Genomic DNA, 56,492 nt, shown 5'->3' with positions numbered 1-56,492 from the left:
GCGAGGTCTTCACCCCGAACTGCTCGCCCTCGCGGGCCAGGTCGGCGACCTCACCGGCGTGCAGCAGGGCCTTGGTGGGGATGCACCCGCGGTGCAGGCAGGTGCCGCCGACCTTGTCCTTCTCGATCAGGACGACCGACATCCCCAGCTCCGCGGCCCGCAGCGCGGCGGCGTAGCCACCCGAGCCACCACCGAGGATGACCAGGTCGGCGGGGGTGGTGGGTGCGCTCACGACGTGCTCCTCGATGCTCTCGGCCTGCCCCACCGGAACGGGTGGGGGATGGTCCTCGACCATCCTGCCACTCCACGTGACGGCGCAGGCCGAGGGCGGTTGCGCGCCGCGTGCGGCCGGGGTCCCCGGCCGCACGGGCGGTCAGCGGGTCAGCAGGTCCTCGATGGTCGCCAGCAGGGTGCGGACCGGCACCCCGGTGCCGCCCTTGGGCGTGTAGCCCCAGGGCGCACCGGTGTTGAAGCTGGGGCCGGCGATGTCGACGTGCGCCCAGGGCAGCCCGGCCGGGACGAACTCGGCGAGGAAGTGCGCCCCGACGAGCATGCCGCCCATCCGGTCGGCGTTGGCGTTGACGAAGTCGGCGACCGGCGAGTCGATGCCGCGCCGCAGCTCCTCGGGCATCGGCATCGGCCACATCGGCTCGCCGCTGCGCCGGCTGGCCGCGACGACCGCGTCGCGCATGTCGTCGCTGCCCATGACGCCGGCGGTGCGCGCGCCGAGGGCGACCAGCTGGGCGCCGGTGAGGGTCGAGGTCTCGAGCAGGACGTCCGGGGAGTCCTCGGCCGCGCGGGCGATGGCGTCGGCCAGGATCACCCGGCCCTCGGCGTCGGTGTTGGTGATCTCGGCCTTCTTGCCGTTGCGGAAGGTGACCACGTCGGCGGGGCGGTACGCGGTCCCGCTGGGCAGGTTCTCCGCCATCGGCACGGTGGCGGTCACCTCGACCGGCAGGCCGAGCTGGGCGACCAGGCACACGGTGGCGATCACGGCCGCGGCGCCGGCCATGTCGCTCTTCATCTCGTCCATCTTCGCGGCGGGCTTGATCGACAGGCCGCCGCTGTCGAAGGTGATGCCCTTGCCGACGAGGGCGACCCTCTTCTGCGCCTTCTTGCCCGTGTAGGTCATCCGCAGCAGCCGCGGGCCGCGCGCGGAGCCGGCGCCGACGGCCAGGATGCCGCCGTAGCCGCCGGCGACGAGGTCGTCCTCGTCGAGCACCTCGACCTTCAGGCCGGCCGCCTTGCCGGCCGCGGCGCCGCGGGAGGCGAGCTCGGCCGGGTGGAGGTCGTTGGGCGGGGTGTTGACCAGGTCCCGCACCAGCGCGACCGCGTCGGCCACGGCGCGGGCCCGCGCCAGCGGGGCCTTGGCCGCACCGGCGTCGGGGACGACGACCGTGAACTCGCGCGGCGGGGTGGGCCGGTCGGCGGGCAGGTCGGACTTGTAGGCGGTGAACTCGTACGCGCCCAGCAGGGCGCCCTCGCCGACGGCGTGCAGCCGCTCGGCGTCGGGGGTCCCGCCGACGGCGGCCAGCAGGGTCACGACCGAGCCGCGGCCGGTCAGCGCGCGGCTGGCGGCGCCGGCGGCACGCCGGATCGCCTCGGGGGAGTACCCGCCGGTGGCCTCGGGGGCGCCGAGCCCGACGGCGGCGACGACCGGGAACGGCCCCTGCCCGAGGCTGGCCACCCGGGTGACCTCGTCCTGGGCGCCGCGCGCCCCGAGGTCGGCCAGGGCGGGCAGCAGCCTGCCGCCGAGCAGCCGGTCCACGGCCTCCGCGCCCGGCGTGGGCAGCAGGCCGGCGGACCCCTTCCCGATGCCGACGACGACGGCGTCGGCGGGCGTCTTCTCGAGCGGGCGGTCGGTGGCGGTGATCGTGGGCGGCACCGCTCGATCCTAGAAGGACCCCCGTGTGCCCCACGCCTCGCAGGCCCGGCGCGGGTCCGTGCACGGGGGCCGTTCCAGCAGGTCGCCGGATAGCGTGCGGGGGGTGACCGCGCGGACCTCGCCCCTCCACGACCGCCACGTGGCGGCCGGCGCCAAGCTGGCCGACTTCGGCGGCTGGTCGATGCCGATCGAGTACGCCGGCGGCGGGGTGCTCGCCGAGCACGCCGCCGTGCGGCAGGCGGTGGGCCTGTTCGACGTCTCGCACCTGGGCACCGGCACCGTGCGCGGGCCCGGTGCCGCGGCTCTGGTCGACGCCTGCCTGACCAACGACCTCGGGCGGATCGGACCGGGGCAGGCGCAGTACACGCTGTGCTGCGTCCCCGACGGCGAGGCCGACGCCGGCGGCGTGGTCGACGACCTCATCGTCTACCTGCACTCACCCGACGACGTGCTGCTCGTGCCCAACGCCGCCAACGCGCAGGAGGTCCTGGCGCGGCTGGCGGCCGCCGCGCCGGACGGCGTCACGGTGACCGACCGGCACGAGGAGGTCGCCGTCCTCGCCGTGCAGGGGCCGCGCTCCGCCGCCGTCCTCGAGGCCGCCGGACTGGCCGCCGGACTGGACTACATGGCGTTCGCCGGCGGGGAGGGGCAGGAGGTCACCGTCTGCCGCACCGGCTACACCGGCGAGCACGGCTACGAGCTGCTCGTCGCCGCCGAGCGGGCCGACGCGCTGTGGGACCGGCTGCTCGAGGCCGGCGCCGCCGAGGGGATCCGCCCGTGCGGGCTGGGCGCGCGGGACACGTTGCGCACCGAGATGGGCTACCCGCTGCACGGGCACGAGCTGTCCCGCCGGATCACCCCCAACCAGGCGCGCAGCGGCTGGGCGGTCGGGTGGAGGAAGCCCGCGTTCTGGGGGCGGCAGGCGCTGCTGGCCGAGCGGGAGGCCGGCGCGACGCGGCTGCTGTGGGGCCTGCGCGCCACCGGCCGCGGCATCCCGCGTCCCGGCATGGACGTGCTCGACGAGTCCGGCCGCCGCGTCGGCGAGGTCACCAGCGGCACCTTCTCCCCGACGCTGCGCACCGGGATCGCGCTGGCCCTGCTCGACGCCGCGGCCGGGATCGCCCCGGACACCCCGCTCGCCGTCGACGTCCGGGGCCGCCCGCAGCCCGTCGTCGCCGTCCGGCCGCCGTTCGTGCCCTCCCACGTGCGCTGAGCGCAGGAGCCCGCCGGGGAGGGGCTCAGGCCTTCTGCTTCGACTCCTTCGTCGGCTCCGGCGGGTCGGGCAGCTCGTCGGCCATCGTGGCGTTGCGCTGGCCCATGGGGACCGGCGGGCCCTCGGTGGTGTCCTCGGCCGTCTGGTGCTCGGCCTCGGAGTTGATCTCCGCGCCGAGCAGGACCAGGTAGCAGGTCAGGTACAGCCACAGCATCAGCACGATGACGCCGGCGATGGCGCCGTAGGTCTTGTCGTACGAGCCGAAGTTGTTGACGTAGAAGCTGAAGCCCAGGCTGACCAGCGCCCAGATGACCGTGACGACGATCGCGCCGAGGCTCACCCACTTGAGCTGCGGCGCGTCGCGGTCGGGAGCGACCCGGTAGAGCACCGCCAGCGAGCCGGCGAACACCCCGAGCAGCAGGACCCACCGCAGGACCTGCGCCAGGACCGTGCCGACGACGCCGAGGGGGAGCGCGTCCATCACGACCGGCACCACCGCGACCAGCGCGAAGGTGACCAGCACGAACACGATGGCGCCGAGCGTGAGCCCGAGCGCCATCGCCTTGCGCTTGACGAAGCCGCGGGTCTCCACCTCGTCGTAGGCGATGTTCACCGCGGTGATGACGTTGCCCGTGCCGCCGGACGCCGACCACAGCGCCGCGAGCACCGAGACCACGAGCGACAGCGACAGCGCGCCGCCGCTGTTCTGCGTGATCGCGGTCAGCTGGTCGCCGATCAGCGCCGCCGCCTCGTCGGGCAGCTGGGCCGAGAGGCTCTCGACCTGCCGGGCGACGGTCTCCGGCGAGGCCACGAGCCCGTAGATGGAGATCGTCGCGATCAGCGCCGGGAAGATCGCGAGGAAGGCGAAGAACGCGACGCCGCCGGCGATGATCGGCATGTTGTCGGCGTTGTTCTCCGCCCACGCCCGCTTGACGATCTGCTTCCAGCCCCGGGCCGGGATCTCGGTGGGCTTGTCCGCGTGCATCCCGGGGAGCTCGGCCGGCGTCGGGCCGCCGGGTGGCACCCGGCCCGGATCGGCCGCCTCCTCACCCCGGGCGGCCCGCTGCGCCGCCTCCCGCGCGGCCGCCCGCCGGGCGGCCTTCTCCTCGACCCGCTCGCGGATGCGGTCGACCGCGCTGTCGCGCTGCCTGGTCCCGCCCATCTGCCGCCCCCTCCCGTCGGTCGCCGTCCGGCCGGGCGGCGTCAGTCGCCCGGCCAGCTGCCGGTGAGCTTGGTGAAGCCGCGCGCGCCGGCGCGGTCGATCGCCGCCTTGGTGGCGGCGAAGATTGCGCCCTGGATCGCCGCGGCGAGGACCACCTCGCGCATGCGGTACTCGCTCTGCAGCGCGTCGGGGGCGTCGTCCTCCCCGGAGATGCGCTTCCACACCTGCTTGAAGACCGCCCCGGAGACGACACCGGCGAGGATGCCCCCGACCAGGCCGACCGGGCGGTAGACGAGCTTCGCGCCCTTGCTGCTCACTTCCGCACCCTCCTCGCGGCCTTCCGGGTCCGCTGCCTCGTCCTCCGCGCGTTCCTCGCCACCGCCCGGCGGGCCTGGGCCGCCTCGCGGGCGGCCTCCTTGCGGGCCCGGTGGGCCTCGGCGCGGGCCTGTGCCACGGCGGTCGTCGACCCGGTGGCGGCGGCCGCGGCCCGGCGGTGCCGGCGCCGCCGCCGCCAGACGAGCAGCCCGACCAGGCCTGCGAGCGCGGCACCGGCGCCGATGACGGTGGGCGGGCTCTCGCGGTAGGTCTCGACGGCGGTGTCCTTGGCCCGGGCCGCCCCCTCCTTGGCCCGGGCGGGGACGTCGAGGCGGTGGCTGAGCTCGTCGACGGTGCGGCCGAGCTGCTCCCGGGTGGCCTCGATCTCGGCCTTGATGGCCTCGGGGTCGGTGGGGCCGTTCGCGGCGGCGTCGTCGGGCCGGGAGCCGCCGGTCGGGGTGCTCATCGGCGCGCACTCTCCTTCACCGTCGCGATGTCGGCCTTGGTGCTGGCGATCGCCTCGGTCGGCACCGGCGGCGTGCCCTTCTGCACGTCCTTCTTGCCGACCAGCGCCAGGACCCCGGCGACGGCGAACAGCACCACCGCCACGATCAGGGCGGCGAGCCAGGCGGGCAGGACGACGTCCAGGGCCAGGACGGCGGTGGCGACCAGCACGCACAGCCCGAGGAAGCCGAACAGCCCGGCGCCGCCGAACAGGCCGGCGCCGATGCCCAGGCGCTTGGCCTTCTGCGTCATCTCGGCCTGGGCGAGGCGCGCCTCGTCGCGGACCAGGCGGGAGACCTGCTCGGTCAGCTGGCTGATCAGCTGGCCGGTCGAGGCCTCGTCGGTCGACGGCGGCGGGGGTGTGGCGCGCGAGGCGCCCGCGGGGGGCACGGTCATCGGTCCTCCGGGGAACGGGGCGGTCGATGACCTCCCATGCCCGGGGAGATCGGCGGCGTAACCCCGCGGGTGGTCACACCCCGGACACGACGCGGGCGGACGGCGCGGTCACTACCCTCGCGCCATGAGCTGGACGTGGCGGCTGGAGGACCCGACCGGCGCGACCCTGGACCCGGCGGCGCTCGGCGTCGAGGTGCCGCCCGCGGACAACCAGGGCGACGCCGAGTCGTGGCTCGGGGAGAACTGGCGGGACCTGCTGGCCCGGGGCGTGGCCACGGTGAGCCTGTTCGACGGCGACACCAAGGCGTACGGGCCGATGGCGCTGGCCCCGGCCTGAACCTCGACCTGAGGTCCAGGCCGGGGGTCGGTCAGCCCCGGGCGGTCTTGGCCGGGTCGCGCTCGACGACGTCCCCGAGCACCTCGTCGATGCGCGCCATCACGTCGTCCTCGAGGCGCACACCCGCGGCCTTCACGTTGTCGTGCACCTGCTCCGGGCGGGTCGCGCCGATGATCGCCGCGGCCACGTTGTCGTTCTGCAGCACCCAGGCGACGGCGAGCTGGGCCATGGACAGGCCGAGGTCGTCGGCGACGGCCCGCAGCTCCTGCACGCGGCTGAGGACGTCGTCGCGCAGGAAGCCGCGCATCGACTGCCCGGCCTCGCTGTGCCCGGCCCGGCTGTCGGCCGGCGGCTGCTCGCCCGGCCGGTACTTGCCGGTGAGCACGCCCTGGGCCAGCGGCGACCAGACGATCTGCGACACGCCCTCGCGCTGCGACGTCGGGACGACCTCGTCCTCGATGACCCGCCACAGCATGGAGTACTGCGGCTGGTTGCTGATCAGCTGGATGCCGAGGTCGCGGGCCAGCGCCGCGCCGGCGGCGATCTCCTCGGCCCGCCACTCCGAGACGCCGACGTAGAGGACCTTGCCCGCCCGCACCAGGTCGGCGAAGGCGGTCATCGTCTCCTCGAGCGGCACCGTCGGGTCGTACCGGTGCGCCTGGTAGAGGTCGATGTGGTCGGTCTGCAGCCGCCGCAGCGAGGCGTCGCAGCTCTCGGTGACGTGCTTGCGGCCCAGGCCGCGGTCGTTGGGGCCGGGGCCGGTGGGCCAGTAGACCTTGGTGAAGATCTCCAGGCCCTCGCGGCGCTGGCCGGCCAGGGCGCGGCCGAGCACCGACTCGGCGCGGGTGCCGGCGTAGACGTCGGCGGTGTCGAAGGTCGTGATGCCGGCGTCGAGGGCGGCGCGCACGCAGGCCTGCGCGGCGTCCTCCTCGACCTGGCCCCCGTGGGTGAGCCAGTTGCCGTAGGCGATCTCGGAGATGGTCAGGCCGGAACGGCCGAGGCGTCGGTACTCCACGTGCCCCGACGCTAGTGCCGGCTAGACCTCGGCGCCGACCGCGACCTCGGGCTTCGGGAACCGCCAGCGGCGGATCATCGTCGCCCGGCTGACGCCGTACCAGACCAGGCCCTTCATCCGGTGCGGCTGGTCGGGGAAGCGCCGGCGGACGGTCCTCGAGATCCGCCGGCCCAGGAACACCGAGTCGACGATGATCACCAGGAAGAACAGGAACCAGACGAAGACCGTGTAGTTCTGCACCGCCGGGTTCGGGATGAAGTACCCGACCAGCACCAGCGCGGCGACGGGCAGGAAGAAGCTGCCCGCGTTGCGGCGCGCGTCGACCAGGTCGCGCACGAGCTTGCGCACCGGGCCGCGGTCGCGCGCCGGGAGGTAGGCGTCGTCGCCGCGCGCCATGCCCGCCCGGGTGTCGGCCCGCCGCTGCGCCTGCTGCTGGCGCATGCGGGCGTAGGCCTCCTTGCGCGTGGTGGGCGGCGGCGGGGGAGGACCGGGACGGCGGCCTTGCGCCTCGGCGCGCCTGGGCGTCGGGCGGCCCTTGCCGCCGGCCTTCACCAGTTGCTGCTCGGTCAAGTCGGCGGCGGTGTCCGGGGCGGTCTCGGCGGCGCGGTCCCGGCGCCCGGGCAGGCGGAGCTTCACGGCTGCGAGTCTACGTGCGGCCCCGTGAGGGACTGGCCTCCCGCGGTGCGCGCCGTACAGTGGGAAGAGGGCCCGCCACGGCGGTGTTGACCCGCGGCAGGGACTGCCGCAACGGACGCCCTCGGATGTGGGAGGACAACGACATGACGGTGCAGGACACCGAGACCACCGGCAGCACCGGCGTGCTGCTCAGCGAGCCGGCCGCCTCGAAGGTCAAGGCGCTGCTGGACCAGGAGGGCCGCGACGACCTGCGTCTGCGCATCGCCGTCCAGCCCGGTGGCTGCTCCGGCCTGCGCTACCAGCTCTTCTTCGACGAGCGGTTCCTCGACGGCGACCAGACCTACGAGTTCGGTGGCGTCGAGGTCATCGTCGACCGGATGAGCGGCCCGTACCTGGGTGGCGCGGTGATCGACTTCGTCGACACCATCGAGAAGCAGGGCTTCACGATCGACAACCCGAACGCGCAGGGCTCCTGCGCGTGCGGCGACTCGTTCCACTGAGCGCCTGCGCCTGAGCGCGAGAACGGCGCCCGTCCCCCCGTGGGGGCGGGCGCCGTTCCGCGTCCTCAGAGCTTGACGGGGTAGACCGTCTCCGGGACGTCGACGACGATCCGCTCCTCGACGAAGATCCCGTGCCACACCATGAAGACCAGCACCGACCACAGCTGACGGGCGATCCGCTTGCTCGGCACCTCCTCGGCACGCAGCCGGTCCAGCAGGCCGAGGACGACGTCGCGGTCGAGCCACTCCTGCGTCTGGCTCGAGGTGACGATCTCGCGGGCCCACTCGTGCAGCGGCCCGGCGAGGAAGTCCGCCGTCGGCACGGGGAAGCCGAGCTTGCGGCGGTTCATGATCCGCGGCGGCACGATCTGGCGCATCGCCCGGCGCAGCGCGTACTTGGTGGCGTCGCCGCGGCGCGGCACCCGCTGCTCGACCGGGAGCGTGCTCGCGACCGCGAACACCTCGGGGTCGAGGAACGGCACCCGCAGCTCCAGCGAGTTGGCCATGGTCATCTTGTCGGCCTTGACCAGGATGTCGCCGCGCAGCCAGGTGAACAGGTCCACGTACTGCATCGCCGTCACGTCGTCGTAGCCGGCCTCGCGGGTGCGCCGGTACAGGTCCTCGGTGACCGCCACGTGCGACAGGTCGGGGTCGCGGCCGGGCAGCAGCGCGGCCAGCTCGTCGTCGCGCAGGTTGCGGGCGTTGCCGTAGTACCGCTGCTCGAGCGGGATCGACGCCCGGCGCAGCAGGTCCTGGCCGCGGACGCCCTCGGGCAGCACGTCGGCGATCCGGGCCATCGCCCGGCGGGCGGCCGGCGGCAGCTTCGACGCCCACGCGAGGCTGATCGGCTCGCGGTAGATGGTGTAGCCGCCGAACAGCTCGTCGGCGCCCTCGCCGGACAGCACGACCTTCACGTGCTTGCGTGCCTCGCGGGCCACGAAGTACAGCGGCACGAGCGCGGGGTCCGCGACCGGGTCGTCGAGGTACCAGACCACCTCGGGGATGGCCGCGGCGAACTGCTCGGCGCTGACCTCGACCGGCACGTGCTTGACGCCGAGGATCGACGCCGACTCGGCGGCGATCTCGATCTCCGACTGCGCCTGCCGCTGGAAGCCGACCGTGAACGTCAGCAGGTCCGGGTTGTACCGGTGCGCGAGCGCGGCGATCGCGGTGGAGTCGATGCCGCTGGACAGGAACGACCCGACGGTGACGTCGGCCCGCATGTGCTTGGCCACCGACTCGTCGAGGACCTCGGCGATGCGGTCGTAGAGCTCCTGCTCCCGGCCGGCGGGCACCGGCTGCGGCGTCCAGGCGGGGTGGAAGTAGCGCGCGGTGGACAGCTCGCCGTCGACGACGGTGAAGCTCGTGCCGCTCTCGATCCGGCGGATGCCGCGGTGCAGCGTCGCCGGCTCCGGCACGTACTGCAGCGTCAGGTAGTGCTGCAGCGACGCCGGGTCGACCCCACCCGCGGCCGCGCTCCCGCCGAGCAGCTGCAGCAGCGCCTTCTTCTCCGAGCTGAAGACCAGCCCGCCGTCGGCCAGGCGCGCGGTGAACAGCGGCTTGATGCCGAACGGGTCGCGGGCGCCGAACGCGGTGCGGGTCTCGGTGTCCCAGATGACGAAGGAGAACATCCCGCGCAGCCGCCGGACGACGTCCTGGCCCCACAGGTGGTAGCCCGCGACGATCGTCTCCGTGTCGCCGTGCGTGGCCAGCTGCGCGCCGGCGGCCTGCAGCTCCTCGCGCAGCTCGACGTAGTTGTAGATCTCCCCGTTGAACAGGATCCGGTAGCGGTCACCGGCGTAGGGGAGGGGCTGGGGGCTGCCCTCGACGTCGATGATCGACAGCCGGTTGAAACCCAGGACGACGTTCTGGTCCGACCAGACCGCGGTGTCGTCGGGGCCGCGGTGGTGCAGGCAGTGCAGCGCCTCGCGGACGTCGTCGACGTGCCTCTCGGCGACCCGGGGCGCGTCGGTGGACAGGTAGGCCAGCAGGCCGCACATGCGGGGGTTCTCCCGGGAGTGAGGAGGACGGTCAGAGGGGCCGGCCGGCGCGGACGCGGGTGGTCACCCGGCGCTCCGCGACGAACGACACGAGGGGGACGACGCCGGCGAGCAGCACCAGCAGGGTCCCCTTGGCGGTGAACCGCGCCTTGAGGGCCAGGTCGAACGCCGTGACGAGGTAGACGATGTAGAGCAGCCCGTGGACGGGCGAGACGACCGCGGACACCTCGGGGATCCCGGCCGCGTAGCGCAGCGGGATGGCGACGGCGACGAGCACCAGGAGCATCACGCCGACGGCGTAGGCCATGACGCGGTAGCGGGTGAGCGCGCCGGCCACCTGGGGGGTCAGCGTTCCCTGCTGCGGCTCAGCGGCCACTCGGACCCCGCTGACCGAGCGCCCGCTCGTTGAGCTCGGCGAGGTAGGCGTTGTAGGCGGCCAGCTCCGGGTCCCCGCTGGTGTCGACCCGCGGCCGCTGGTACAGCACGACGGCGGTGGTCGGCTCGTCCTCGTCGGGGTGCCGGTTGAGTTCGACGCGGACCATCCGGACGTAGAACCACAGGCCCATGAGCCCGTACAGCGGCCACTGCAGCGCGTAGCTCCAGTTGACCGCGCCGCCGCCGGCCTCGGCCTTGGTCAGCTGCCAGTACCCGAGGAAGAAGGTGGCGACGAACAGGGCGGCCACCAGCAGGTGCAGCAGCACCCAGCGGGGGGTCAGCAGCCGCGTCCACACGCCCTCGACTCTAACCGCCCCGGCCGCCGGCGAGGCGGCACGGTGAGGAGGGCCACGAGCGGCCCCGTCACCGGCGTCCCGGCGGTCCCGGCCGACCCGCCGGTACCGGGTCTCCGGTGGTCGGCCGCCGTGCGGGGTCGGCTAGTCTCGGCCCAGACTGAGGTCGGCGCACGGACCAGGGCGGGCTCCCGCCCGTGGCCGCGCCGGGAGAGCCGCCCGGGAACCGCCGGGCGGAGGACGAGGAGGCAGCGAGCAGTGGCTCGACGCAGCAGGCTCGCGCGGGTCGCCGCGCTCGGTCTCCTGGGGGTGCTCACCCTCACCGGGTGCGACCTCAACAACGAGTTCTGGCGCTTCGGGTTCCCCGAGGGCGTGACCGAGGAAGCCACGGCGATCCGTCAGCTGTGGACCGGGTCGGTCATCGCGGCGCTGATCGTCGGCTTCATCGTGTGGGGGCTGATCATCTGGTCGGTGATCGTGCACCGGAAGAAGGGCGACGACCTGCCGCGACAGACGGCGTACAACCTGCCGCTGGAGATCGCGTACTCCATCTTCCCGTTCATCATCATCGCCGCCCTGTTCTTCTTCACCACCTCGGTGCAGAACGACGTGCAGGAGCGCAGCGACGACCCGGACACGACGATCGCGGTCAACGCCTTCAAGTGGAACTGGCAGTTCGTCTACCCGGAGACCACCGGTCCCGACGGCGAGCCGGTGAACACGGTCGGCTCGACCGACGAGATCCCGATCCTCGTGCTGCCGGTCGACCAGGACATCCGCTTCGAGGTCGCCTCCGCCGACGTCATCCACTCGTTCTGGGTGCCGGAGTTCCTCTTCAAGCTCGACGTCATCCCGGGCAACGAGAACGGCCGGGACAACGTCTTCGAGCTGCACCCGAACGAGACGGGTGCCTACGTCGGGCGCTGTGCGGAGCTCTGCGGCTCGTACCACGCGTACATGAACTTCGAGGTCCGCATCGTCAGCGCCGAGGACTACGAGGCCTACCTGGCCGCCCGTGAGGCGGGTCAGAGCACCCGCGAGGCGCTCGAGAGCATCGGCCAGGACGGCGAGGCCACCACGACCCGGCCGTTCCGCGTGGGCGACGGCTACTACCAGCGTGCGGCCGACTGACGTGTCCGCCGGCACCGAGGACCACCGCACCGACGCTGCGCAGGGAGGACGGCCGTGAAGGTCGAGGCGCTCATCTTCAACCTCATCGCGGTGTTCTGCATCGTCGCCGCGGCCGTCTACGGCTTCTGGTCGCAGGAGCCGATCGGCACCACCGCGCTGATCCTGTCCGGGGGGCTCACCGGCCTCATCGGCGGCTTCTTCTGGTTCATCTCCCGCCGCATCGACGCCCGCCCCGAGGACCGCAAGGACGCCGAGATCGCCGAGGGCGCCGGCGAGCTGGGCTTCTTCCCCCCGGCCAGCTACTGGCCCTTCGGCCTGGCCTCGGCCGCGGCCGTCACGGGCCTGGGTCTGGCCTTCTGGTACGACTGGCTGATCATCATCGGGGTCGTGAGCCTGCTCGTGACCATCGGCGGCCTGCTGTTCGAGTTCTACGTCGGGCAGAACGCGCAGTCCAGCTGACGTCCGCTCGCTGACGAGGGCCCCCTCCCGCACCGCGGGAGGGGGCCCTCGTGCGTTCCCGGCGCCGGATGCCGGCGGGCTCCGTGGCGGCCGGGGATCCGGGAGTGCCACCCCACGGGGCGTCGCCTACGGGGTCCGGGCCGGCCTCCCCGGTGCTCCAGGAACGCCGTGTGGCCGCCGTGGCAGCGTCCGCGGTCACCCCGCCCCGTGCCCGCCGGGCCGCCGACGGGCACCACCGGTCCGGGCCGACGACGCACGGGGCGGAGCGCGGTGGCCGTCGCCGGGGGGAAGCGTCCGGCCGCGACGGGCGGGCGTTGCGACCGGACGCGAACGCCGCTCGCCGCGGTGGGGGAGTGGCCTGCGTGCCGTCCTCCGACACGGCGCTACGGGCGGAGGACGACCGCCGTCGCCGCTGCGGGGGACCGGAGGCCGCACGGGCCGCCCCCTCCCGGCGCTTCCTGCCCCCCCCGTGCCGTCACGCCGGCCGCGGGACCGTCGTCCCGGTCGACGCCGTGCGGGTCCGCGGCCCGCGGTCCCGCCCAGGGCCCTCGTCGCGGCCGACGCCGCCCGGGCTGTCCCGGGACCGTCCTGGTGTCGCGCGGCCAGGGGCGGCTGTGCCCGGGCTCGGCGTGGCCGCCTCGTGTGGGCGCACTCGTGCCCGGAGATGCAGCAGGGCCCCGGTGGAGTGCTCCACCGGGGCCCTGCGTGCGCTGTGCGTCGCGTCAGTCGCGCGGTTCCTGCGGGCGTCCGCCCTCGGAGGGGCGTCCACCCTCGGCCGGCCGGCCACCCTCCGCCGGGCGCCCGCCGTCGGCGGGACGGCCGCTGGTGGTGAGCTCGCGGCCCGGCTCGGCCGCGGACAGGCCCCGCTCCTCGCCGCGCTGCTCGAGCTCCACCGCGGTCGGCTCCTCGATCGGCGAGAAGAACCCGCGGATGGCGCGGCGGGCGCCACCGACCTGGTTCATCTTCTTGGGCACCGGAGCACCGCCGTAGGCCAGCTGGCTGTGGCCGTGCGCGTCCACCGGGCCGAGGGGCTGGTGCACCTCGATGAACTCACCGTGCGGCAGCCGGCGGATGACACCGGTCTCGATGCCGTGCTCGAGGACCTCGCGGTCGTGCTGCTGCAGACCGAGGCAGATCCGGTAGGTGAGCACGTACGCGATCGGCGGCAGGACGATCAGGCCGATGCGGCCGATCCAGGTCATCGCGTTGAGGCTGATCTGGAACTTGTCGGCGATGACGTCGTTCGCACCCGACAGCAGCAGCACCACGTAGAAGGCGATCGCCATCATGCCGAGCGAGGTGCGCACGGGCACGTCGCGCGGGCGCTGGAGCAGGTGGTGCGAGGCGGTGTCGCCGGTCAGCTTCCGCTCCAGCATCGGGTAGGCGAGCAGGAGCGTGAAGATGATGCCGGGGAGCACGACCGTCGGCCAGAACAGCGCCGGGATGTTGTAGTTGCCCGGCAGGTAGATGTCCCAGGCCGGGAACAGGCGGGTCGAGCCGTCGAGGAACATGACGTACCAGTCGGGCTGCGACGCCGAGGACACCTGCGCCGGGTTGTACGGGCCCCACAGCCACACCGGGTTGATCTGCACGAGGCCACCGAGGGCTGCGCAGACACCGAAGACCACCAGCAGCAGACCGGTCGCCTTGCCGGCGAAGGTCGGGAACAGCCGGTTGCCGACCACGTTGTGCTCGGTGCGGCCCGGGCCGGGGAACTGGGTGTGCTTCTGCTTGACCAGGATCAGCAGGTGCACCGCGATCAGCGCCAGGATGATCGCCGGGATGAGCAGCACGTGGGCGATGTAGAGCCGCCCGACGATCAGCTCGCCGACGTAGTCACCGCCGAAGACCGCCCAGTGGACCCAGGTGCCCACGACCGGGATCGACAGGATGATCGCCGACATGATCCGCAGGCCGGTGCCCGAGAGCAGGTCGTCCGGCATCGAGTAGCCGGCGAAGCCCTCGAAGATGCCGAGGATCAGCAGGGCGACACCGATGAGCCAGTTGGTCTCGCGCGGCCGGCGGAAGGCGCCGGTGAAGAAGATCCGCAGCATGTGGCAGACGATCGCGGCCATGAACAGCAGCGCCGCCCAGTGGTGGATCTGCCGCATGAGCAGGCCGCCGCGGACGTCGAAGGAGATGTCCAGCGTCGAGGCGTAGGCGATCGACATGTGCACGCCGCGCAGCGGCGCGTACGAGCCGTCGTAGGTGACCTCGGTCATCGAGGCCTGGAAGAAGAACGTCAGGTACGTGCCGGTGAGCAGCAGGATGATGAACGAGTAGAGCGCGATCTCCCCGAGCAGGAACGACCAGTGGTCGGGGAAGACCTTGTTCAGCGTCCGGCGGGTCCAGCCGGCGACGATCAGACGGTCGTCGACCTCGAGAGCGGCCTTGCCGATGCGGGTGGTGGGCGCTCCCGGCGCGGTGGCGGTGCGAGCCATCAGATGCGCTCCCGGTTCCAGTAGGTGGGACCCACGGCTTCAATGTAGTCGCTGCGCGCGACGAAGAATCCCTCGTCGTCGACCGTGATGGGCAGCTGCGGGAGCGAGCGGGTGGCGGGCCCGAAGACCGGCTTGGCGCCCTGCGTGACGTCGAACTGCGACTGGTGGCACGGGCAGAGGATCCGGCTGGTCTCCTGCTCGTACAGCGACACCGGGCAGCCGGCGTGCGTGCAGATCTTGGAGTAGGCGACGTAGTCGCCGTAGCCGAAGTCCTCCTGGCCCTGCCGCGGGACCGACTCCTCCTGCTGCGAGGGGCGCAGCCGGATGAGCATCGTGGCCGCGTCGGAGAGCCGGTTGCCGCCGGGGACGGCCGGGAAGACGGTCTCCAGGGAGCCGGGGACCTGGTCGCCGGGGCGGATCGGGGTGCCGTCGTCGCGGACGAGGCGGACGCCCTCGGCCCACTCGGTGGTGCCCAGCGGGTTGCCCCGGTTCGGGTTCTTGATGAGGCCGCCCAGCGGGGCGATCAGCATCAGGCCCAGGCCGCCGCCCATGAACAGGAGGCTGCGGGTGAGGAGCTTGCGCCGCTTCAGGCCGCTGTTGTGCAGCCCGCCGACGAGGGTGGCGCCGGTGGTGACGCGGTCGAAGTGCGAGCCGTCGTGCTTGTCCTGCACCGCCGTCTCGTGCGGCAGCAGCTTCTTCGTGTAGAGGACCAGGCCCACGCCGAAGAAGGTGAACGCCAGGCCCATGAGGGCGCCGAGCAGCGGGGTGTAGAGCGTGCTGAAGGTGCTGCTGCCCAGCTCCCACTGCCAGTCGGGCAGGAACCAGCCGGCGCCGGCGTAGACGACGACGAAGGCGAACGCCGACAGCCCGGCGAGGCCGAACATCAGGCCGACCTGGCGGACGGCGCGCCGCTCGATCGCCGACCCCGGCTCGGGGCCCGGCTCGACGTGCAGGATCTGCACGCCGTCGTACCGGGCGCCGAGGCGGTCGAGCTCCTCGCGGGGGAGTGCCGCGAGCTGCTCGGGGGTGTAGTCGTCGTCCGGGCCGCCGTGCAGCGGGCCCGGGGTGTCCGCCCCGCCGGTCGAGCCGGGGCGGGTGTCGTGCGTGGTCACGCCTTGCTCCCCATCCAGAAGATCCCGAACATCAGCGCGGAGATCGCGACGGTCCAGATGACCAGGCCCTCGCTGACCGGGCCGATGCGGCCGATGCCCGCGCCACCCGGGTCGGGCATGTCGGTGATCGTCTGCACGTAGTTGATGATCGCCCGCTTCTCCTCGGGGGTGATCTGGTTGTCCCCGAAGACCGGCATGTTCTCGGGGCCGGTCAGCATGGCGGTGTAGATCTCGAGGTCGTTGGAGTCCTCGAGGCTGGGCGCGTACTTGCCGGACGAGAGCGCGCCGCCCTGGCCGACGAAGTTGTGGCACTGCGAGCAGTTGAGCCGGAACAGCTCACCGCCGGCGGCCAGGTCGCCGTCGCGCAGGTCCCCGGAGGGGAGGGTCGGGCCGCCGCCGTTGGCCTGGACGTAGGCCATCAGCTGGTCGATCTCCTCGTCGGAGAAGACGGCCGGCTTGTCGGGGCCCTGCTCCGCCTGGCGCACCAGCGGCATGCGGCCGGTGTGCACCTGGAAGTAGACGGCGGCCTCGCCGACGCCGATGAGCGACGGGCCGCGGTTGGGCACGCCCTCGAGGTTCTCGCCGTGGCAGCTGATGCAGCTGCGCTCGTACAGCTCGCGGCCGGCGGCCTCGGCGCTGGACTCGCTGCCCTCGTCGGCGGCCTGAGCGCCCGGGGCGAGGGTCGAGTAGAGCGCGCCGGTCAGGACCAGCCCGGCCATGAGCGCGGCGACGTTGCCGATGCGGCGGCGCTGCTTGGAGCGGCGGCGGGCGCGGGCGGCGGCGGCCGGGGTCCCCTCGGCCGGACGGCGGCGCGACCAGCGCGACCGCCGCGGCTCCTCGTCGGGCAGGGTGTCGGACTGCGGGTTCGTGGTGGACACCGGTTCCCTAGCGGATCAGGTAGATCGTGGCGAAGAGCCCGACCCACACGACGTCGACGAAGTGCCAGTAGTAGGAGACCACGATCGCCGAGGTCGCCTGTGCCGGCGTGAAGCGGCCCATGGTGGACCGGATGAGCACGTAGACGAAGGCCACGAGGCCGCCGATGACGTGCAGGGCGTGGAAGCCGGTCGTCAGGTAGAAGACCGAGCCGTAGGTGCTGCTCGAGATGGTGGTCGCGTGGTCGGTGACGAGCACCCGGTACTCGTTCGCCTGGCCCAGCACGAAGACCAGCCCCATGACGAAGGTGATCGTGAACCACCGGCGCAGGCCGTAGACGTTGCCGCTCTCGGCCGCGAACACGCCGATCTGGCAGGTGACCGAGGAGGCCACCAGGATCAGGGTGAAGACCAGCGCGTACGGCAGGTTCAGTTCGGTGGGTTCCGGGGGCCAGCCCTCGGTCGAGCGCGCCCGCGCGGTGAAGTACATGGCGAACAGCCCGGCGAAGAACATCAGCTCGCTGGAGAGCCAGATGATCGTGCCGACGCTGACCATGTTCGGTCGGGTCAGGGAGTGCACCCGCGAGGTGTCGAAGGTGCTGCTCGCCACGGGGGCCGTTGTCACGCCGCCCATCATGGCATCGGCCGCCGACGTGCACAGACCGTGGGTGGCACGGCGTGGCCGCGCCGTGACCGGCCCGAGACCGTCCCCCGGACGGGGGTCCGCGTCGACCCGGACGGGAGCCGCGCGGGCACTAGGCTGCCGGGCGTGAGCGACGCGCCGGCCACCGTCCTGGTCTACAGCTCCCGGCCCGAGGTCCGCGAGGCCGTCCGGACCGCCGTCGGCCGCCGGCCGGCGCCCGACGTCGGGCCGCTGACCTGGATCGAGTGCGCCACCGGCGAGGACGTGGTCGACACCGTCGACGGCGGCGGCGTGGACCTGTGCATCCTCGACGGCGAGGCGCAGCCGACCGGCGGCCTGGCGCTGGCCCGGCAGCTGACCGTCGAGGTCGCCGACCGGCCGGCCCTGTGCGTGCTGATCGCCCGCCAGCCCGACCGCTGGCTGGCCCACTGGTCGCAGGCCGACGCCACGCTCGCGTTCCCGGTCGACCCGCTGGTCGCCCCCGAGGTCGTCGCCGGCCTGCTGCGCGCGCACGCGGGCCGCCGTCCCGTCTCGCGGTGAGCGCGGGCACCACCGCCGGGCCGACGTGGCCCGGCCTGCTGACGCGCCTGCTGGCCCGCCAGGACCTCACCGCCGCGGACACGGCCTGGGCGATGCGCGAGGTGATGTCCGGCGAGGCGACGCCGGCGCAGGTGGCCGGCTTCGCGGTCGCCCTGCGCGCGAAGGGCGAGGCGCCGGAGGAGGTCGCGGGGCTCGCCGCGACGATGCTGGAGCGCGCGACGCCGGTCGAGGTGCCGGTCCCGACCGTCGACGTCGTCGGCACCGGCGGCGACGGCGCGCACACGGTGAACATCTCGACGATGGCCGCCGTCGTCACCGCGGCCGCGGGGGTGCCGGTGGCCAAGCACGGCAACCGCGCCGCGTCGTCGTCCTCGGGGGCCGCCGACGTGCTGGAGGCGCTGGGCGTCGTCATCGACCTGCCGGCCCCGGCCGTCGCCCGCTGCGTGCAGGAGGCCGGCATCGGGTTCTTCTTCGCGCCGGTGTTCCACCCCAGCTTCCGGCACACCGCGGCGCCGCGGCGGGAGCTGGGCATCGGGACCGTCTTCAACTTCCTCGGGCCGCTGACCAACCCGGCGCGGCCGGTGGCCGCCGCGATCGGCTGCGCCGACCCGCGGATGGCGCCGGTCCTCGCCGAGGTGGTCGCCGGCCGCGGCGCCCGTGCGCTGGTCTTCCGCGGCGACGACGGGCTGGACGAGCTGACCACCGCGACGACGTCGAGCGTGTGGGTGGCCCGCGACGGCGCGGTGGTGCCCGGGCGCGTGGACCCGGCCGCCCTGGGCATCGCCCCGGCGGGGCCGGACGCGCTGCGCGGCGGGGACCCGGCGCACAACGCGGCGGTCTTCCGGCGGGTGCTCGACGGCGAGCGGGGACCGGTGCGCGACGCCGTCCTGCTCAACGCCGCCGCGGCGCTGGCCGCCTTCGACGAGCGCGGCGGCGAGCTCGGGGACCTGCTCGGCGCGGGGATCGAGCGGGCCGCCGCCGCGGTCGACGACGGCCGGGCCGCCGCGCTGCTGGACCGGTGGGTGGCCGTCAGCCGCGAGGCCGCCGGCCGCTGAGGCCGGTCACGAGCCCTCGAGTCACTGGTTCTCGAGGCCCAGGGAGAACGCCGCCTCCAGGTCGTGCCGCGAGTAGGCGCGGAAGGCGATGTGCGTCTCGGTCTCCAGCACGCCGGGCACCTTGTTGACGCGCCCGGCGATCACCTCGGCCACCTGGTCGAACTCGCGGACCCGCACGATCGCGATCAGGTCGACCTCCCCGGCGGTCGAGTAGACCTCGCTCACGCCGTCGAGGTCGGCGATCGCCGCCGCCACCTCGGGGATCGCGTCGGTGGCCGCGTCGATCATCACGATGGCGGTGATCACGCCCCGGATGCTAGTTGAAGGACCCTCCTGCCCCCCACGCCTCGCTCCGCTCGGCGCGGGCCCCTGCGGGAGGGCCGTTCCAGGACGTCACCGGGCCGCCGGGCGCCGGACCCGCGGCGGCCGGACCCTCGGGGGAGACGCGCTCGGGGCGGGTGCGGGTGCCCAGCTGCCGGCCGTCGTGGAAGGGGTCGCGCAGTGCCCGGCCGGCCTCCACCCGGGCGAGGAACCCGCTGAGCCCGCCGGTGCCCGGGGCGGCGCAGGCGAGCGTGCCGGTGACCTCGACCAGCCGGGTGCCGGGCTTCTCCATCCACCGCATGACCAGCTCGGTCTCGTCGACGGTGGCGGCCAGCCCGCCGTCGTCGGGGGTGGTCTCGGCGGTGGCGCGCAGGACGGCGAGGGTGTCGCGGACCGACGTCCCGCGCGGCGCGCACCCGGCCGCGACCAGCCGGCCCCGCCGGACGACCGACAGCGCCCACCCGCCGGCGCCGTCGGACCGGGCGATGACCACCTCCGGGACGGCGGCCAGCGACTCCAGCCGCTGCCGCCGGCGCACCGCCCGCACGAGGACCGCGACCCGGTCGCGCAGCACCCCGGCGTCCTCGAACCGCTGGGCGGCCGACAGCCGGTCGACCCGGTCCAGCAGCGGCGCGACCAGGGCGCTCGGGTCGCCGGCCACCGCCGCGCGCAGCACCGCGGCCACCGCGGCGTACTCCTCGACCGACTGGTGGCCCCCGCACGGGCCGCCGCAGCGCCCCATGCCGAACAGCGCGCAGGTGCTCGTGCGCACCCGCGGGGACAGCCGGGCGGTGCACTGCCGCAGCGGGAGCGCCTCGTGGATGGCGGCGGTGGCCATCTCCGCGGCCCGCCGGTCGGCGAACGGGCCGAGGAAGAGCCCCGCGTCGGGGCGGACCCGCCGCACGGTCGACAGCCGGGGGAAGGGCTCCTCGGTGAGCCGCAGCCACAGCGCGCGCTCGGGGAAGCGGGAGCGGCGGTTGTAGCGCGGCTTGTGCTCGGCGATCAGCCGCAGCTCCCGGACGGCGGCCTCGAGGTCGTGCGCGCACGGGACGGCCTCGACGCGCTGGGCCAGCGCCACCATCTCGGTCATCCGGCTGCGCTGTTCCCCGGAGGAGAAGTAGCTGCGGACGCGGGTGCGCAGGTCGTTCGACGTCCCGACGTACAGCGGCTCCTCGCGCGGCCCGCGGAAGACGTAGACGCCCGGGCCGGACGGGACGCCGTCGGCCAGGTGGCGCTTCCCCCTGCGGACGGGGTCGACCTGGCGGGTGAGCCCGTGCAGCTCCTCCAGCGACGTCACCCCGAGCGGGCCGAGTCGTTCGAACAGGCCGTGGAGGACGTCGACGGTCGCCCGGGCGTCGTCGAGGGCCCGGTGGCAGGGCGAGGTGGAGGCGGAGAAGTAGGGCGCCAGGGTGGCGAGCTTGCAGTTGGGCACCTCGTCGCGGGAGAGCAGCCGCCGCGCGAGGACCGCGGTGTCGACCGAGGCGGCCGCGGGCCACGGCGTGCCGGTCTGCTCGCAGGCCGCCTTCAGGAACCCCAGGTCGAAGGGGGCGTTGTGCGCCACGAGGACGGCGCCGCGGGCGAACTCCAGGAAGGCCGGCAGCACGGCGTCGATCCGCGGGGCGGTGGCGACCATCGCCGTGGTGATCCCGGTGAGCACGCTGATGTAGGGCGGGACCTCGCAGCCGGGGTCGACCAGCGTCTGGAACTCCCCGAGCACCTCGCCGCCGCGCACCTTGACCGCCCCGATCTCGGTGATCGCGCTGTCCTTCGGCGACCCGCCGGTGGTCTCCAGGTCGACGACGACGAAGGTGACGCCGGCCAGTGGCGTGCCGAGGTCGTCGATGCTCGCCTGGACGTAGGGAGTGCGGGGGAGCGGCCGCGCGCCGTGGGCGGGTGCCTGCTCGTGGCGCGGCACCGAGGAGCCCGTGCCGCTGGCGGGGAAGAGCACGGCGGGACGGTAGGCCGGGGGTCGGACAGTCCCGGGGACGCGCGCCCGGGGGAGACCTCGCCCGACCGGGGGACCGGCGGGGCGCGTCGCGCTTGCGGCAGCGGCTCCACGGAGATGACGATCCCCGGGCGGACCGGCGGGGTCCGGAACTGCAGAGGTGGTCCGATGCGCGCGCGTTCCCTGGGGCGCACCCGGCGGGGCGTGGTGTCCGTGCTGGTCACGGCGGTGGTGGCCGTCCTGCTCGCCGCCCCGGCGGCCGCCGCGCCCAGCGACCAGCCCGGCGGGACCAGCGGGGTCCTCGACAGCGAGGCGCTGGACCGGCTGCAGCGGCGCGCCGCCGAGGTCCAGGCCGACCTGCAGCAGCGGCAGACGGAGGTGGCCGCCGCCCGGCAGCAGCTGGCCGACGCGCAGGCCGACGTCGACGCCGCCCGCGCCACGGTCGACGCCGCCGAGGGCGAGCTGGCGCAGCACCGGTCGGTGGTGGCGCGGTACGCGTCGGCGGTCTACCGCGACGGCGGCGCGCTGACCCCGCTGACCGTGCTGCTCACCGGCGGCGACCCGGCCGACGTCGTCGCGGCGCTGGGCTACCTGGAGGCCGTCGACGCGCACACCACGGAGGTGGTCGGTGCCGCCGAGCAGCAGCGGCGGACCGCGGTCGACCGGCAGACCTCCGCCGACGCCGTCCTCGCCGAGGCGCGGCAGCGGGCCGACCGGCTGGCCGCGGAGGTGGCCGAGCTGGAGGCCTCCGCCGACGCGGTCACCGCGGAGCTCGACGTCGCTCTCGGCGACGTCGACCGGCAGCTGTCGGACCTGCAGCGCCAGCAGGTCGACGTCAACACCCAGACGGCGGCCAACTGGCGGGCCTACCTCGGCCAGCTGCGCCAGGCCGGGGTGACCGCGCCGCCGGCGGCCGAGCTGCTCGACCCGGTCCGGGGCCTGCCCGCGGGGCTCACGCCGATCGGCGCGGCCGCCGGCGGCGCGCAGCGCGGCGCCGCGCAGCTGCCGCGCCGGCCGGTGTCGCTGCTCGTGCTGCCCGCCGAGACGCTGGCCGCGGTCACCGCGGCCATGGACGCCCTGGGCCGGCCCTACGCGCCGGGGACGGCCGGCCCGGACTCCTGGGACTGCGGCTCGCTGGTCTCCACCGTCTACCGCGACGCGGGCATCGACCTGCCCGCCGACCAGGCCGGCCTGTTCGCGGTCACCACGCCCGTCGACCCGGCCGACGTCCTGCCCGGCGACCTGGTCTTCCTCGGGACCCCCGAGGCGGGCCTGGGGCACGTCGGCATCGCGCTGGACGCGCAGACCGTGCTCGCCGCCGACGCGCGGGCCGGCGCCGTCGTCGTCCGCCGGCTGCCGGCCGACCAGGTGGTCCACGTCGGGCGGCCGAGCCTCGGCCCGCGGCCGGAGGTGCCCGCCCCCGGTCCGGTCGGCGGAGCCCTGCGGGTCGAGTGCGGCAACACCGTCTACCCGCCGAGCTTCGACGGCGCCCGGGCCTGGGGCGGCTACCCCAACGGCCTCATCCCGCCGAGCGCGCTGTGCCCGATCGGGGTGGGCGGCCACTCGCTGCGCTGCGACGCCGCGGCGGCCTGGCGGGCGATGAGCGCGGCGTTCGCGTCGGCGTTCGGGCAGCCGATCTGCATCACCGACTCCTACCGCACCTACGCCGGCCAGGTCCGCCTGTACGGGGAGAAGCCGGCGCTGGCCGCGGTCCCGGGCACCAGCAACCACGGCTGGGGGCTGGCGGTCGACCTGTGCGGCGGCATCGACGGCTTCGGCACGCCGCAGTACGCGTGGATGGTCGCCAACGCCGGCCGGTTCGGGTGGCTGCACCCGACCTGGGCCGACCCGGGCAACGGCCGCGAGGAGCCCTGGCACTGGGAGTACGCGGGCGGCTGAGCCGGGACTGTCGGTGGCCGTCCCTAGCGTGCTGGTCGACCGACAGGGAGACCCGTCCCGACCGCGGCCCGGCACCGGGCGGCGCGGCCGGGGCACCGGAGGGACACGGCCATGCTCATCGACTGCGACTCGTGCACCGCGCGCGGCGCCGGCTGCGCCGACTGCGTCGTCACCGCCCTGCTGGGCGCCCCGCCCGCGGAGCGGGACACCGGCCCCGTGCTGCTGCCGGTGCCCTCCGTCCCGGCGGCCCGGACGGCGGACGGCGCACTGCCGCGCCCGGGCGTGGTCGTGGAGCTCGACGACGTCGAGCGGCGGGCCGTGCGGGCGCTGGCCGAGGGCGGCCTGGTGCCGCCCCTGCGGCACCGGCCGTCGCGGGACGGGCGCCGGCGCACGGGCTGACCGGCGCGGACACCCGATCGGGTACGCACCGGAGTGGCGCGGCTGCTGACCGTGTGTGTCCTCACAGTTCCCGCACCCCCCGTTTGTCACAACTGCATCACGTCCGTACTGTGGCGCCGTCCGGCCGGGTGGTCGTCACCCGACGCAGGGTGACCTCGGCCGACACCGCCGAGTCACCGGACGCCCTCCCGGAGGTGCGCGAGGTGAGCCGGGGACCCACCGCAGCACTGGGGTGAGTTCTCGCGCGCGCCGGTCCCGACCGGGGCGCGGAGATAGGGCACGTCTTCCCAGCCCGAACCCGTCAGCTAACTCGGTAGGCGGTTGCTGAGGAAGAAACGGAGAGCCGCCGCCCGTGGCGACCCCCCGCCCTGCCCTGGGGCATGCACGCGAGAAGTCCACACCCACCACCCGGATCGCCGGCCTGCACCGCCCGTCGCGGGCCCGCCGCCTCGGCCGGGTCACCTTGGTCGGCACCACCGCCGCGCTGACCCTCACCCTGCTGTCCGGCACCGCGGCCGCCGACCCCGAGCGGGCCGGCACCCCGGAGCAGGCCGCCCAGCTCGCCGCCGAGGCCGGTCACCGGCTCGAGGTCGTCACCGAGCAGGTCAACGAGGCCCGCGAGGTCCTCGCCCAGCAGCAGGCCGCCGCCGACGAGGCCGACCGGGCCGCCGCCGAGGCGCAGGACCGGCTGCAGGACCTCGACGGCCGGATCCGCGAGGTGGCCCGCAGCGCCTACACCGCCGGCAACGGCGACGGCTTCGCCGGGCTCGACCTGCTGATGACCAGCGACTCGGCCGAGGACTTCGTCGCCTCGCTGGCCACCCTCGGCCAGATCGCCGACCACACCACCTCGGTCCTCGACCAGGTGAACGAGGCGGCCGCCGCCGCCCGGCAGGCGCAGGCCGACGCCGAGGCCGCCGAGACCGAGGCGCAGCGCACCCTCGACGGCCTGAGCGCCCAGGAGGCGCAGCTCCAGGGCGACATCGCGGACTACCAGGCGCAGTTCGCCGCGCTCACCGAGGCGCAGCGGCAGGCGGCGCTCGCCGCGCAGGAGGCCGGCCTGGCCGCCGGCGCGCAGGCCGGGCCCAGCGCCGGCGGCGGCGCGGGTGGGGAGAGCGCGCCGGCCACCGCGGGCACGCGGGCCGCGGCCCCCGCTCCGGCCCCGGCCCCGGCGCCGTCGGCGGGCAGCGGCGGCAGCGGTGCCGCGCAGACCGCGGTGCAGACGGCGCTGGCCCAGGTGGGCGACCCCTACGTGTGGGGCGCCGGCGGGCCGAACGCCTTCGACTGCTCGGGCCTGACCCAGTACGCCTACGCCGCGGCCGGCATCAGCCTCCCGCACTCCAGCAGCATGCAGTCGCGCATGGGCACCGCCGTCTCGCGGGCGGACCTGCAGCCGGGTGACCTGATCTTCTACTACAGCCCGGTCAGCCACGTCTCGATGTACATCGGCAACGGCCAGATGGTGCACGCCTCCACGTCGGGGCAGCCGGTGAAGGTCGTGTCGGTCGACTCGATGGGCGGCATCACCGCCATGCGCCGCATCGCCTGACGGAGGACCTCCCCGCCCCCACCGCTCGCGAGCTCCCGGCGGGCCCCTGCAGGGAGGCCGTTCCAGCACGTCGCGAGGCCGAGGGCCGGTGACCCGGACGGGTCGCCGGCCCTCGGCGTCCGCCGGGGGAGCGCACGGTGCGGCACCGGCGCGCGCCTAGGATCGGCCGGGTGGGCAGGGCGGGCGGGACGAGCACCCGCCCCGGCCCCGAGGCCACCCGGCCAGACCGCACCGGCTCCCGCCGGGCCGCGCTGCTGGTCGCGCTCGTGCTCGGCGCGGCGCTCGTCCTCGTCATCGCGCTCCGGACGCCCTGGACGCCGCTGCCCACCCCGCCCGGCGGCGCCTCCCCGGTCACCGACGACGCCGGGCTGCCCGCCGAGGTCGTCCGCCGCGCCGAGGCCCTCGCCGCCGACATCCGTCCCGCGTCGCTGACCAACCTGGTGCTCGGGCTCGCGGTCTCGGCGCTGCTCGGCCTCACCCGCCTGGGCAGCCGCCTGGTCACCGCGGTCGGCCGGGCGGGAGGCCGCCGCTGGCCGCTCACCGTGCTGCTCGGCACGGTCACGCTGGTCGTCGTCGGCCGGCTGGCGACGCTGCCGATCTCCGCCTACGGCGAGGTCGTGCGGCACCGCTACGGGCTGTCCACGCGCTCCTGGCCGCTGTGGCTGCGCGACGTCGCGGTCTCCACCGCCATCGACGCCGGGCTCACCGCCCTGGGCCTGCTGGTGCTCGTCGCGCTGGCCCGCCGCGCCCCCCGCGCCTGGTGGGCGTGGGCGGCCGGCGGCGCGGCCGCGCTGGTCGTCGTCGGCTCCTTCCTCTACCCGGTGGTCATCGAGCCCGCGTTCAACAGCTTCACGCCGCTGCCGGCCGGCGAGCTGCGCACCGACCTGCTCCGGCTGGCCGAGGAGAGCGGCTCCCCGGTCGAGGACGTCCTGGTCGCCGACGCGTCCCGGCGGACGACGTCGCTCAACGCCTACGTGTCCGGGTTCGGCTCGACCCGCCGGGTGGTGCTCTACGACACCCTGCTGGCCGACGTCCCCCCGGACGAGATCGAGTCGATCGTCGCCCACGAGCTCGGGCACGTGGCCACCGACGACGTCCTGACCGGCACGCTCATCGGGGCGCTCGGCGCGGCCGCCGCCGTCGCCCTGCTCGGCTGGCTCCTGACCTGGGCGCCGCTGCTGCGCCGCGCCGGCGCGGACTCGGCGGGCGACCCGCGCGTGGTGCCGCTGGTGCTGCTCCTCGTCGCGGTGGGGTCCCTCGTGTCGACGCCGGTGCAGAACCTCGTCTCCCGGCACGTCGAGGCCCGGGCGGACCTGGCCGCGCTCGACCTCACCCGGGACGCCGCCGCCTTCATCGAGATGCAGCGCCGGCTGGCCGAGACCAACGTCTCCGACCCGAGCCCGCCGGCGCCGTGGCAGTGGTTCTTCGGCTCCCACCCGACGGCGGCCGAGCGGGTCGCGATGGCCGAGGACTGGCTGCGGCTGGGCGACCGGTGAGCGACCGCGGCCGCACGCTCGTCGTCACCAACGACTTCCCGCCGCGGCAGGGCGGCATCCAGACCTTCGTCGCGGCGCTGCTCGAGCGCCGCCCGCCGGACTCCCTCGTCGTGCTGGCCTCCCGCTCACCGGGCTGGGAGGCGTACGACGCGCGGCTGCCCTACCGGGTGGTCCGGCAGCGGACGGCGGTGCTGCTGCCCACGCCGGCGACCGCCCGGGCCGCGACGGCCCTGGCCGCCGAGCACGGCTGCGACACCGCCTTCTTCGGCGCGGCCGCGCCGCTGGGCCTGCTGGCGCCCACCCTCCGCGACGCCGGGGTGCGGCACCTGGTCGGCGCCACCCACGGGCACGAGACGGGCTGGGTGGCGCTGCCCGGCGCCCGCCGGCTCATGCGCCGCATCGCCGGCGGCCTGGACGTGCTGACCTACATCAGCGAGTACACCCGCAGCCGCCTGGAGCCGGCGCTCGGCGGGTGCACCCGGCTGGCGCAGCTGTCGCCCGGGGTCGACGTCGACCGGTTCACCCCCGCGGTCGACGGCACCGCGGTGCGGCGGCGGCACGGGCTGGGGGAGTCGCCGGTCGTCGTCTGCGTGTCCCGGCTGGTGCCGCGCAAGGGGCAGGACGTGCTCGTGGCCGCCTGGCCGCAGGTCCTCGCGCGGCACCCGGGCGCGCGGCTCCTGCTGGTCGGCGGCGGCCCGGACGAGGCCCGGCTGCACCGCGCGGTGGCCGACCGGCGGCTCGGCGACTCGGTGCTGCTCACCGGCCCGGTGACCCCGGACCGGCTGCCCGAGCACTACGCGGCGGGGGACGTGTTCGCCATGCCCTGCCGCACCCGCCGCGGCGGCCTGGACGTCGAGGGCCTGGGCATGGTCTACCTGGAGGCCGCCGCCGTCGGGCTGCCCGTCGTCGCGGGCACCTCGGGCGGGGCGCCGGAGGCGGTGCGCGACGGCGAGACCGGCACGGTCGTCCCCGACCCGCGCTCCCCGGACGCGGTCGCCGCCGCGGTCACCGCGCTGCTCGACCACCCGGCCCGGGCGCGGGCCATGGGCGCCGCCGGGCGGGCGTGGGTGGAGCGGCGCTGGTCGTGGACGACGATCGCCGCGCAGTTCGCCGGGCTCCTGGAGCCCCGCGACGACTGAGCCCCGCGACGACCGGGCCCCGCGACGACCGAGCCCCGCGACGACCGGGCCCCGCGACGACCGAGCCCCGCCCCACGCAGCGGCGGGACGGGGCTCGGTCGGTCCGGTTCAGCTGTTGTAGAGGGCCTCGACCTCCTGGTCGAACTCCTTCACGACCACCGCGCGCTTGAGCTTCAGGCTCGGCGTCAGCATCCCGTTGTCCTCGGTGAAGTCCGTGGCGAGGACGCGGTACTTCTTGATCGCCTCGGCCTGGGACACCGCCCTGTTGGCGTCGGCGACGGCGGCGTCGATCTCGGCCCTGACCTCGGGGTCGTCGACGAGCGCGGAGGGCGGGGTGTCGGCCGGCTTGCCCTTGCTCTCCAGCCAGGCGGGCAGGGCCTCGGCGTCCAGGGTGATGAGCGCCGCGATGAACGGCCGCTGGTCGCCGACGACGATGCACTGGCTGACCAGCCGGTGGGCGCGCAGCCGGTCCTCGAGCACCGCGGGGGCGACGTTCTTGCCGCCGGCGGTCACCAGGATCTCCTTCTTGCGGCCGGTGATCCGGGTGAAGCCGTCGGCGTCGATCTCGCCGATGTCCCCGGAGTGGAACCAGCCGTCGGGGTCGATCGCCTCGGCGGTGGCCTGCTCGTTCCTCCAGTAGCCGCGCATGACGACGCCGCCGCGGATGAGGATCTCGCCGTCGTCGGCGATCCGGAACGAGACGCCGGGCAGCGGGCGGCCGACCGTGCCGATCCGCAGTGCGCGGTCGTGGTTGACCGAGGCGGCGGCGGTGGTCTCGGTGAGGCCGTAGCCCTCGTAGACGGTGACGCCGGCGCCGCGGAAGAAGTGGCCGAGCCGCTCGCCGAGCGGGGCGCCGCCGGAGATGGCGCCGAGGCAGCGGCCGCCGAGAGCGGCGCGCAGCTTGCTGTACACCAGCCGGTCGAACACCGCGTGCTGGACGCGCAGGCCGAGGCCCGCGCCGCCGGTGTCCTGGGCGCGGGACCAGGCGATGGCCACCTGGGCGGCCCGGTCGAAGATCCTCCCCTTGACCGGGCTGTCCGCCTCGGCCTTGGCCTTGGCCTGGTTGAAGACCTTCTCGAACACGCGCGGGACGGCCAGGACGAACGTCGGCCTGAACCCGCCGAGGTCCTCGACCAGGTTCTTCACGTCCGGCGTGTGGCCGATGACGGTGCGGGTCTTCACCGCGCCGACCTGCATGACGCGGGCCAGCACGTGCGCCAGGGGGATGAACAGCAGCAGCGAGCCCTGCACGTTCATGAACCGGTCGAGCAGGCTCATGCCGTTGCCGACCTCGAACAGGAAGTTGCCGTGGGTGAGCTCGCAGCCCTTGGGGCGACCGGTGGTGCCCGAGGTGTAGATGAGCGTCGCCAGGCTGTCGGCGTTCAGCGTCGCGCGGCGGGCCTCGAGCTCGCTGTCGGGGACGGCCTCACCGGCAGCGGTGAGCGTGCCGACGGCGTCGTCCTCGATGACGTACAGCGGGCCGAGGTCGGGGGCCTGGTCGCGCACCGAGTCGACGGCGGTGGCGTGCTCGGCCTTCTCGACGATCGCGGCGACCGCGCCGGAGTCGGAGAGGATCCAGGCGACCTGGTCGGGGCTGGAGGTCTCGTACACCGGGACGGTGACCGCGCCGGCCGTCCAGATGGCGAAGTCGATGACGGTCCACTCGTAGCGGGTCTTGGCCTGCAGGGCGACCCGGTCGCCGGGCTGCACGCCCGCGGCGACCAGCCCCTTCGCGACGCCGGCCACCTGCTCACCGAACTCCCGCCAGGTGACGTCGACCCAGCGGCCGTCCCGCTGCCTGCGCAGGCCGACCTCGTCGCCGTGCTCGGCGACGTTCTCCGCCAGCATGTCGGTGAGCGCCTCCGAGGCACCCACCTCGGTCGTCGCCGGGACGCTGTACTCGCGCACGCTCCGTCCTCTCCTCCCCGTGCGGCCGGGGCGCCGCTGCCCGCGGTCCCCGCGCGGGACACGTCCCGCCGAATCTACCGGCTGGGGCTACCGGTGAGTAGCCGTGCCCGGTCCACCCACCCTGCGTCTTCCGGGTGAACGGCTAGCCTCAGGCGCATGGCGGAGCAGTCCACCCAGTCGATCGTCGTCTCCGCGCCGGCGGCCGAGGTGATGGCCGTGATCGCCGACTTCGAGGCGTATCCGCAGTGGGTCAAGGCGGCCCGGACCGTCGAGGTGCAGGAGCGCGGGCCCGACGGCCGCGCCCGCCGCGTCCGGTTCGTCATCGACGCGACCGTCCTCACCGACGAGTACGTCCTCGACTACGCCTGGGACGACGACCGGCAGGTCTCCTGGACCCTGGTCACCAGCAAGATCATGAAGCGGCAGGACGGCTCGTACACGCTGCGCGAGGCCGGTGGCGGCACCGAGGTGACCTACCGGCTCGCCGTGGACATCGGTGTCCCCATGCTCGGGATGATGAAGCGCCGCGCGGAGAAGGTCATCCTCGACACCGCGCTCAAGGAGCTCAAGAAGCGCGTCGAGGGCTGAGCCCGTGCGCACGCTGCTCCTCACCGGCCCCGGCGGAGCCGGCACGACCACCCTCGCCGCCGCGGCCGCGGTGCGCGCCGCCCGGGACGGGCGCCGGGTGGTGCTGGTGACCCGCCAGCCGGTCCCCGACGGGACGGCGGCGGCGGGCGTCGAGGTGGTCGTCGCCGAGCCGCAGGCCGGGCTCGAGGCGCTGTGGGCCGAGCGGGTGGTGGGCCCGGCGTCGGCGGTGCCCGACCTCGAGCTGCCGCCCGCGACCTCGGTGGTGCCGCTGCCCGGCGCCGGCGAGCTCGGCGTCCTCGCCGCGCTCGGCCGGGTGCGGCCGGACACCGACCTCGTCGTCCTCGACGCCGGGCCCCTGCCCGCCGCCACGGGGCTGGTCGCCCTGCCCGGCGCGCTGCGGTGGTGGCTGCAGCAGGTGCTGACCACCCGCGTGCGGGTGCTCGCCGCCGTCCGCACCGCCGCCGTCCGCGCCGGCACGGTGCGCCGCGGCGCCGCCGACCTCGCCCTCGACGCGGTGCCCGACCTCGAGGCGCTGCTCGACCGGCTGCGCCTGACCGACCCCGCCGCCACCGCGGTCTGGCTGGTGGGTCGGCCGCGGCCCTCCGCCGTCGCCGCGCTGCGGGCCGCGACCACCGCCCTGGCCGTGCACGGACAGCGCCCGGTGGGCGTGCTCGCCCGCCGGCTGCCCGCGGCCGGGCCGGCGGACTGGGCGGTCGCCCGGGCCGCCGAGGAGGAGGCCGCGCTCGCCGGGCTGGCCGGGATCGCGCCGGTGCGGGACGTCGCCGAGGCCCCGGTCGAGCCGGCCGGCGCCGAGGCGCTCGCCGCGCTGCTGCCCGACCTGCCCGACCTGCCCGGGCCCGCGGGCGACCCCGCCCCGCCGGTGCCCGCACCGGAGCGCGTGGACGGCGGGTGGCGGCTGACTCTCCCGCTGCCCTTCGCCGAGCGCGCCGGGGTGCGGCTCACCCGCTGGGACGACGACCTGGTGGTCACCGCCGCCGGCACCCGCCGCTCGCTCCGCCTGGACCCCCTGCTGCGCCGGTGCGTGGTCACCTCGGGCACCCTGGCCGACCCGGGCACCGCCGCCGCGCGGCTGGAGGTCGGCTTCGCCGCCGACCCGCAGCAGTGGCCGGCCGACCTGCTGGCGGCCGTCGGGGCGGACGGTGCGGAGGGAGCGCCGTCGAGCGGTGCGGCGGACGGCCCGGCGGACGACAGGGGGACACGGTGAGCGAGGGAGCCGACTGGCTCGATCAGGCGCGGCGGCTGGCCGCCGGGCTGGGACAGGCCTGGGCCGAGACCGGCGCCGCCGCGGAGGGGGAGACGCCCGGGCACGAGCCGGGCGGGGACTGCCGCTGGTGCCCGCTGTGCCGGGCGGCCGCCGTCGCCCGCCGGCCGGACGTCAGCGAGGCGCTCGCCGACCTGCTGACCAGTGCCGCGGGTGCCCTGCGGTCGGGAGCCGCCCCGCCGGCGCCGCCCGCGCCGGAGCCGGCCCCGGCGCCCGAGCCGGCGCAGGTCCAGCACATCGAGCTCGGCTGAGTGGCCGGCGACCGCACCGGTCCCGCCGCCCTGCCCGCGCTCGGCGTCGACGTCGGCGGGACCAAGGTGGCCGGCGGCGTCGTCGCGCCGGACGGGACGGTGCTGGACACCGCCCGCCGCTCGACGCCGACCGCGTCGGTGACCGAGACCGAGGCCGCGATCGCCGGGGTGGTCGAGGAGCTCGCCGTCCGGCACGGCGGCCCGCTGGCGGCGGTCGGCGTCGGCGCGGCCGGCTGGTTCGACCGCACCGGCGACGTCGTGCTGTTCAGCCCGCACCTGGCCTGGCGGCACACCGCCCTGCGCCGCGACCTCGCCGCCCGCCTGCAGCGGCCGCTGTGGGTGGGCAACGACGCCGACGCCGCCGCGTGGGCCGAGTACCGCTTCGGCGCCGCGCGGGGGGCCGAGCTGGCCCTGTGCATCACCCTCGGCACCGGCATCGGCGGCGGGATCGTCGCCGGCGGCCGGCTGCAGCGCGGCGCGCACGGGGTGGCGGGGGAGTGGGGGCACATGCGGGTGGTCCCCGACGGGCGGCTGTGCGCCTGCGGCAACCGCGGCTGCTGGGAGCAGTACGCCAGCGGCAGCGCCCTGGCGACCACCGCCCGCGAGGTGGCCACCCGCTCGCCGGCCGCGGCGGCCCGGCTGCTCGACCGCGTCGACGGCGACCCGGCGCAGCTGAGCGGCGAGGACGTGGCCCGCGCCGCGGCCGACGGCGACCCGGTGGCGCTCAGCCTGGTGAGCGACGTCGGTGAGTGGCTCGGCCAGGGCATCGCCGACCTGGCCAGCGTCCTCGACCCGGACGTCGTCGTCATCGGCGGCGGGGTGAGCGTGCTCGGCGACATGGTGCTCGACCCGGCGCGCGAGCGGCTCGGGCGCGCGCTGCCCGGACGCGGCTTCCGGCCCGGCCCGCGGGTGGTCGCCGCGGCGCTCGGCGCCTCGGCCGGCCTGGTCGGCGCGGCGGACCTCGCTCGCGCGGCGGTCTGCGCCGGGCTCTAGACGACGGCCCCGTCGTCGCCGTCGTCGTCGCGGTCGCGCATCCGGGACAGCGCCAGGGCGGCGCTGCCGACCAGGGCCGCGACGCCGAGCACCAGGCCGGTCTCGGTCCTCAGGCCCAGCACGCCCGGCGCGCCGACCAGCACCACGCCGGCCGCGGCGAGCAGCACCGCGTAGAGGGTCGACGGCGAGGGCATCGGCACCGGCGGGGCCGGCGGGGGCTCGTAGTGCTCCTCGGCGAGCGGGTCGTCCTCGTCGTCGTCGGCCGGCGGCGCGGCGGGCCGGACGACGGCGGGCTCCGCGGGGTCGGCGTCCTCGACGACGGTGCGCCCGTGCTCGGCCTCGTAGGCGGCGACGATGCGCGCCCACTCGGCGTCCTCGTCGAGGTCGCGCCGCAGCGGGCGCCGCTCGGCCGCGGGACCGCCGGCGGGGGCGTGGTCGTCGGCGTGCCGCTCGACCAGGGACCGGCCCTCGCCCAGGCGGGTGCGGTCGACGAACAGCCGGTCGGCCGGCGGGCTGGGGAGGAAGACGGTGCGGGTGTAGGGCCCGACGTCGGCGGCCGGCTCCAGGTAGGCGGCGATGCCGGCGTCGCGCAGCACGTCGAGCAGGTGCTCGCCCACGCGCGGGTCGACGTCGCGCAGCGGCGCCCAGAGCGCGGCGTCCAGGCCGTTGTCGCGGCGGCCCCGCCCGCGCCGCGGCCCCGTCACGCCGCGGCTCCCCGGGGGAGCGGCCGGTCAGCAGCCACGGTGGTCCTCCTCCGGGGTCGGGCGCGGGTGCGGCCGGGACGACGCGCGGAGCCGATTGTCGCCGGGGCACCCGGATCCCTAGTCTGGCAGTTCGACAGGGAGGCGTGTTGTTCTACTGGTTCCTCAAGTTCGTGGCCATCGGGCCGGTCGTGAAGCTCGTGTTCCGCCCGCGGGCCGAGGGGCGCGAGCACGTCCCGGCCGACGGCGCCGCGATCCTGGCCAGCAACCACCTCTCGGCCTCGGACTGGATCTTCATGCCGCTGTCGCTGCGGCGCCGGGTCACCTTCCTGGCCAAGCAGGAGTACTTCACCGGCACCGGCGTCAAGGGGTGGCTGCAGCGGGCCTTCTTCTCCGGCGCGGGGCAGGTGCCCATCGACCGCTCCAGCGCCACGGCCGCCGAGGACGCGATCCGCACCGGCCTCCGGATGCTGCGGGAGGGCCGGCTGCTGGGCATCTACCCCGAGGGCACCCGCTCGCCCGACGGCCGCCTGTACCGCGGCAAGGTCGGCGTGGCGCGGATGGCGCTGGAGACCGGCGTGCCGGTCGTCCCGGTGGCGATGGTCTACCGGCCGCGGCGGATGCCGTTCGGCAGGAAGCTGGTCCGCGTGTGCGTGCGCTTCGGCGAGCCGCTGGACTTCTCCCGCTACGAGGGCCTGGCCGGCGACCGCTTCGTCGAGCGGTCCATCACCGACGAGATCATGTACGAGATCATGACGATGTCGGGCCAGGAGTACGTCGACGTCTACGGCGCCACCGTCAAGAAGTCGATGCAGGCCACCGGCGCCAGCGCCGCCGACGTCGTCGGGCGGCTGCAGCCGCCGGCCGGCGAGGCCGGCGACCGGGCGCCGGACACCCTCGCCGGCTGAAGGACCCCGCACGCCTCGCAGGCGCAGGCGGAGGGCCCCGAGGAGTGGCCGTCCCAGCAGGTCACCTCCGGAGCAGTCGCTCCAGCAGGTCGGTGAGCAGGGCCAGCAGCTCCTCGCGGCTGGTCGCGGGCTCGCGCACCCACTGGTGCACGAGGTCCTCGGTGAAGGCGAACCACGAGCGCACCAGCTGCCGGCGCAGCGGGTCCTCGAGCCCGCCGAGCGCGCCGATGCCGAGGTCGACCAGCGCCTCGCGGGTCTCCTCGTAGACCTCGGCCACCCACGGGTCGCCGCCGGCCGCGCCGCGGACGAACGCCAGGTGCGACTCCCGGTAGGTCTCCACCCAGCCGACGTAGCGGTCGAGCATCCACGCCGGGCGCTCCGCGGCCGGCAGGTCCGCCGGCGGGCTGAGGTGGGCGCGCAGCAGGTCGGCCGCCGCGCGCGTCACGGCCTGGTAGTACTCCCGCTTGGACGGGAAGTAGTGGAACAGCAGGCTGCGGCTGATGCCGGCCCGCCGGGCCACCTCGTCGATGGTCAGCTCCTGCACCGGCGTGGTGGGCAGCAGCTGCAGGCCGATGCCGACCAGCTGCTCCCGCCGGTCGGCGGCCGACCGGCGGGAACGCGCGGGGGGAGACGACACCGGCGCCCGGCTCAGGCGGCGGCCCGGGACGCCGCGGCGTCGGTGAGCAGCCGCGCGATCGACGCGGTCACCAGCGACGGCCGCTCGTTCGGGAGCATGTGCCCGGTCCGCGGGACCACCTGCACGTGCGCGCCGGGCAGGGCCTCGGCGAGCCGGCGGGTGTGGCGCACGGGGGTCAGCTTGTCGGAGTCGCCGACCAGCACCTCGACCGGCACGCGGGTCAGCGCGGCGAGCTCGGCGTGCTCGTCGTGCTCGAGCAGCGCGGGCAGGAACGCGGTGAACGCCCGCACGGTGGTCGCGTGCACGATCTCCGCCCCCGCGCGCACCATCGCGTCGGTGGCGTCGGCGCCGTAGAGCAGGTCGCGCACGACCGCCCGGTGCCGCGGGTGCTCCGGCGGCACCAGCCGGCGCAGCCGCTCGACGACGCGGGCGCCGGCCAGCGCCAGCGCCAGCGCGCCGGGGGTGAGCCGCTGCCGGACCCGCTCGGCGCGGGTGCGCGGCGGCCGCTGCAGGTCCCCGGCCGACGTCGACACGAGCGCGACGCCGAGCACCCGGTCGCCGAACAGCTCGGGCCGGGCCGCGGCCAGGCACATGACCGTCATCCCGCCCATCGAGTGCCCGGCCAGCACCACCGGGCCGGACGGCGCCAGCTGGTCGAGCACCGCGGCGAGGTCGGCGCCCAGCCGGTCGACCGAGACGTCCGCGGTGCCCCAGCCGGAGCGGCCGTGTCCGCGCTGGTCGTAGCGGACCAGGCGCAGCCGGCCGTCGGCGACCTGCGGGGTGAGCAGCGCGGCGACGTCGTCCCAGGCGGCCTGCGCCAGCGTCCAGCCGTGCACGAGGACCAGGGTGACCGGGGCGTCGTCGGGACCCTCGACGGTGGCGTGCAGCAGGGCGCCGTCGGGGGTGGCGACGGCGGCGGTGCGGCGCAGGCGCGGGGGAGCGGTCGTGCTCACGCGGCCACCTCCGGGGTGCGGGCGGGCACGCCGGCGGGGGTGGCGACGTAGTTCTCCCGGTCCAGCCGCCGGGTCAGCCTCCGGAAGCGGAAGGTGAAGTCCGGCCAGAGCGTGGTGTTGTGGCCGTGCCGGTCGAGGTACCAGCTGCCGCAGCCGCCGGCCAGCCACACCGTGCCGCGGGACCGGCGGGCGACGAGCTCGCGGTAGGCCTCCTGCGCCTCCGGGGTGGTCTCGAGGGTGTCCAGGCCCTCGGCGGCCATGGTGCGCAGCGCGTCGTCGACGTAGGCCACCTGCGACTCGATCATGTAGACCATCGACGTGTGGCCGACGCCGACGTTCGGCCCCACCAGCAGGAACAGGTTGGGGAAGCCGGCGACGGTGCTGCCCCGGTTGGTGACCATGCCCCCGTCCCACACCTGCGCGAGGGTGCGGCCGTCGCGGCCGGTGATCCGCCGGGCGATCGGCAGGTCGGTGACGGAGAAGCCGGTGGCCAGCACGATCGTGTCGGTGGGCCGCTCGACGCCGTCGACGGTGACGACCGAGTGCGGCCGGACCTCGGCGATGCCCGCGGTGACCAGCTCGACGCCGGGTGCCGACACCGCCGGGTAGTAGTCGTTGCTGATCAGGATCCGCTTGCAGCCGATGGTGTAGTCCGGCGTCAGCGCCTCGCGCAGCCGCGGGTCCCGGACCTGCCGCTCCAGGTGCGCCTTCGCCACCCGCCCCACGGGCGTCAGGAACCGCCGGTGCTTGGCCAGGCCGAGGACGAGGAACTCGCGGGCCAGGTACAGCACCGCGCGGACCAGCCGCTGGAAGCCGGGGACCAGCCGGTACAGCCGCTGTACCCACGGGGACACCGGGTGGTCGGTGCGCGGCACGATCCACGGGGGCGTGCGCTGGTAGACGGCGAGGCTGCCGACGCGCGGCTGGATCGCGGGGACGATCTGGACGGCCGAGGCGCCGGTGCCGACGACGGCGACCCGCTCGCCGGTGAGGTCGTGGTCGTCGTCCCAGCGCGCCGAGTGCACGACGGTGCCCCGGAAGGAGTGCAGCCCCGGGATGTCGGGCCGGTGCGGGTCGGCCAGCGCACCGGCGGCGGAGACGAGCACCCGGGCGCGGAACCGGCCGGCCGTCGTCTCGACGTCCCAGCGGCGGTCGGCGTCGTCCCAGCGGGCGGCGGTGACCTCGGCGCCGAAGACGCAGTGCCGCCGGACGTCGAACCGGTCGGCGGTGGCCTGCAGGTAGGCCTGGATCTCCGGCTGCTCGGAGTAGGAGCGCGGCCAGTCCGGGTTGGGCGCGAAGGAGAAGGAGTAGAGGTTGGACTGCACGTCGCAGGCGGCGCCGGGGTAGTGGTTGTCGCGCCAGGTGCCGCCGACGTCGTGCGCCCGCTCGAGCAGCACGAAGTCGGTCTCGCCGCGCTGCCGCAGCCGGATCGCCATGCCCAGGCCCGCGAACCCGGAGCCGATGATCGCCACCCCGACCTCCCGGGAGTCCTCCGCGCCCGGGGCGGGCCTGTCCAGCGTGCTGGTCACCGGGTGCTCCTCCTGCGACGACGTCCGGCTTGCTGAGCAACGGTCGACAAGCTACAACCCTCGTTGAGCAGTGCTCAACACGAGCGGCCGAGACCCAGGGAGCACCGATGGCGCTGTCGCCCCGCAGGAGGACCCGCACGCCGCTGGCCGGGAGGGCCGTGCTGGTCACCGGCGCCGCCCGCGGCATCGGCGCCGAGCTGGCCCGCCGGGCCGCCGCCCGCGGCGCCCGGGTGGCGCTGGCCGGTCTCGAGCCCGAGCTGCTGGCCCGGGTCGCCGACGAGCTCGGCCCCGGGCACCTGTGGGTGGAGTGCGACGTCACCGACCCCGAGGCGCTGCGGGCCGCCGTCGCCCGCACCGTGGACACCTTCGGCGGCCTCGACGTCGTCGTCGCCAACGCCGGGATCGCCCCGCTCACCACGGTGATGACGAGCTCGGCGCACGCGCTGTCCCGGACGATCGAGGTGAACCTGACCGGCGCGGTGCTGACCGCGCACGCCGCGTTGCCCGAGGTGGCGGAGCGGCGCGGGCACGTGCTGCTGGTGAGCTCGGCGGCGGCCTTCACCGTGCTCCCGGGCATGAGCGCCTACTGCGCGGCCAAGGCCGGGCTGGAGCGCTTCGGCGACGCGCTGCGGCTGGAGGTGGCCCACCGCGGCGTCACCGTGGCCAGCGCCCACCCGACCTGGATCGACACCGACCTGGTGCGCGACACCGAGGCGGCGCTGCCCACCTTCGCCGCCACCCGCCGGTCGCTCCCGGGGCCGCTGGGCGCGTACACGTCGGTGGAGGACTGCGCCGAGGCGCTGGTGGAGAACCTGGAGACCCGCGGCCGCCGGGTGTTCGTGCCGCGCTCGGTCGGCGTCGTCTCGGCGCTGCGCCAGGCGGTCACCGGCGCGGTGGCGGAGAAGCTGATGATCCGCCTGTCGGCCGCGCGGGTGCCGCAGCTCGAGCGGGACGTCGCCGCGCTGCAGGGCCGGGAGTTCGGCCGGTCCTCGGTCGGCGGCCGCCGGGCCGGCTGAGCGCACCTACGGTGGGCGGCGTGCGGCGGTACTTCTACGACACCGAGTTCATCGAGGACGGGACGACGATCGACCTCGTCTCGATCGGCGTCGTCGACGAGACCGGCCGGGAGTTCTACGCCGTCAGCACCGAGTTCGACGAGCGCCGGGCCATCCCGTGGGTGCGCCGCAACGTGCTCGACCAGCTCCCGCCGCCGTCGGACCGGGCCTGGCGCAGCCGCCGGCGCATCCGCGACGACCTGCTCGCCTTCCTCACCGGCCCGGGGGAGGAGGTCGAGCTGTGGGCGTGGTTCGCCGCCTACGACCACGTGGCGCTGGCCCAGCTGTGGGGGCCGATGACGGCGCTGCCGCGGGCGGTGCCGCGGTTCACCCGGGAGCTGCGGCAGCGGTGGGACGACGCCGGCCGGCCCGACCTCCCGCCCAGGCCGGCCGGCACGCACGACGCGCTCGTCGACGCCCGCTACAACCTCGCCCGCTGGAACGCGATCGAGGCCGCCCGGGCCCGCTGAGCAGGGCCCGGACGGCCTCGGCGGGTGCACCCCCGCGGAGGTGCGCGGCTACACCGTGAAGACGGCGAGCAGGCGGGTGAGCTCCTGGGACAGCTCGTCGAGCTCCACCGCGGCGGCGTGCGCCCGCTCGACGTCGTCGGCGCTGTCCCGGGCGTCGGCGCTGACCGTGGTGAGCGTGGCGGACACCGAGCCCGCGCCCTCGGCGGCCGCGGCGACGCTGCGGGTGAGCTCGCGGGTGGTCGCCGACTGCTCCTCCACCGCGCTGGCGATGGTGAGCTGGTGGTCGTTCATCGCGTGCACGACCTCGGCGATGCGGGTGATCGAGCCGACCGCGGCGCCGGTGTCGGCCTGGATGGCCTCGACCTTGCGGGCGATGTCGTCGCTGGCCCGGGCGGCCTCCTGCGCGAGCTCCTTGACCTCGTTGGCCACGACGGCGAAGCCCTTGCCCGCCTCACCGGCGCGGGCGGCCTCGATGGTCGCGTTGAGCGCGAGCAGGTTGGTCTGCTCGGCGACGGCGGCGATGACGCGCACCACCTCGCCGATCTCCGCGGAGCTGGTGCCCAGCGCGGCGATCGCGCCCTCGGTCCGGCGGGCGAGCTCGGCGGCCTGCCGGCCCACCTGCGCGGCCTCGGCGGCGCTGCGGGCGATGTCGGTGATCGACAGGCCCATCTCCTCCGCGCCGGCCGCGGCCGCGGACACGCCGGCGCTGATGTCGCTGGCCGCGGCGTGCGCCGACTGCGCCTGGTCGCGGCTGCGGGCGGCGCGGGTGGCGAGCCCGTCGGCGACCGCGGCCACGCCCGACGCCGACGCCGCCACCTGGCGGGCGCAGCCGCCGATGTCGCGCACGGTGCCGGCGACCTTCTCCACGAACCGGTTGAACGCCGCGGACAGCTGGCCGACCTCGTCGTCGCCGCTGACCGTCATGCGCTGGGTCAGGTCCCCCTCGCCGTCGGCGATCTCGGCCATGCGGGCGCGCAGCTGGTGCAGCGGCGCGGTGAGCCGGCGGCCCAGCTGCCAGGCGACGACCCCGCCGAGCAGCGCGACCAGGACGGCGGCGAGGACCAGCGCGGTGACCATGGCGGCGCGGCCGTCGGCGAGCCGGTCGACCGGGCCGGTGAAGTCGGCGTCGCGGGCGATCGTGACCAGCACCCAGTCCCACGGCGCGTAGTAGGTGACGGTCGCGGTGCTCGCGCCGGCCTCGGGGTCGGTGAAGCGCACGGTCGCCTGCGCGCCGTCCTCCAGCGCCACGGCGGCCTCGACGATCTCCCGGGCGTAGGGCTTCCCGTCGGCGTCGGTCGCGTCGACGAGCTGCTCGCCGTCGCGCTCGCCGCCGGGGCTGACCAGCACGGTGCCGGCCCGGTCGCCGGTGCCGCCCCAGACCTCCACGTGCCCGTTCTCGCCGACCCGGGTGGCCTCGAGGCTCTCCCGCAGCGCCGGGATGGACTGCTGCTTCTCGCCCACGTAGAGCATGCCGACCAGCTGGCCGGCCCGGTCGAGCAGCGGCGTGTAGGCGGCGACGTACCAGGAGTCGACGACGAAGGCGTTGCCCCGGTAGGTCTGCCCGGCGGTGACCGCCGAGACGACGGGGTTCGGCGTGCCGTCGGGGTCGGTGGCCGGGATGTAGGTGCCGATCGCGCGGGTGCCGGTGGCCGACGTGACGTTGGTGGCCACGCGCAGCATGTCGCCCGACGGCGTCCGCTGGAAGATCGTCGCGGTGCCGCCGACCAGCGCCTCGACCTGGTCCACGACGGCGGTGGGCACGGCGGGGTCGGCGTTCTGGCCGAGCCACGCGCCGCCGACGGTCACCCGCGGCAGGTCCACCGGCGTGACCTCCCCGGAGAGCTGGTTCCGCGCCTCCCAGCGCACCGGCCCGCCGGGGCCGCCCACGGCCAGCCCGCCGGAGCGGGCGAGCACGTCGAGGGCGACGGCGAGCTGGCTGTCGACCCGCGCGGCGGTGGACTGGCCCTGGGTGGCGACGACGTCCCGCACCCCGGCCGCGGTGCGCGCGACGCTCTCCTCGACCAGCTCGGTCACCGACTCCTGCGTGGTGTCGGCGAACCGCGCGCTCTGCCACGCGCTCACCCCGGCCATCGCGCCACCGGTCGCCGCCACGCTGGCGACGGCCAGCGCGACCACCTTCGTCCTGATGCCCCACCGTCCGAGCACGCCGTCCCCCTCCCGGCCCGGGCAGAGCGCCCGGCACCGCGCCGCAGCGTCGGCAGGGCGCGGCCGGTCCTGTACCGGAACCGGCGGCGCCGGGGCGGCTGGGGCGGGTGGGGCGGACCGTGACTCAGGCGGGTCCGAGCACGGCCTGGGTCTGGGTGACCGAGGCGACCGGGCGCCCGTCGTCGTCGGTCACCTCGGTGAGGACGACGACCGTCGAGCGGCCGACGTGCAGCGGGCGGGCGGTGGCGTGCGCGGTCCCGCCGCGGACCGCGCGCAGGAGCGACGTCGACGAGGCGAGGGTCGACGTCGAGGCCCCGGGCGGCAGGTTGAGGAAGGCGCACACCGCGCCGACGGTGTCGGCCAGCGTCATCAGCGCGCCGCCGTGCAGCACCCCGCCGGCGGTGCACCGCTGCGGCGCCCACGGCAGCCGGCCGGCCACCTCGCCGGGCCCGGCCCGGTCCAGCTCGACGCCGGTGGCGACGGCGAAGGGCATCAGCGCGAGCAGTTCGGCGGGGTCCACGCCGGCGATCCTGCCGGTTCCGGCGCGTAGACGGTGACCGCGGTCACCGATCGGGTGCAGGATCGTGCTGACCTGCGGTTCGTCCGTCCGGGAGGCGTCGTGCGCATCGGGATCCTGACCGGCGGGGGAGACTGCCCCGGCCTCAACGCGGTCATCCGGGCCGTGGTCCGGTGCGGCATCGGCTCCGGGGACGAGGTGGTCGGCTTCCGCGACGGCTGGCGCGGGCTGCTCGACGACGACGCCGTCCCCCTGGACCTGGCCGCCGTCCGCGGGCTGCTGCCCCGTGGCGGCACCGTGCTCGGCACCTCCCGCACCAACCCCTACGCCATCGACGGCGGCCCCGCGCGGGTGATGGCCACCCTCGAGCGGCACGGGATCGAGGCGCTGGTCCCGGTGGGCGGCGAGGACACCCTCGGCGTCGCCGCGAAGCTGACGGGGGAGGGGGTGCGGGTGGTCGGCGTCCCCAAGACGATCGACAACGACCTCGACGGCACCGACTACACCTTCGGCTTCGACACCGCGGTCGGCGTCGCGATGGAGGCCATCGACCGGCTGCACACCACCGGTGACAGCCACCACCGGACGCTGGTCGTCGAGGTGATGGGGCGGCACGCCGGCTGGATCGCGCTGCACGCGGGGATGGCCGGCGGCGCCACCGTCGTGCTGGTGCCCGAGCGCCCGTTCGACGTCGAGGCCGTGGTCGCGCACTGCCTGCACCGCTTCGAGTCCGGCTACTCGCCGATCGTCGTCGTCTCCGAGGGGGCGCGGCCGGCCGACGGCGACCTGGTGACCGCCACCGGCGAGCGGGACGCCTTCGGCCACGTCCGGCTCGGCGGCATCGGCGCCGCGCTGGCCGCGCTGCTCGAGGAGCGCACCGGCCGGGAGGCGCGCGCGGTGGTGCTCGGGCACATCCAGCGCGGCGGCACGCCGTCGGCGTTCGACCGGGTGCTGGCCACCCGCTTCGGCCTGGCCGCGGTCGGCGCGCTGCACGAGGGCCGCTCCGGTGTCATGGTGGCCCTGCGCGGGACCGACGTCGTCCCCGTGCCGATCGCGGAGGCGACCGCGCGGCTGAAGCTGGTCCCCCTGGAGCGGTACGCCGAGGCCGAGGTGTTCTTCGGGTGAGGAGGTGACCGCCGTACCCTCGACCGCGTGAGCCTGTCCCCATCCCCGCAGCCGGTGCCCGGTCTCGACCGGTGGCGGGAGCTCCCCGCCGCCCAGCAGCCGACCTGGCCCGATCGCGCCGCGCTCGACGGCGTCCTGAGGACGCTGTCGTCCGTGCCGCCGATCGTGGCGCCCAGCGAGGTCGACGAGCTCCGCGGCCGGCTGGCCGAGGTGGCGCAGGGCCGGGCGTTCCTGCTGCAGGGCGGGGACTGCGCGGAGACCTTCGACCTCAACACCGACGCGCACCTGCAGAGCACCACGCGCACGCTGCTGCAGATGGCCGTCGTCCTCACCTACGGCGCGAGCGTGCCGGTGGTCAAGGTCGGCCGGGTGGCCGGGCAGTACGCCAAGCCGCGCTCGTCGGACACCGACGCCCTGGGCCTGCCGTCCTACCGGGGCGACATGGTCAACTCGCTGGAGCCGGTGCTCGAGAAGCGCATCCCCGACCCGAACCGGCTGGTGCGCGCCTACGCCAACTCGGCCGCGGCCATGAACATGATCCGCGCCTACGCGCACGGCGGCCTGGCCGACCTGCACGCCGTCCACGACTGGAACAAGGACTTCGTCGCCAACTCGCCGGCCGGTGTCCGCTACGAGGTCATCGCCCGCGAGATCGACCGGGCGCTGGCGTTCATGAAGGCCTGCGGGGTCGACGACAGCGCGCTGCGCGGCGTCGAGCTCTACAACAGCCACGAGGCGCTGGTCCTCGACTACGAGGCCGCGCTGCTGCGGGTGCACGAGGGCCGGCCCTACGCCGCCTCGGCGCACTTCGTGTGGATCGGCGAGCGCACCCGCCAGCTCGACGGCGCGCACGTGGAGTTCATGTCGCGCATCGCCAACCCGATCGGCGTCAAGATCGGGCCCTCCACCACCCCGGAGCAGGCCACCGAGCTGGTCGAGCGGCTGGACCCCGACGGCGTCCCGGGCCGGCTGACGCTGATCAGCCGCATGGGCAACGGCAAGATCCGCGACGTCCTCCCCGCCATCGTGGAGAAGGTCACCGCCAGCGGCCACCAGGTCGTGTGGCAGTGCGACCCGATGCACGGCAACACCCACGAGTCCTCGACCGGCTACAAGACCCGGCACTTCGACCGGATCGTCGACGAGGTCCTCGGCTTCTTCGACGTGCACCGTGCGCTGGGCACCTGGCCCGGCGGCATCCACGTCGAGCTCACCGGCGAGGACGTCACCGAGTGCCTCGGCGGGGCCATGGAGATCAGCGACGAGGACCTCAACAGCCGGTACGAGACCGCCTGCGACCCGCGGCTGAACACCGGGCAGTCCCTGGAGCTCGCCTTCCTCGTGGCGGAGATGCTGCGTGGGTAAGGACCTCGTCCTCCCCATCCCTCGCCAGCTCGGGACGAGCCTCGGGACGAGGCCGTGATCGACCTCCGGTCCGACACCGTCACGAAGCCCACCCCCGGCATGCGCCGGGCGATGGCCGAGGCCGAGGTGGGCGACGACGTCTACGGCGAGGACCCGGCGATCACCGCGCTCGAGGAGCGCGTCGCGGACCTGTTCGGCCACGAGGCCGCGCTGTTCGTGCCGTCCGGGACCATGGGCAACCAGATCGGCATGCGGCTGGTGTGCGAGCCCGGCCAGGAGGTGCTCTGCGACGCGGACGCGCACGTGGTCACCTACGAGATGGGTGCCGCGGCCGCGGTGTTCGGCATCTCCACCCGCACGGTGGTGTCCTCCGGCGGGCTGCTCGACGCCGGCGCGCTGATCGACCAGGTGCGCCCGCGCGGTGACTGGCACCTGACCGCCACCGCCGCCGTCGCCGTGGAGAACACGCACAACCGCGGCGGCGGGCGGGTGCAGCCGCTGGCCGAGCTCGAGCGGCTGTTCGCCTGGTCCCGCGACGCCGGCGTCGCCGTGCACCTCGACGGCGCCCGGATCTGGAACGCCTCCGTCGCCGCCGGCACCGACCTCGCCACCTACGGGCGGCTGGCCGACACCGCGTCGGTCTGCCTGTCCAAGGGGTTGGGCGCGCCGGTCGGGTCGGTGCTGGTCGCCTCCGCCGAGCGGATCGCCGCCGCCCGGCTGTGGCGCAAGCGCCTCGGCGGCGGCATGCGGCAGGCCGGGGTGCTGGCCGCGGCCGGGCTGTACGCCCTGGACCACCACCTCGCCCGGCTGGCCGAGGACCACGAGCACGCCCGGCTGCTGGCCAAGCGGCTGGGCGTGGACCCGGCGACGGTCGAGACGAACATGGTCGTGGTCGACGACGTCCCGGCGCCGGTCGTGGCCGAGGCCGCCAAGGCGCGCGGTGTGCTGGTGTCCCAGGTGAGCCCACGGCGGATCCGCCTGGTCACGCACCTCGACGTCGACCGGGCCGCGGTCGACCGCGCCGGCGACGTCCTCGCCGACCTCCTCGACCGCTAGGACGCCTGCCGGCCACCGATGGGAGGCCGGCAGGCGCCGCGGCTCACCAGGAGCTGAACAGCAGCCGGTTCGGCGTGCCGGCCCGGGTGGCGGTGCGCGACAGCGTCACGTGGTTCGTCGTCGCGGCCGCGGTGACCGCCCTGGCGACCGTCGCCGGCGCGGCGCCGGTGTCGCCCTGCAGGTACAGCGCGGCGACGCCCGCGACGTGCGGCGTGGCCATCGAGGTGCCGCTGATCGTGCTGGTCGCCGTCGGCGTGGTGTGCCAGGCGCTGGTGATGCCGACGCCGGGAGCGAGCAGATCCACGCAGGCGCCGTAGTTGCTGAACGACGCGGCGGTGTCGGTGCGGTCGGTGGCGCCCACGGTGAGCGCGGCGGGCACCCGCGCGGGTGAGGAGGCGCAGGCGTCCTGGGCCACGCCCGCGTTGTTGCCGTTGCCGGCCGCGACGGCGTAGGTGACGCCGTCGGCGATGGAGTTGCGGACGGCGGTGTCGATCGCCGTGCTCGCCCCGCCGCCCAGGCTCATGTTCGCCACCGCCGGCGCGCCCGCCGCGTGGTCGGCGGTCACCCAGTCGATGCCGGCGACGACGCCCGCAGTGGTGCCGTTGCCGTCGCAGCCGAGCACCCGCACGCCGACCAGCCGCACGCCCTTGGCCACGCCGTGCGTGGTGCCGCCCACGGTGCCCGCGACGTGCGTGCCGTGGCCGTTGCAGTCGTCGGCCGGGCCGCCGTCGACGGCGTCGTAGCCGGAGACCGCCCGGCCGCCGAAGTCGGTGTGCGTGTAGTTGATGCCGGTGTCGATGACGTAGGCGGTGACGCCGCTGCCGGTCGCGGTGTACCCGAACGTGCCGGACAGCGGCAGGTCGCGCTGGTCGGTGCGGTCCAGGCCCCACGGCGCGCTGGACTGCGCGCCCTCGGCGGTGACCACCCGGTCGCGCTCGACGGCGACCACGCCCGGGATGGCCGACAGCCGGCCCGCGGCGGCCTCGGGCAGCTCGACGGCGAAGCCGGTGAGCGCCGCGGTGTAGACGTGGGCGATCCGCCCACCGAGGCCACGGGCCCGGTCCGCCGCCTGGTCGGGGAGGGTGGAGCGGTCGACGGTGACCACGTAGGTGGCCCGCGGGCCGCCGTCGGCGGGCGCGGCGGCGGCGGGGCCGGCGGTGACGCCGAGGCCGGCGGTCGCCAGCGCGACGACGCCGACGGTCAGGGTGCGACGAGTGGGCAAGGACGGCTCCTCGGGGAACTCTCCGCAGCCGGGCGGCCGCGGTGGGATGCGAGCCAATCCGGTGCCGTAGATCACCGCAAGTGAAGACGCGAACCCGCAGGGTAACCGCGGCGTGTCGCTCTCCCCGGTCGCGCCACTCAGGCGGCGGAGGCAACCCCGGGCAGGTCGACACCGTCGCGGAGGGCGCACAGCAGGGCGATGTCGCGGGCGTGGCCACGGTCGGCGCTCGGCGTCTCGACGACGACCGGCACCCCGGCCATCGACGGGTGCGCCATCAGCTCGCCGAAGGCGCCGACGCCGATCGAGCCCTCGCCGATGGTGGTGTGCCGGTCCCGCTTGGAGCCGCGCTCGTCGAGGGAGTCGTTGGCGTGCACCAGCCCGAGCCGGCCCGGGCCCACGGTGGCCTCCAGCGCGTCCAGGGTCGCCGTCGTCCCGCCCGGGGTGGCCAGGTCGTGCCCGGCCGCCCACGCGTGGCAGGTGTCCAGGCAGACGCCGACCCTCGGGTGCCAGTCCAGCGCCGCGAGGTAGGGGCCGAGGTCCTCGACGGTGGCCGCCAGCGACCGGCCGCCGCCCGCCGTCGGCTCGACCAGCAGCCGCGGGCCGTCGTCGGGGAGGGCGTCGAGCACCGGCAGCAGCCGCTCGTGCAGCTGGCGCAGCGCGGCCTCGTAGCGGTCCTCGTCGACGGCGGACCCCGCGTGCACGACGACGCCGCGCACGCCGAGCTGCACGCCGCGGGCGAGGTCGGCGGCGATCGTCTCGACGGAGCGGTCGACGGTTGCCGGGGTGGGCGAGCCGACGTTCACCAGGAACGGCGTGTGCACGAACGACGGGACGCCGCGCTCGGCCAGGCCCGCGACGAACGCGGCGTCCTGGACGGGGTCGCCGGCCGACCGCTTCCAGCCGCGCGGGTTGCCGACGAAAACCTGCACCGCCTGCGCGCCGACGTCGTCGGTGTATCGCAGCCCGCCGGTGGCCAGGCCCCCCGCGACCTGGACGTGCGCACCGACCGGGGTGGAGGGGGCGCCGCTCACCCGAAGCTGAGCAGCAGGCTCACCTGGCTGCCCTGGTCGACGACGGTGCCCGCGCCCGGGCTCTGCCGGTACACGCGGTCGCCGGTGATGAAGGTGGACGTGGTGACCGTCAGGCCCGCGGCCTCGAGGGCCGCGGTCGCCTCGTCCTCGCCCATGCCGGTCACGTCGGGCACGGTCACCTGCGGCACGCCGACGGAGACCTGGATGGTCACCTCGCTGCCGTAGGGCGCCTCGGTGCCCGGCCCCGGGGTGACCGCCATGACCGCCCCCGTGGGGACGTCGGCGCTGCGGCCCTCGGTGCGGACGACGGTGAAGTGCTGGGCCTCCAGGTTGGCCTGCGCGGCGTCGGCGGGCTGGCCGACGACGTTGGCGACCGCGACCGGCGCCGGCCCGCGGCTGACGAACACCGTCACCGGGTCGCCGCGCCTGACCTCCGTGCCGGCCTCGGGCTCGAAGCCGGTGACCGACCCGACCGGGATCTCCTCGTCGTAGTCCTGCTGCTCGGTGGGGACGACGGGGATGCCGGCCAGCGCCTCGCGCACCGCCTCGACCGGCTGCCCGACCAGGTCGGTGGGCACGGTGAACCGCTCGGGCCCCTTGGAGACCACCAGCTCGACGTCGCTGTTGCGGATCGCCTCGCCGCCGTCGGGGTCGGCGGAGATGACCGTGCCCTCGGGCACGGTCTCGCTGAACTGCTCCTCGGCGAAGACGGGGTCCAGGCCCGCCTCCTGCAGCAGGTCGACCGCGGCGGCACGGTCGCTGCCGACCAGCGAGGGCACCTGCGTCCAGCGGCCGGAGCCCATCCACCAGCCGATCGCGCCGATGGTGACCGCCAGCAGCAGCACGACCGCGACGGCCAGCCGCGCGCGGCGGCGCCGCACCTGCGGGGAGACGCCGGTGCGCTGCGGCGGCGCGGGCCGCCGCCCGCCGACGTCGGCCGTCGAGCCGGTGCCGACGTTGGGCAGCAGGCTGGTGCGCCCGGCGCGGGAGGGACGGCTGCCGCCGAGCACCTCGGTGCCGGGCTCGCTGCCGTCGCCGGGGTCGCTGGGGTGCCGGCGCGGGGGCCGGTTGGTCGGGCGGATGGTGGCGGGACCCGCGGAGCTGCGCCCGGTGGGGACCGGCACGCGGGCCAGGCCCAGGTCGCTGCGGACGTCCTCGAGGTCGGCGAGGAAGGCGCCGGCGTCGAGCGGGCGGACGGCGGGGTCGCGGCGCGTCGTCCGCTTGACCAGCTCGTCGACCTGCCACGGCACGGTCGGCACCTCGGCCGAGGGCAGGGGCACGTCGTGGTGCACGTGCTGGTAGGCCACCGCCAGCGGGGTGTCGCCGCCGTAGGGCGGGTGGCCGGTGAGCATCTCGAACAGCACCAGCCCGGCGGCGTAGACGTCGCTGCGGGCGTCGGCGCGGCCGCGCTCGAGCTGCTCGGGGGACAGGTAGGCGACCGTGCCGATGAGCACGCCGCCGGTGTGGCTGGTCTGCCCGGTGCCGGTGAGCGCGCGGGCCAGGCCGAAGTCGGCGACCTTCACCGTGCCGTCGTGGCCGATGAGCACGTTCTCGGGCTTGACGTCGCGGTGCACGATGCTGGCGCGGTGCGCGGCCGACAGCCCGGCCAGCACCGGCTCGAGGACGGCGAAGGCCTCGGCGACGGTGAGCCGGCCGCGGGCCTGCAGCAGGTCGCGCAGCGTGCGGCCGCGGACCAGCTCCATCACCAGGAAGACCAGCCCCTGGTCGCTGCCCTGGTCGCTCACCCCGACGACGTTGGGGTGGCTGAGCATCGCGGCGGCGCGCGCCTCGCGGGTGAACCGGCCGACGAACGTCGGGTCGTGCGCCAGGTGCTCGGCCATGACCTTGACCGCGACCGTGCGGTGCAGCCGGAGGTCGGTGGCGGCGTAGACGGTGGACATGCCGCCGCGCGCCAGCCGCTCCTCGAGGCGGTAGCGCCCCTCGAGGACCAGGCCGACCACGGGGTCGGTCACGGCGGTGTCCACGAGCAGGATTCTAGGAGCGCCCCGCCCGGGAGCGGCCCGCACACGCGCAGGCGGGCGGGCCGGCGCACCCTCCCGTCACACCGGTCACGGGAGGGTCCGCCCGCGTGCACCCGCCCCGGCGGGGGTAGGCGTGCGGGCACCGACCGACGAGCGAGAGGACGAGCACGTGAGCGAGCAGACACCCGAGCCGGGCCCGCAGGACGAGGCCGGGGTCGAGCGGGGCGGGATGGACGAGGCCAGCGGCGCCCCGCTCACCGAGACCGAGATCGAGACGTCGAAGAAGCCCGAGGACCGCGACAGCGACGTCTGACGGTCCCGGCCCGGGGCGCCCGCCCCGGGCCGGGCCGCCGTCGCGGGCTCAGGACAGCTCGAGCCCGGGGTAGAGCGGGTGCGCGGCGACCAGCTCGGCCGCGGCCGCGCGGGTCTTCTCGGCCAGCCCGCCGTCGACGACGTACCTGGCCTTCGACGGCGAGCCGTCCCTGGTCGCGGTCGGGCTGGTGTGCGACAGCACGTCGACGATGAGCTCGGCGGTGCGGTCGAACTCGGCGGCGCCGAACCCGCGGGTGGTCAGCGCGGGGGTGCCCAGCCGCACGCCGGAGGTGTACCAGGCGCCGTTGGGGTCGGCCGGGATCGCGTTGCGGTTGGTGACGATGCCGGCGTCGAGCAGCGCCGACTCGGCCTGCCGGCCGGTGAGGCCGAAGCCGGAGACGTCGAGCAGCACGATGTGGTTGTCGGTGCCGCCGGTGACCAGCCGGGCGCCGCGGCGGGACAGCCCCTCGGCGAGGGAGACGGCGTTGTCGACGACGGCCTGCGCGTAGCCGGCGAACTCCGGGCGGCGCGCTTCGGCGAAGGCGACCGCCTTGGCGGCCATGACGTGCGGCAGCGGGCCGCCGAGCACCATCGGGCAGCCGCGGTCGACGGCGTCGCTGTACTCGGGCTGGGCCAGCACGAACCCGCCGCGCGGGCCGCGCAGAGACTTGTGGCTGGTGCTGGTGACCACGTGCGCGTGCGGCACCGGGTCGAAGTCGCCGGTGAAGACCTTCCCGGCGACCAGGCCGGCGAAGTGGCTCATGTCCACCACGAGCGTCGCGCCGACCTCGTCGGCGATCTCGCGCATCCTCGCGAAGTCGACCTTGCGCGGGTAGGCGGAGTAGCCGGCCATGAGGATCAGCGGGCGGAACTCGCGGGCGCGGGCGCGGACGGCGTCGTAGTCCAGCAGCCCGGTCCCCGGGTCGGTGCCGTAGGAGGACTGGGCGAACATCTTGCCGCTGATGTTCGGGCGGAAGCCGTGGGTGAGGTGGCCGCCGGCGTCGAGGCTCATGCCGAGCATCCGCTGGTCGCCGAGGGCGTGCCGCAGGGTGGCCCAGTCCTCGTCGGTGAGGTCGTTGACGTGCCGGACGCCGGCCCGCTCCAGGGCGGGGGACTCGATCCGCTGGGCGAGCACCGCCCAGAACGCGACCAGGTTGGCGTCGATGCCCGAGTGCGGCTGGACGTAGGCGTAGGGGGCGCCGAACAGCTCGCGGGCGTGCTCGGCGGCCAGCGCCTCGACGGTGTCGACGTTCTGGCAGCCGGCGTAGAAGCGGTGGCCGACCGTGCCCTCGGCGTACTTGTCGCTGAACCAGTTGCCCATGGTCAGCAGCACCGCGGGGCTGGCGTAGTTCTCGCTGGCGATGAGCTTGAGGGAGGCGCGCTGGTCGGCGAGCTCCGCGCCGATCGCGTCGGCCACCCGCGGCTCGACCTCGGCGATGACCGACAGGGCGCTGCGGTAGGCGGTGGACGCGGCGGCGGCGTCGAAGGAGGGGGTCACGTCGCTCATGGGGGCTCCTGGCGGGTGTCGGCGTCAGCGGTGCCCAGGCGCCCGGCGGGGGAGTGCAGGCCGCTCCCCGGTGGTGCCCCACCTCGATGCGCCAGTCACGGCCCGCTGCCGATGGTAGCCGGGTCCCGCGCCGTCCTAGGCTCGGACCGTGCAGTCCGACGAGATCGAGACCCTCACGCCGGCCGAGGTCGCCGACGCGCTCGGGGTCTCGCCCAACAAGGTCCGGCAGCTGGTCCGCGAGGGCAAGCTCATGGCCGTGCCGGGCAGCGGCAACAGCCGCATCCCCGCCGACTTCCTGCAGGACGGCGCCGTGCTGCGGCACCTGCCGGGGCTGATCACCGTCCTCAAGGACGGCGGGTTCACCGACGCCGAGGTCTTCGAGTGGCTGTTCCGCGCCGACGAGTCGCTGCCCGGCACCCCGGTCGAGGCGCTGCGCGGGGACCGGCACACCGAGGTCACCCGGCGCGCGCAGGCCCTGGCCTTCTAGGAGCGCCGCCTCCTGAGCCGCACCGCCTGGGCGCTCGCGAGGCGGCGGGCGAAGACCCCGAGCCGGCGCGGCTTGGACACCGTCACCCGGCGGTCGAGCACCCGGTAGTCGGCGCGCTCGATCTCGGTGAGGATCCCGCCGTAGAGCGCCGTGGCCGCGCGCACGCAGTCCCTGGACTCGGGCGCGAGCATCGGCGTCCCGGGGGCGGCGTCGTCGTAGCGGCGGCGGACGATCTCCACCATCTCCTGCATGAGCGCGCGGAAGCGGGCGTCGTGCCGCTTGGCCTCGATCTGCTCGCGGGTCACGCCGTGGGCGGCCATGACGTCGGCGGGGAGGTAGACCCGGCCGCGGTCGGCGTCCTCGGCGACGTCGCGCAGGAAGTTGGTCAGCTGGAACGCCTCGCCGAGCGCGATGGCGTGCGGCGCGGCCTCCTCCTGCGTGACGCCGGGCGCGGTGCCCAGGACGGGCAGCACCTGCAGGCCGATCACCGACGCCGAGCCCCACATGTACCGGTCCAGGGCGGCGATGTCGGCGTAGCCGGTGACGGTGAGGTCGCTGGTCATCGCGGCGAGGAAGTCGACGAGGTGCTCGACCGGGATGCGGTACCGGCGGTAGGTGTGCACCGTCGCCAGGCGCACCGGGTCGTCGGACCAGCCGGCCTCCAGCTCGTCCAGCAGCGCCCGCGACCAGTCGGCGAGGTCGGCCTCGGGGTCGGCGCCGGGGTGGTCGACGAGGTCGTCGGCGGTGCGCGCCGCGGCGTACAGCGCGTGGATCGCCGGGCGGCGGTCGGCGGTGAGCAGCCGGGTGGCGAGGTGGTAGCTCTTGCCGTGCTCGGCGTTGACCGCGGCGCAGTGCCGGTAGGCGGCGTCGAGCCGCTCCTGCCGCTCGGCCTGCGTCAGCGGCCGCTCGGTCGCCGTCACCGCGTCACCGGCCCGGTGATCCGCTCGGCGGCCAGCCGGCCGCTGATCACCACCATCGGCACGCCGACGCCGGGCTGCACCGACGAGCCGGCCAGCACCACGTTCTCCGGGCCCCGGCGGGGCAGCGTCGGCGTCCGGAAGGGACCGGTCTGGCCGAAGGTGTGCGCCAGGGCGAACGGCGTGCCGGCCGCCATGCCCTGCCGAGCCCAGGTCAGCGGGGTGTCCACGTGCTCCACCTCGATCGCGTCGGAGATCCCCGTCCAGCCGCGGGCCTCGAGCACGCCCAGCACCTCCTCGCGGTAGCGGGGGGCGAGGGCGTCCCAGTCGATGCCGGGGTTGCCACCGGAGTGCGGGTCGAGGTTCGGCGCGGGCGCGACGACGCTGAGCACCTGCCCGCCGCCGGGCACCAGCGACCGGTCGGTGACCGAGGGCGTGCTCACCAGCAGGCTGGGGTCGCTCATCGGCCGGCCGTCGCGGGTGAGCTCGTCGAACACCTGCCGCCAGGCCGCGCCGAAGCTGATCGTGTGGTGCGCCTGCCCGGGCAGCTCGTTCCGCACGCCGAGGTGCAGCGTCACGCACGACGGCGAGTAGGTGGGCCGCCGGCGGCGGGCGAAGCCCGGCACCAGCCGCTCGGGCACGTCGGCGGTCACGACGACGGCGTCGGCGGGCAGCCGCTCGCCGCCCGCGAGGCAGACGCCGGTGACCCGCCGGCCGCGCAGCTCCAGCTCCTCCACCGTCGCGCCGTACCGGAACACCACGCCGGCGTCCGCGGCCGCGGCGGCCATCGCGCGCGGCACCGCGCCGATCCCGCCGACCGGGTGCCAGACGCCCGCGCCGATGTCGAGCTGCGCGATGACCGCGTACGCGGCGATCGCCCGGAACGGCGACACCCCGGCGTAGAGGGCCTGGAAGCTGAACAGCCGGCGCAGCCGGTCGTCGGTGAAGAAGCGCGCGACGTGGCTCGACAGCCGCCCGAACCCGCCGCGCCGGACCAGCGCCCACAGCTCGGGGCCGAGCAGGTCCAGCGGGGTGTCGAGGTTGCGGTCGATGAAGGTGTCCAGCTGCAGCCGGTACAGCTCGGCGAGGTCGGCGAGGTAGCGGCGCAGCGCGGCGGCCTCGGCCGGGCCGGCCAGCGCCTCGACCTCGGCGGCGAACCGGTCGACGTCGGCGTGCACGTCCAGGTGGGAGCCGTCGGCGAACTGCGCCCGGTAGGTGGTCTCCAGCGGCACCAGCGTCAGCCGGTCCTCGAGCTTCTCGCCGACGGCGGCCAGCGTGTCGGCCACCAGCTCCGGCGCGGTGAACACCGAGGGGCCGGTGTCGAGGACGTAGCCGTCGCGGGCCACGACACCGGCGCGCCCGCCGGGGCCCTCGCCACGCTCGACGACGGTCACCTCGCGGCCGGCGCCGCGCAGCCGCAGCGCCGTCGCGAGGCCGGCGAGGCCGGCGCCGACGACGACGACCCGGTCGGTCGGCCCGGGGACGGTGCGCACGTTCAGGCGGTCCGCGAGGTCGCCGCGACCGCGAGCGCGTCGAGTGCGGCGCGGGCCTCGTCGGCGATCGGGGCGTCGGCGATCGCGCGGCGGGCGGTGGCGGTGCGCTCGGCGATCCGCTCCTCGACCCGGGCGCGGGCGCCGGTGTCCTCCATCAGCCGGCGCAGCGCGTCCAGCTGCTCGGCGCCGCAGTCCGGGTTGCCCAGGCAGCTGCGCAGCAGGCGGCGGCCGGCGTCGTCGGCGGCCTCCTCGGCGAGGGCGACCAGCAGCGTCTGCTTGCCCTCGCGCAGGTCGTCGTCGGCGGACTTGCCGGTGACGGCGGGGTCGCCGAACACGCCGAGGACGTCGTCGCGCAGCTGGAACGCCTCGCCCAGCGGCAGGCCGACGGCGGTGTAGACGTCGGCGGCGCGGGGTCCGGCGCCGGCGATGGCGGCGCCGAGCTGCAGCGGTCGCTGGACGGTGTAGCCGGCGCTCTTGTAGCGGGCGACGGTGAGCGCGCCCTGGGCGCCGGGCAGGCCGCCGGCGGCGCGCAGCAGGTCGAGGTACTGGCCGGCGGTGACCTCGGTGCGCATGGTGTCCCAGACCGAGCGGGCCCGGGCCAGCGCCGGGGCGCTGATGCCCGAGCGGCGCAGCAGCTCGTCGGACCAGACCAGTGCGAGGTCGCCGACGAGGATGGCCGCGCCGACGCCGAAGGCCTCGCCGTCGCCGGACAGGCCGTCGTCGCCGTGCCGGGCGGCGAAGCCGACGTGCGTGGCGGGACGGCCGCGGCGGGTGAGGGCGCCGTCCATGACGTCGTCGTGGACCAGGGCGCTGGCGTGGACGAACTCCAGCGCGGCGACCGCGCGCAGCACCGCGGCCTCGTCCTCGGCCGGGCCGCGGACGTCCTCGGTGACCCCGCGCCAGCCCCAGTAGGCGAACAGCGGGCGCAGCCGCTTGCCGCCGTCGGCGAGCGCGCAGACCTCGTCGACGACGGGGGTGAGCGCCGGCGCCATCCCCGCGAGCGTGGTCCGCTGCTCTTCCAGGAACCCGGTCAGCGCGGCGGAGACGGCGCCGCGGATCCGGTCCAGGTCGGCGGCCTCCAGGGGCGGCGCCAGGGGCCGGACCACGGACTCTGCCTCTGCCGCCCCGGTGATCACGCGGCCAGTATCGCCCCATCGAGTCGCGCGCGTCCTGTCCAGGGGCCGGTGGTGGGCGCTCACGGGACCTCCTCGCCGCACTGCCGTCGCGGTGTCGTCGTCTTCCCCGGGTCTTCTGCCGGGAGCGTGTGGACGGATGCAGTGGTGCGGTTCCCCGTACCCTCGGCACCCGTGACCCGAAGCGTCCGCGAGCTGCTCGCCTCGTCGCGGCCCACGTGGTCGTTCGAGTTCTTCCCCCCGAAGACACCCGAGGCCGAGGTCCAGCTGTGGACGGCGCTGCGGCAGCTCGAGCGGCTGCAGCCGTCGTTCGTGTCGGTCACCTACGGCGCCGGCGGCTCGACCCGCGAGGGCACCGTCGCCGTCACCGAGCGGATCGCCGCCGAGACGACGATGACCCCGCTGGCGCACCTGACCGCGGTCAACCACTCGGTTGCCGAGCTGCGGCACGTGGTCAGCCGGCTGGCCGCCGCGGGCGTGCGCAACCTGCTGGCGCTGCGCGGCGACCCGCCGGGTACCGATCCGCAGGCCGAGTGGGTCCGGCACCCCGAGGGCCTGGAGTACGCCTCGGAGCTGGTGGAGCTGATCCGCTCGATGGGCGACTTCTCCGTCGGCGTCGCGGCCTTCCCCGAGCGGCACCCGCGCTCGCCGGACTTCGAGACCGACGTCGAGATGTTCGTGCGCAAGTGCCGCGCCGGGGCGGACTTCGCGATCACGCAGATGTTCTTCCGCGTCGAGGACTACCTGCGGCTGCGCGACCGGGTCGCCGCCCACGGCTGCGACGTGCCGGTGATCGCCGGGGTCATGCCGGTCACCAACGCGCGGCAGATCGCGCGCATCGTCCAGCTGTCGGGCCAGGCGTTCCCCGAGGGGCTGGCCGCGCGGTTCGCCGAGCTCGACGGCGACTCACCCGAGGAGAAGGCGGCGGTGCGCGCCTACGGCGTCGAGGTGGCGACGGCGATGTGCCGGCGGCTGCTGGACGAGGGCGTGCCGGGCATCCACTTCATCACCATGAACCGGTCGACGGCGACGCGGGAGGTCTTCACCAACCTCACCGACGCCGGTACCGGGACCTCGGTGCCCTCGACGCTGGCCGCCACCCCCTGACCGACGCGGTTGCTCCGCCTCCTGCGGGCAGCGGCTCCCCGTCCCGCACGTCCGGCACGACCGTTCCGGGCGTCGGCTCACCCCGTCCGGTGGTGAGCCGAC

The 56,492-nt window shown here is 75.5% G+C and carries 56 protein-coding genes and 2 riboswitches (1 of these 58 running past the window's edge); of the genes, 25 read left to right on the top strand and 31 right to left on the bottom strand.

Going from position 1 to position 56,492, the window contains the following annotated elements; genetic code table 11:
* Together lpdA and ACI8AK_RS20740 are read right to left on the bottom strand one after the other, a co-directional pair.
* Positions 1–232, bottom strand: partial view of a dihydrolipoyl dehydrogenase gene (gene lpdA, locus ACI8AK_RS20745; RefSeq protein ID WP_387989193.1) — the start only. It extends 1,148 nt beyond the left edge of the window; only the first 232 of its 1,380 coding nucleotides appear in the window; its start codon is at positions 230–232; its stop codon lies beyond the left edge, outside the window.
* A gap of 141 nt (positions 233–373) precedes the next feature.
* Entirely contained in the window at positions 374–1,885 is a 1,512-nt protein-coding gene (locus tag ACI8AK_RS20740) for a leucyl aminopeptidase (RefSeq protein WP_456904085.1), read from the bottom strand.
* A 103-nt stretch (positions 1,886–1,988) separates the two neighbouring features.
* Here ACI8AK_RS20740 and gcvT point away from each other — a divergent pair, with 103 nt between their 5' ends.
* Complete coding sequence (gcvT, locus tag ACI8AK_RS20735; protein WP_456904087.1) at positions 1,989–3,098, top strand: glycine cleavage system aminomethyltransferase GcvT; 1,110 nt, start codon at positions 1,989–1,991, stop codon at positions 3,096–3,098.
* A gap of 25 nt (positions 3,099–3,123) precedes the next feature.
* Here the strand turns inward: gcvT and ACI8AK_RS20730 are convergent, their stop codons facing one another.
* From ACI8AK_RS20730 to ACI8AK_RS20715, 4 genes are read right to left on the bottom strand one after another with little or no spacing between them, the layout of a single operon-like run.
* Positions 3,124–4,260: a YihY/virulence factor BrkB family protein gene (locus tag ACI8AK_RS20730; RefSeq protein ID WP_387989202.1), complete on the bottom strand. Its 1,137-nt coding sequence runs from the start codon at positions 4,258–4,260 to the stop codon at positions 3,124–3,126.
* Between the two features lie 41 nt (positions 4,261–4,301).
* Positions 4,302–4,577 (bottom strand): DUF4235 domain-containing protein, encoded by a 276-nt coding sequence (locus ACI8AK_RS20725; protein ID WP_387989205.1) that lies wholly within the window; start codon positions 4,575–4,577, stop codon positions 4,302–4,304.
* The gene (locus tag ACI8AK_RS20720; RefSeq protein WP_387989208.1) at positions 4,574–5,041 is read right to left on the bottom strand and encodes a DUF3618 domain-containing protein; all 468 of its coding nucleotides are present in this window, start codon (positions 5,039–5,041) and stop codon (positions 4,574–4,576) included. The genes ACI8AK_RS20725 and ACI8AK_RS20720 overlap by 4 nt, the downstream gene beginning before the upstream one ends.
* Positions 5,038–5,475 carry a phage holin family protein gene (locus ACI8AK_RS20715; protein ID WP_387989211.1) on the bottom strand — a complete coding sequence of 146 codons (438 nt, stop codon included), beginning with the start codon at positions 5,473–5,475 and terminating at the stop codon, positions 5,038–5,040. The genes ACI8AK_RS20720 and ACI8AK_RS20715 overlap by 4 nt, the downstream gene beginning before the upstream one ends.
* 124 nt (positions 5,476–5,599) lie before the next feature.
* Between ACI8AK_RS20715 and ACI8AK_RS20710 the strand changes: the two genes are divergently transcribed.
* Complete coding sequence (locus tag ACI8AK_RS20710) at positions 5,600–5,812, top strand: hypothetical protein (protein WP_387989214.1); 213 nt, start codon at positions 5,600–5,602, stop codon at positions 5,810–5,812.
* Between the two features lie 31 nt (positions 5,813–5,843).
* On the opposite strand, the gene ACI8AK_RS20705 is transcribed toward ACI8AK_RS20710, so the two are convergent.
* Both ACI8AK_RS20705 and ACI8AK_RS20700 read right to left on the bottom strand, forming a co-directional pair.
* Positions 5,844–6,827, bottom strand: a complete 984-nt coding sequence (locus ACI8AK_RS20705) for an aldo/keto reductase family protein (protein WP_387989217.1) — start codon at positions 6,825–6,827, stop codon at positions 5,844–5,846.
* A gap of 21 nt (positions 6,828–6,848) precedes the next feature.
* Positions 6,849–7,463 carry a DUF3043 domain-containing protein gene (locus ACI8AK_RS20700; RefSeq protein ID WP_387989220.1) on the bottom strand — a complete coding sequence of 205 codons (615 nt, stop codon included), beginning with the start codon at positions 7,461–7,463 and terminating at the stop codon, positions 6,849–6,851.
* Between the two features lie 143 nt (positions 7,464–7,606).
* Between ACI8AK_RS20700 and ACI8AK_RS20695 the strand changes: the two genes are divergently transcribed.
* Positions 7,607–7,963 carry a HesB/IscA family protein gene (locus ACI8AK_RS20695; protein ID WP_089402984.1) on the top strand — a complete coding sequence of 119 codons (357 nt, stop codon included), beginning with the start codon at positions 7,607–7,609 and terminating at the stop codon, positions 7,961–7,963.
* A 65-nt stretch (positions 7,964–8,028) separates the two neighbouring features.
* Here ACI8AK_RS20695 and asnB read toward each other — a convergent pair whose 3' ends face one another.
* Genes asnB through ACI8AK_RS20680 form a run of 3 tightly spaced genes read right to left on the bottom strand, consistent with a single transcriptional unit; the run spans position 8,029 to position 10,694 of the window.
* Entirely contained in the window at positions 8,029–9,963 is a 1,935-nt protein-coding gene (asnB, locus tag ACI8AK_RS20690) for an asparagine synthase (glutamine-hydrolyzing) (RefSeq protein ID WP_456957802.1), read from the bottom strand.
* Between the two features lie 31 nt (positions 9,964–9,994).
* A complete protein-coding gene (locus ACI8AK_RS20685) occupies positions 9,995–10,339 on the bottom strand; it encodes a DUF3817 domain-containing protein (protein WP_387989226.1) in 345 nt (114 codons plus the stop codon).
* A complete protein-coding gene (locus tag ACI8AK_RS20680) occupies positions 10,329–10,694 on the bottom strand; it encodes a metalloprotease (protein ID WP_387989229.1) in 366 nt (121 codons plus the stop codon). Before ACI8AK_RS20680 ends, ACI8AK_RS20685 begins: the two co-directional genes overlap by 11 nt.
* Before the next feature lie 255 nt (positions 10,695–10,949).
* Between ACI8AK_RS20680 and ctaC the strand changes: the two genes are divergently transcribed.
* Both ctaC and ACI8AK_RS20670 read left to right on the top strand, forming a co-directional pair.
* Positions 10,950–11,822 carry an aa3-type cytochrome oxidase subunit II gene (gene ctaC / locus ACI8AK_RS20675; protein WP_387989232.1) on the top strand — a complete coding sequence of 291 codons (873 nt, stop codon included), beginning with the start codon at positions 10,950–10,952 and terminating at the stop codon, positions 11,820–11,822.
* Between the two features lie 54 nt (positions 11,823–11,876).
* The gene (locus ACI8AK_RS20670; RefSeq protein WP_387989235.1) at positions 11,877–12,281 is read left to right on the top strand and encodes a cytochrome c oxidase subunit 4; all 405 of its coding nucleotides are present in this window, start codon (positions 11,877–11,879) and stop codon (positions 12,279–12,281) included.
* A 722-nt stretch (positions 12,282–13,003) separates the two neighbouring features.
* Here ACI8AK_RS20670 and qcrB read toward each other — a convergent pair.
* The 4 genes from qcrB to ctaE are packed head-to-tail and all read right to left on the bottom strand — an operon-like array spanning position 13,004 to position 17,343.
* Positions 13,004–14,722: a cytochrome bc1 complex cytochrome b subunit gene (qcrB, locus tag ACI8AK_RS20665; protein ID WP_456903166.1), complete on the bottom strand. Its 1,719-nt coding sequence runs from the start codon at positions 14,720–14,722 to the stop codon at positions 13,004–13,006.
* Complete coding sequence (gene qcrA / locus ACI8AK_RS20660; RefSeq protein WP_387989240.1) at positions 14,722–15,834, bottom strand: cytochrome bc1 complex Rieske iron-sulfur subunit; 1,113 nt, start codon at positions 15,832–15,834, stop codon at positions 14,722–14,724. The genes qcrB and qcrA overlap by 1 nt, the downstream gene beginning before the upstream one ends.
* Positions 15,831–16,712: a cytochrome bc1 complex diheme cytochrome c subunit gene (qcrC, locus tag ACI8AK_RS20655; RefSeq protein ID WP_387989243.1), complete on the bottom strand. Its 882-nt coding sequence runs from the start codon at positions 16,710–16,712 to the stop codon at positions 15,831–15,833. Before qcrC ends, qcrA begins: the two co-directional genes overlap by 4 nt.
* Before the next feature lie 7 nt (positions 16,713–16,719).
* Entirely contained in the window at positions 16,720–17,343 is a 624-nt protein-coding gene (gene ctaE, locus ACI8AK_RS20650) for an aa3-type cytochrome oxidase subunit III (protein WP_387989246.1), read from the bottom strand.
* A 135-nt stretch (positions 17,344–17,478) separates the two neighbouring features.
* On the opposite strand from ctaE, the gene ACI8AK_RS20645 reads away from it, so the two are divergent.
* A complete protein-coding gene (locus ACI8AK_RS20645) occupies positions 17,479–17,892 on the top strand; it encodes a hypothetical protein (RefSeq protein WP_387989249.1) in 414 nt (137 codons plus the stop codon).
* Positions 17,889–18,947, top strand: coding sequence for an anthranilate phosphoribosyltransferase (gene trpD / locus ACI8AK_RS20640; protein ID WP_387989252.1), 1,059 nt, complete (start codon positions 17,889–17,891; stop codon positions 18,945–18,947). Before ACI8AK_RS20645 ends, trpD begins: the two co-directional genes overlap by 4 nt.
* Before the next feature lie 21 nt (positions 18,948–18,968).
* Here the strand turns inward: trpD and ACI8AK_RS20635 are convergent, their stop codons facing one another.
* Together ACI8AK_RS20635 and ACI8AK_RS20630 are read right to left on the bottom strand one after the other, a co-directional pair.
* A complete protein-coding gene (locus ACI8AK_RS20635) occupies positions 18,969–19,253 on the bottom strand; it encodes an Lrp/AsnC family transcriptional regulator (RefSeq protein ID WP_387989255.1) in 285 nt (94 codons plus the stop codon).
* Between the two features lie 10 nt (positions 19,254–19,263).
* Positions 19,264–21,216 carry a DEDD exonuclease domain-containing protein gene (locus ACI8AK_RS20630; RefSeq protein ID WP_456957800.1) on the bottom strand — a complete coding sequence of 651 codons (1,953 nt, stop codon included), beginning with the start codon at positions 21,214–21,216 and terminating at the stop codon, positions 19,264–19,266.
* A 165-nt stretch (positions 21,217–21,381) separates the two neighbouring features.
* Here ACI8AK_RS20630 and ACI8AK_RS20625 point away from each other — a divergent pair, with 165 nt between their 5' ends.
* From ACI8AK_RS20625 to ACI8AK_RS20605, 5 genes are all read left to right on the top strand, one after another.
* Entirely contained in the window at positions 21,382–23,112 is a 1,731-nt protein-coding gene (locus ACI8AK_RS20625) for a D-alanyl-D-alanine carboxypeptidase family protein (RefSeq protein WP_456957798.1), read from the top strand.
* A gap of 111 nt (positions 23,113–23,223) precedes the next feature.
* Positions 23,224–23,511, top strand: coding sequence for a hypothetical protein (locus ACI8AK_RS20620; protein ID WP_387989265.1), 288 nt, complete (start codon positions 23,224–23,226; stop codon positions 23,509–23,511).
* A gap of 156 nt (positions 23,512–23,667) precedes the next feature.
* A riboswitch (cyclic di-AMP (ydaO/yuaA leader) is annotated at positions 23,668–23,847 on the top strand.
* A 16-nt stretch (positions 23,848–23,863) separates the two neighbouring features.
* Positions 23,864–25,060: a C40 family peptidase gene (locus ACI8AK_RS20615; RefSeq protein ID WP_456957796.1), complete on the top strand. Its 1,197-nt coding sequence runs from the start codon at positions 23,864–23,866 to the stop codon at positions 25,058–25,060.
* Between the two features lie 170 nt (positions 25,061–25,230).
* On the top strand, positions 25,231–26,556 hold the full coding sequence (locus tag ACI8AK_RS20610; RefSeq protein ID WP_456957794.1) for a M48 family metalloprotease: 1,326 nt from the start codon (positions 25,231–25,233) through the stop codon (positions 26,554–26,556).
* Complete coding sequence (locus ACI8AK_RS20605; RefSeq protein ID WP_456957792.1) at positions 26,553–27,695, top strand: glycosyltransferase family 4 protein; 1,143 nt, start codon at positions 26,553–26,555, stop codon at positions 27,693–27,695. Before ACI8AK_RS20610 ends, ACI8AK_RS20605 begins: the two co-directional genes overlap by 4 nt.
* Before the next feature lie 108 nt (positions 27,696–27,803).
* Here the strand turns inward: ACI8AK_RS20605 and ACI8AK_RS20600 are convergent, their stop codons facing one another.
* Positions 27,804–29,603 (bottom strand): AMP-dependent synthetase/ligase, encoded by a 1,800-nt coding sequence (locus tag ACI8AK_RS20600; RefSeq protein WP_456957790.1) that lies wholly within the window; start codon positions 29,601–29,603, stop codon positions 27,804–27,806.
* A 156-nt stretch (positions 29,604–29,759) separates the two neighbouring features.
* Here ACI8AK_RS20600 and ACI8AK_RS20595 point away from each other — a divergent pair, with 156 nt between their 5' ends.
* Genes ACI8AK_RS20595 through ACI8AK_RS20580 form a run of 4 tightly spaced genes read left to right on the top strand, consistent with a single transcriptional unit; the run spans position 29,760 to position 32,717 of the window.
* Positions 29,760–30,191, top strand: a complete 432-nt coding sequence (locus ACI8AK_RS20595) for an SRPBCC family protein (RefSeq protein ID WP_456957788.1) — start codon at positions 29,760–29,762, stop codon at positions 30,189–30,191.
* 4 nt (positions 30,192–30,195) lie between these two features.
* The gene (locus tag ACI8AK_RS20590; protein ID WP_456957786.1) at positions 30,196–31,416 is read left to right on the top strand and encodes an ArsA family ATPase; all 1,221 of its coding nucleotides are present in this window, start codon (positions 30,196–30,198) and stop codon (positions 31,414–31,416) included.
* Complete coding sequence (locus ACI8AK_RS20585; protein ID WP_456950324.1) at positions 31,413–31,724, top strand: hypothetical protein; 312 nt, start codon at positions 31,413–31,415, stop codon at positions 31,722–31,724. The genes ACI8AK_RS20590 and ACI8AK_RS20585 overlap by 4 nt, the downstream gene beginning before the upstream one ends.
* Positions 31,725–32,717, top strand: coding sequence for an ROK family glucokinase (locus ACI8AK_RS20580; RefSeq protein ID WP_387989288.1), 993 nt, complete (start codon positions 31,725–31,727; stop codon positions 32,715–32,717).
* Here ACI8AK_RS20580 and ACI8AK_RS20575 read toward each other — a convergent pair.
* Positions 32,714–33,421 (bottom strand): hypothetical protein, encoded by a 708-nt coding sequence (locus ACI8AK_RS20575; RefSeq protein WP_387989291.1) that lies wholly within the window; start codon positions 33,419–33,421, stop codon positions 32,714–32,716. The two genes, ACI8AK_RS20580 and ACI8AK_RS20575, sit on opposite strands and share 4 nt — an antisense overlap.
* Before the next feature lie 143 nt (positions 33,422–33,564).
* On the opposite strand from ACI8AK_RS20575, the gene ACI8AK_RS20570 reads away from it, so the two are divergent.
* Positions 33,565–34,326 carry a lysophospholipid acyltransferase family protein gene (locus ACI8AK_RS20570; RefSeq protein WP_456957784.1) on the top strand — a complete coding sequence of 254 codons (762 nt, stop codon included), beginning with the start codon at positions 33,565–33,567 and terminating at the stop codon, positions 34,324–34,326.
* Positions 34,327–34,387: 61 nt separating this feature from the next.
* On the opposite strand, the gene ACI8AK_RS20565 is transcribed toward ACI8AK_RS20570, so the two are convergent.
* The 3 genes from ACI8AK_RS20565 to ACI8AK_RS20555 are packed head-to-tail and all read right to left on the bottom strand — an operon-like array spanning position 34,388 to position 37,445.
* Complete coding sequence (locus ACI8AK_RS20565; protein ID WP_387989297.1) at positions 34,388–34,963, bottom strand: TetR/AcrR family transcriptional regulator; 576 nt, start codon at positions 34,961–34,963, stop codon at positions 34,388–34,390.
* Between the two features lie 11 nt (positions 34,964–34,974).
* The gene (locus ACI8AK_RS20560) at positions 34,975–35,916 is read right to left on the bottom strand and encodes an alpha/beta fold hydrolase (protein ID WP_456903177.1); all 942 of its coding nucleotides are present in this window, start codon (positions 35,914–35,916) and stop codon (positions 34,975–34,977) included.
* Positions 35,913–37,445 (bottom strand): flavin-containing monooxygenase, encoded by a 1,533-nt coding sequence (locus ACI8AK_RS20555; RefSeq protein ID WP_456957782.1) that lies wholly within the window; start codon positions 37,443–37,445, stop codon positions 35,913–35,915. The genes ACI8AK_RS20560 and ACI8AK_RS20555 overlap by 4 nt, the downstream gene beginning before the upstream one ends.
* A gap of 107 nt (positions 37,446–37,552) precedes the next feature.
* On the opposite strand from ACI8AK_RS20555, the gene ACI8AK_RS20550 reads away from it, so the two are divergent.
* Positions 37,553–38,461, top strand: a complete 909-nt coding sequence (locus ACI8AK_RS20550; RefSeq protein ID WP_456903179.1) for a short-chain dehydrogenase/reductase — start codon at positions 37,553–37,555, stop codon at positions 38,459–38,461.
* A 20-nt stretch (positions 38,462–38,481) separates the two neighbouring features.
* Entirely contained in the window at positions 38,482–38,970 is a 489-nt protein-coding gene (locus tag ACI8AK_RS20545; RefSeq protein ID WP_456957780.1) for a polyadenylate-specific 3'-exoribonuclease AS, read from the top strand.
* A 48-nt stretch (positions 38,971–39,018) separates the two neighbouring features.
* On the opposite strand, the gene ACI8AK_RS20540 is transcribed toward ACI8AK_RS20545, so the two are convergent.
* A complete protein-coding gene (locus ACI8AK_RS20540) occupies positions 39,019–41,136 on the bottom strand; it encodes a methyl-accepting chemotaxis protein (RefSeq protein WP_456957778.1) in 2,118 nt (705 codons plus the stop codon).
* A gap of 124 nt (positions 41,137–41,260) precedes the next feature.
* A complete protein-coding gene (locus ACI8AK_RS20535; RefSeq protein WP_387989316.1) occupies positions 41,261–41,656 on the bottom strand; it encodes a PaaI family thioesterase in 396 nt (131 codons plus the stop codon).
* A gap of 99 nt (positions 41,657–41,755) precedes the next feature.
* On the opposite strand from ACI8AK_RS20535, the gene ACI8AK_RS20530 reads away from it, so the two are divergent.
* From ACI8AK_RS20530 to ACI8AK_RS20520, 3 genes are read left to right on the top strand one after another with little or no spacing between them, the layout of a single operon-like run.
* Complete coding sequence (locus tag ACI8AK_RS20530) at positions 41,756–42,778, top strand: ATP-dependent 6-phosphofructokinase (RefSeq protein ID WP_387989319.1); 1,023 nt, start codon at positions 41,756–41,758, stop codon at positions 42,776–42,778.
* 27 nt (positions 42,779–42,805) lie between these two features.
* Positions 42,806–44,143, top strand: a complete 1,338-nt coding sequence (locus tag ACI8AK_RS20525) for a class II 3-deoxy-7-phosphoheptulonate synthase (RefSeq protein ID WP_387989322.1) — start codon at positions 42,806–42,808, stop codon at positions 44,141–44,143.
* A 54-nt stretch (positions 44,144–44,197) separates the two neighbouring features.
* Entirely contained in the window at positions 44,198–45,199 is a 1,002-nt protein-coding gene (locus ACI8AK_RS20520; protein WP_456957776.1) for a threonine aldolase family protein, read from the top strand.
* 43 nt (positions 45,200–45,242) lie between these two features.
* On the opposite strand, the gene ACI8AK_RS20515 is transcribed toward ACI8AK_RS20520, so the two are convergent.
* From ACI8AK_RS20515 to pknB, 3 genes are all read right to left on the bottom strand, one after another.
* Positions 45,243–46,421 (bottom strand): S8 family peptidase, encoded by a 1,179-nt coding sequence (locus ACI8AK_RS20515; RefSeq protein WP_456957774.1) that lies wholly within the window; start codon positions 46,419–46,421, stop codon positions 45,243–45,245.
* Positions 46,422–46,558: 137 nt separating this feature from the next.
* Positions 46,559–47,452 carry a deoxyribonuclease IV gene (locus ACI8AK_RS20510; RefSeq protein ID WP_456957772.1) on the bottom strand — a complete coding sequence of 298 codons (894 nt, stop codon included), beginning with the start codon at positions 47,450–47,452 and terminating at the stop codon, positions 46,559–46,561.
* On the bottom strand, positions 47,449–49,437 hold the full coding sequence (pknB, locus tag ACI8AK_RS20505) for a Stk1 family PASTA domain-containing Ser/Thr kinase (RefSeq protein ID WP_456957770.1): 1,989 nt from the start codon (positions 49,435–49,437) through the stop codon (positions 47,449–47,451). The genes ACI8AK_RS20510 and pknB overlap by 4 nt, the downstream gene beginning before the upstream one ends.
* 166 nt (positions 49,438–49,603) lie before the next feature.
* Between pknB and ACI8AK_RS20500 the strand changes: the two genes are divergently transcribed.
* A complete protein-coding gene (locus ACI8AK_RS20500) occupies positions 49,604–49,747 on the top strand; it encodes a hypothetical protein (RefSeq protein ID WP_387989334.1) in 144 nt (47 codons plus the stop codon).
* A 48-nt stretch (positions 49,748–49,795) separates the two neighbouring features.
* On the opposite strand, the gene ACI8AK_RS20495 is transcribed toward ACI8AK_RS20500, so the two are convergent.
* Positions 49,796–51,253, bottom strand: a complete 1,458-nt coding sequence (locus tag ACI8AK_RS20495) for a glycine hydroxymethyltransferase (RefSeq protein ID WP_387989337.1) — start codon at positions 51,251–51,253, stop codon at positions 49,796–49,798.
* 25 nt (positions 51,254–51,278) lie between these two features.
* Positions 51,279–51,362, bottom strand: a riboswitch (ZMP/ZTP riboswitch).
* Between the two features lie 39 nt (positions 51,363–51,401).
* On the opposite strand from ACI8AK_RS20495, the gene ACI8AK_RS20490 reads away from it, so the two are divergent.
* On the top strand, positions 51,402–51,740 hold the full coding sequence (locus ACI8AK_RS20490; RefSeq protein ID WP_387989340.1) for an Rv2175c family DNA-binding protein: 339 nt from the start codon (positions 51,402–51,404) through the stop codon (positions 51,738–51,740).
* Here ACI8AK_RS20490 and ACI8AK_RS20485 read toward each other — a convergent pair.
* From ACI8AK_RS20485 to ACI8AK_RS20475, 3 genes are read right to left on the bottom strand one after another with little or no spacing between them, the layout of a single operon-like run.
* Entirely contained in the window at positions 51,737–52,660 is a 924-nt protein-coding gene (locus ACI8AK_RS20485) for a phytoene/squalene synthase family protein (protein WP_456903187.1), read from the bottom strand. The genes ACI8AK_RS20490 and ACI8AK_RS20485 overlap by 4 nt on opposite strands.
* Positions 52,657–54,150 (bottom strand): phytoene desaturase family protein, encoded by a 1,494-nt coding sequence (crtI, locus tag ACI8AK_RS20480; RefSeq protein WP_456903188.1) that lies wholly within the window; start codon positions 54,148–54,150, stop codon positions 52,657–52,659. Before crtI ends, ACI8AK_RS20485 begins: the two co-directional genes overlap by 4 nt.
* Before the next feature lie 2 nt (positions 54,151–54,152).
* The gene (locus tag ACI8AK_RS20475; protein WP_456957768.1) at positions 54,153–55,256 is read right to left on the bottom strand and encodes a polyprenyl synthetase family protein; all 1,104 of its coding nucleotides are present in this window, start codon (positions 55,254–55,256) and stop codon (positions 54,153–54,155) included.
* 201 nt (positions 55,257–55,457) lie between these two features.
* Here ACI8AK_RS20475 and metF point away from each other — a divergent pair, with 201 nt between their 5' ends.
* Entirely contained in the window at positions 55,458–56,390 is a 933-nt protein-coding gene (metF, locus tag ACI8AK_RS20470) for a methylenetetrahydrofolate reductase [NAD(P)H] (RefSeq protein ID WP_456957766.1), read from the top strand.
* Positions 56,391–56,492 lie beyond the last annotated feature (102 nt).

Source organism: Geodermatophilus sp. SYSU D00867, from assembly GCF_054050315.1.
This window is presented reverse-complemented; position numbering and strand designations above follow the sequence as displayed.

Coding starts and splice junctions, on each gene's coding strand:
- ACI8AK_RS20730 (WP_387989202.1), bottom strand. CDS start 4,260: ATGGGCGGGACCAGGCAGCGCGACAGCGCGGTCGACCGCATCCGCGAG.
- ACI8AK_RS20720 (WP_387989208.1), bottom strand. CDS start 5,041: ATGAGCACCCCGACCGGCGGCTCCCGGCCCGACGACGCCGCCGCGAAC.
- ACI8AK_RS20715 (WP_387989211.1), bottom strand. CDS start 5,475: ATGACCGTGCCCCCCGCGGGCGCCTCGCGCGCCACACCCCCGCCGCCG.
- ACI8AK_RS20710 (WP_387989214.1), top strand. CDS start 5,600: ATGAGCTGGACGTGGCGGCTGGAGGACCCGACCGGCGCGACCCTGGAC.
- ACI8AK_RS20695 (WP_089402984.1), top strand. CDS start 7,607: ATGACGGTGCAGGACACCGAGACCACCGGCAGCACCGGCGTGCTGCTC.
- asnB (WP_456957802.1), bottom strand. CDS start 9,963: ATGTGCGGCCTGCTGGCCTACCTGTCCACCGACGCGCCCCGGGTCGCC.
- qcrB (WP_456903166.1), bottom strand. CDS start 14,722: ATGGCTCGCACCGCCACCGCGCCGGGAGCGCCCACCACCCGCATCGGC.
- ctaE (WP_387989246.1), bottom strand. CDS start 17,343: ATGGGCGGCGTGACAACGGCCCCCGTGGCGAGCAGCACCTTCGACACC.
- ACI8AK_RS20625 (WP_456957798.1), top strand. CDS start 21,382: ATGCGCGCGCGTTCCCTGGGGCGCACCCGGCGGGGCGTGGTGTCCGTG.
- ACI8AK_RS20620 (WP_387989265.1), top strand. CDS start 23,224: ATGCTCATCGACTGCGACTCGTGCACCGCGCGCGGCGCCGGCTGCGCC.
- ACI8AK_RS20595 (WP_456957788.1), top strand. CDS start 29,760: ATGGCGGAGCAGTCCACCCAGTCGATCGTCGTCTCCGCGCCGGCGGCC.
- ACI8AK_RS20550 (WP_456903179.1), top strand. CDS start 37,553: ATGGCGCTGTCGCCCCGCAGGAGGACCCGCACGCCGCTGGCCGGGAGG.
- ACI8AK_RS20495 (WP_387989337.1), bottom strand. CDS start 51,253: ATGAGCGACGTGACCCCCTCCTTCGACGCCGCCGCCGCGTCCACCGCC.